At 71.1% G+C, this 57,450-nt stretch carries 50 protein-coding genes (2 of these 50 running past the window's edge); 32 read left to right on the forward strand and 18 right to left on the reverse strand.

The genetic code is table 11. From position 1 onward, the window contains the following. From hemL to ACIHCL_RS28725, 8 genes are all read left to right on the forward strand, one after another. A protein-coding gene (gene hemL / locus ACIHCL_RS28690; protein ID WP_399866313.1) for a glutamate-1-semialdehyde 2,1-aminomutase crosses the window boundary here: on the forward strand, window positions 1–909 show its 3' portion. Its footprint begins 399 nt before the window's first position; 909 of the gene's 1,308 nt are visible here — the last part of the coding sequence; its start codon lies beyond the left edge, outside the window; the stop codon is at window positions 907–909. Further along, on the forward strand, window positions 906–1,607 hold the full coding sequence (locus tag ACIHCL_RS28695; RefSeq protein WP_399866316.1) for a histidine phosphatase family protein: 702 nt from the start codon (window positions 906–908) through the stop codon (window positions 1,605–1,607). Before hemL ends, ACIHCL_RS28695 begins: the two co-directional genes overlap by 4 nt. 416 nt (window positions 1,608–2,023) lie before the next feature. Next, the gene (locus ACIHCL_RS28700; RefSeq protein ID WP_399866319.1) at window positions 2,024–3,274 is read left to right on the forward strand and encodes a hypothetical protein; all 1,251 of its coding nucleotides are present in this window, start codon (window positions 2,024–2,026) and stop codon (window positions 3,272–3,274) included. A 67-nt stretch (window positions 3,275–3,341) separates the two neighbouring features. After that, on the forward strand, window positions 3,342–3,953 hold the full coding sequence (locus ACIHCL_RS28705) for a TlpA family protein disulfide reductase (RefSeq protein WP_399866321.1): 612 nt from the start codon (window positions 3,342–3,344) through the stop codon (window positions 3,951–3,953). 4 nt (window positions 3,954–3,957) lie between these two features. Then, a complete protein-coding gene (locus ACIHCL_RS28710) occupies window positions 3,958–4,722 on the forward strand; it encodes a cytochrome c biogenesis CcdA family protein (protein WP_399866323.1) in 765 nt (254 codons plus the stop codon). Window positions 4,723–4,728: 6 nt separating this feature from the next. Continuing rightward, window positions 4,729–6,636, forward strand: coding sequence for a cytochrome c biogenesis protein ResB (locus ACIHCL_RS28715; protein WP_399866325.1), 1,908 nt, complete (start codon window positions 4,729–4,731; stop codon window positions 6,634–6,636). Next, complete coding sequence (gene ccsB / locus ACIHCL_RS28720; protein ID WP_399866327.1) at window positions 6,633–7,724, forward strand: c-type cytochrome biogenesis protein CcsB; 1,092 nt, start codon at window positions 6,633–6,635, stop codon at window positions 7,722–7,724. Before ACIHCL_RS28715 ends, ccsB begins: the two co-directional genes overlap by 4 nt. Before the next feature lie 121 nt (window positions 7,725–7,845). Further along, window positions 7,846–8,373, forward strand: a complete 528-nt coding sequence (locus tag ACIHCL_RS28725; RefSeq protein WP_399866328.1) for a hypothetical protein — start codon at window positions 7,846–7,848, stop codon at window positions 8,371–8,373. Between the two features lie 155 nt (window positions 8,374–8,528). Here the strand turns inward: ACIHCL_RS28725 and ACIHCL_RS28730 are convergent, their stop codons facing one another. The 3 genes from ACIHCL_RS28730 to ACIHCL_RS28740 all read right to left on the reverse strand — a co-directional run bounded on the left by ACIHCL_RS28730 (window position 8,529) and on the right by ACIHCL_RS28740 (window position 12,924). Then, window positions 8,529–10,100: an ABC transporter substrate-binding protein gene (locus ACIHCL_RS28730; protein WP_399866330.1), complete on the reverse strand. Its 1,572-nt coding sequence runs from the start codon at window positions 10,098–10,100 to the stop codon at window positions 8,529–8,531. Further along, the gene (locus tag ACIHCL_RS28735; RefSeq protein ID WP_399866332.1) at window positions 10,093–12,270 is read right to left on the reverse strand and encodes a hypothetical protein; all 2,178 of its coding nucleotides are present in this window, start codon (window positions 12,268–12,270) and stop codon (window positions 10,093–10,095) included. The genes ACIHCL_RS28730 and ACIHCL_RS28735 overlap by 8 nt, the downstream gene beginning before the upstream one ends. Before the next feature lie 249 nt (window positions 12,271–12,519). Then, entirely contained in the window at window positions 12,520–12,924 is a 405-nt protein-coding gene (locus ACIHCL_RS28740; protein ID WP_399866334.1) for a PLD nuclease N-terminal domain-containing protein, read from the reverse strand. Between the two features lie 293 nt (window positions 12,925–13,217). Here ACIHCL_RS28740 and ACIHCL_RS28745 point away from each other — a divergent pair, with 293 nt between their 5' ends. Next, window positions 13,218–14,675 (forward strand): menaquinone biosynthesis decarboxylase, encoded by a 1,458-nt coding sequence (locus ACIHCL_RS28745; protein WP_399866337.1) that lies wholly within the window; start codon window positions 13,218–13,220, stop codon window positions 14,673–14,675. Continuing rightward, on the forward strand, window positions 14,672–15,592 hold the full coding sequence (gene mqnP, locus ACIHCL_RS28750; RefSeq protein WP_399866339.1) for a menaquinone biosynthesis prenyltransferase MqnP: 921 nt from the start codon (window positions 14,672–14,674) through the stop codon (window positions 15,590–15,592). The genes ACIHCL_RS28745 and mqnP overlap by 4 nt, the downstream gene beginning before the upstream one ends. A gap of 192 nt (window positions 15,593–15,784) precedes the next feature. Here the strand turns inward: mqnP and ACIHCL_RS28755 are convergent, their stop codons facing one another. Next, complete coding sequence (locus ACIHCL_RS28755) at window positions 15,785–16,444, reverse strand: rhomboid family intramembrane serine protease (RefSeq protein ID WP_399866342.1); 660 nt, start codon at window positions 16,442–16,444, stop codon at window positions 15,785–15,787. Window positions 16,445–16,543: 99 nt separating this feature from the next. Here ACIHCL_RS28755 and ACIHCL_RS28760 point away from each other — a divergent pair, with 99 nt between their 5' ends. Beyond that, on the forward strand, window positions 16,544–17,269 hold the full coding sequence (locus ACIHCL_RS28760; RefSeq protein ID WP_399866344.1) for a UbiX family flavin prenyltransferase: 726 nt from the start codon (window positions 16,544–16,546) through the stop codon (window positions 17,267–17,269). 18 nt (window positions 17,270–17,287) lie between these two features. Here the strand turns inward: ACIHCL_RS28760 and ACIHCL_RS28765 are convergent, their stop codons facing one another. Continuing rightward, on the reverse strand, window positions 17,288–17,422 hold the full coding sequence (locus ACIHCL_RS28765; RefSeq protein ID WP_399866347.1) for a hypothetical protein: 135 nt from the start codon (window positions 17,420–17,422) through the stop codon (window positions 17,288–17,290). A 132-nt stretch (window positions 17,423–17,554) separates the two neighbouring features. Between ACIHCL_RS28765 and ACIHCL_RS28770 the strand changes: the two genes are divergently transcribed. The 13 genes from ACIHCL_RS28770 (at window position 17,555) to ACIHCL_RS28830 (ending at window position 33,641) form a co-directional block, all read left to right on the forward strand. Continuing rightward, window positions 17,555–18,010, forward strand: a complete 456-nt coding sequence (locus ACIHCL_RS28770; protein ID WP_399866445.1) for an Lrp/AsnC family transcriptional regulator — start codon at window positions 17,555–17,557, stop codon at window positions 18,008–18,010. A gap of 83 nt (window positions 18,011–18,093) precedes the next feature. Then, window positions 18,094–19,257: an aminofutalosine synthase MqnE gene (mqnE, locus tag ACIHCL_RS28775; protein ID WP_399866349.1), complete on the forward strand. Its 1,164-nt coding sequence runs from the start codon at window positions 18,094–18,096 to the stop codon at window positions 19,255–19,257. 154 nt (window positions 19,258–19,411) lie between these two features. Then, a complete protein-coding gene (locus tag ACIHCL_RS28780) occupies window positions 19,412–19,936 on the forward strand; it encodes a GNAT family N-acetyltransferase (protein WP_399866351.1) in 525 nt (174 codons plus the stop codon). 191 nt (window positions 19,937–20,127) lie between these two features. Next, the gene (locus tag ACIHCL_RS28785; protein ID WP_399866353.1) at window positions 20,128–20,424 is read left to right on the forward strand and encodes a DUF4229 domain-containing protein; all 297 of its coding nucleotides are present in this window, start codon (window positions 20,128–20,130) and stop codon (window positions 20,422–20,424) included. A 628-nt stretch (window positions 20,425–21,052) separates the two neighbouring features. Then, window positions 21,053–22,417 carry a dicarboxylate/amino acid:cation symporter gene (locus tag ACIHCL_RS28790; RefSeq protein ID WP_399866355.1) on the forward strand — a complete coding sequence of 455 codons (1,365 nt, stop codon included), beginning with the start codon at window positions 21,053–21,055 and terminating at the stop codon, window positions 22,415–22,417. A gap of 448 nt (window positions 22,418–22,865) precedes the next feature. Then, window positions 22,866–23,693 (forward strand): M23 family metallopeptidase, encoded by an 828-nt coding sequence (locus ACIHCL_RS28795; protein WP_399866357.1) that lies wholly within the window; start codon window positions 22,866–22,868, stop codon window positions 23,691–23,693. Window positions 23,694–23,739: 46 nt separating this feature from the next. Then, the gene (locus tag ACIHCL_RS28800) at window positions 23,740–24,702 is read left to right on the forward strand and encodes a phosphotransferase family protein (protein WP_399866360.1); all 963 of its coding nucleotides are present in this window, start codon (window positions 23,740–23,742) and stop codon (window positions 24,700–24,702) included. A gap of 458 nt (window positions 24,703–25,160) precedes the next feature. Next, on the forward strand, window positions 25,161–26,069 hold the full coding sequence (locus tag ACIHCL_RS28805) for a TIGR03619 family F420-dependent LLM class oxidoreductase (protein WP_399866446.1): 909 nt from the start codon (window positions 25,161–25,163) through the stop codon (window positions 26,067–26,069). A gap of 13 nt (window positions 26,070–26,082) precedes the next feature. Beyond that, entirely contained in the window at window positions 26,083–26,880 is a 798-nt protein-coding gene (locus ACIHCL_RS28810; RefSeq protein ID WP_399866362.1) for an SDR family NAD(P)-dependent oxidoreductase, read from the forward strand. A gap of 213 nt (window positions 26,881–27,093) precedes the next feature. Next, window positions 27,094–28,224, forward strand: coding sequence for an LLM class flavin-dependent oxidoreductase (locus tag ACIHCL_RS28815; RefSeq protein ID WP_399866363.1), 1,131 nt, complete (start codon window positions 27,094–27,096; stop codon window positions 28,222–28,224). 370 nt (window positions 28,225–28,594) lie between these two features. Further along, window positions 28,595–30,334 (forward strand): amidohydrolase family protein, encoded by a 1,740-nt coding sequence (locus tag ACIHCL_RS28820; RefSeq protein WP_399866366.1) that lies wholly within the window; start codon window positions 28,595–28,597, stop codon window positions 30,332–30,334. Continuing rightward, window positions 30,331–31,812, forward strand: coding sequence for an aldehyde dehydrogenase family protein (locus tag ACIHCL_RS28825; protein WP_399866370.1), 1,482 nt, complete (start codon window positions 30,331–30,333; stop codon window positions 31,810–31,812). Before ACIHCL_RS28820 ends, ACIHCL_RS28825 begins: the two co-directional genes overlap by 4 nt. Before the next feature lie 248 nt (window positions 31,813–32,060). Further along, a complete protein-coding gene (locus ACIHCL_RS28830) occupies window positions 32,061–33,641 on the forward strand; it encodes an APC family permease (RefSeq protein WP_399866371.1) in 1,581 nt (526 codons plus the stop codon). 101 nt (window positions 33,642–33,742) lie between these two features. Here ACIHCL_RS28830 and ACIHCL_RS28835 read toward each other — a convergent pair whose 3' ends face one another. Together ACIHCL_RS28835 and ACIHCL_RS28840 are read right to left on the reverse strand one after the other, a co-directional pair. Then, complete coding sequence (locus tag ACIHCL_RS28835) at window positions 33,743–34,447, reverse strand: endonuclease (RefSeq protein WP_399866448.1); 705 nt, start codon at window positions 34,445–34,447, stop codon at window positions 33,743–33,745. Window positions 34,448–34,515: 68 nt separating this feature from the next. Then, a complete protein-coding gene (locus ACIHCL_RS28840) occupies window positions 34,516–35,175 on the reverse strand; it encodes a DNA polymerase ligase N-terminal domain-containing protein (RefSeq protein WP_399866373.1) in 660 nt (219 codons plus the stop codon). Window positions 35,176–35,294: 119 nt separating this feature from the next. Between ACIHCL_RS28840 and ACIHCL_RS28845 the strand changes: the two genes are divergently transcribed. Both ACIHCL_RS28845 and ACIHCL_RS28850 read left to right on the forward strand, forming a co-directional pair. After that, window positions 35,295–35,831, forward strand: coding sequence for a hypothetical protein (locus tag ACIHCL_RS28845; RefSeq protein ID WP_399866376.1), 537 nt, complete (start codon window positions 35,295–35,297; stop codon window positions 35,829–35,831). A gap of 97 nt (window positions 35,832–35,928) precedes the next feature. Then, window positions 35,929–36,774, forward strand: coding sequence for an LLM class F420-dependent oxidoreductase (locus tag ACIHCL_RS28850; RefSeq protein ID WP_399866379.1), 846 nt, complete (start codon window positions 35,929–35,931; stop codon window positions 36,772–36,774). A 329-nt stretch (window positions 36,775–37,103) separates the two neighbouring features. Here the strand turns inward: ACIHCL_RS28850 and ACIHCL_RS28855 are convergent, their stop codons facing one another. Both ACIHCL_RS28855 and ACIHCL_RS28860 read right to left on the reverse strand, forming a co-directional pair. Beyond that, a complete protein-coding gene (locus ACIHCL_RS28855; RefSeq protein WP_399866381.1) occupies window positions 37,104–37,523 on the reverse strand; it encodes an RNHCP domain-containing protein in 420 nt (139 codons plus the stop codon). A 39-nt stretch (window positions 37,524–37,562) separates the two neighbouring features. Then, window positions 37,563–38,006: an RNHCP domain-containing protein gene (locus ACIHCL_RS28860; protein ID WP_399866382.1), complete on the reverse strand. Its 444-nt coding sequence runs from the start codon at window positions 38,004–38,006 to the stop codon at window positions 37,563–37,565. A gap of 559 nt (window positions 38,007–38,565) precedes the next feature. On the opposite strand from ACIHCL_RS28860, the gene ACIHCL_RS28865 reads away from it, so the two are divergent. Continuing rightward, window positions 38,566–41,148, forward strand: coding sequence for a bifunctional FO biosynthesis protein CofGH (locus ACIHCL_RS28865; protein ID WP_399866384.1), 2,583 nt, complete (start codon window positions 38,566–38,568; stop codon window positions 41,146–41,148). A gap of 172 nt (window positions 41,149–41,320) precedes the next feature. On the opposite strand, the gene ACIHCL_RS28870 is transcribed toward ACIHCL_RS28865, so the two are convergent. Next, complete coding sequence (locus tag ACIHCL_RS28870) at window positions 41,321–41,695, reverse strand: hypothetical protein (protein ID WP_399866385.1); 375 nt, start codon at window positions 41,693–41,695, stop codon at window positions 41,321–41,323. 278 nt (window positions 41,696–41,973) lie between these two features. On the opposite strand from ACIHCL_RS28870, the gene ACIHCL_RS28875 reads away from it, so the two are divergent. Next, complete coding sequence (locus ACIHCL_RS28875) at window positions 41,974–43,089, forward strand: ADP-ribosylglycohydrolase family protein (RefSeq protein ID WP_399866387.1); 1,116 nt, start codon at window positions 41,974–41,976, stop codon at window positions 43,087–43,089. A gap of 176 nt (window positions 43,090–43,265) precedes the next feature. Here the strand turns inward: ACIHCL_RS28875 and ACIHCL_RS28880 are convergent, their stop codons facing one another. The 3 genes from ACIHCL_RS28880 to ACIHCL_RS28890 all read right to left on the reverse strand — a co-directional run bounded on the left by ACIHCL_RS28880 (window position 43,266) and on the right by ACIHCL_RS28890 (window position 45,735). Continuing rightward, window positions 43,266–43,472: a DUF397 domain-containing protein gene (locus ACIHCL_RS28880; RefSeq protein ID WP_399866389.1), complete on the reverse strand. Its 207-nt coding sequence runs from the start codon at window positions 43,470–43,472 to the stop codon at window positions 43,266–43,268. Window positions 43,473–43,700: 228 nt separating this feature from the next. Beyond that, complete coding sequence (locus tag ACIHCL_RS28885; RefSeq protein WP_399866391.1) at window positions 43,701–44,570, reverse strand: helix-turn-helix domain-containing protein; 870 nt, start codon at window positions 44,568–44,570, stop codon at window positions 43,701–43,703. A 442-nt stretch (window positions 44,571–45,012) separates the two neighbouring features. Next, a complete protein-coding gene (locus ACIHCL_RS28890) occupies window positions 45,013–45,735 on the reverse strand; it encodes a GPP34 family phosphoprotein (protein WP_399866393.1) in 723 nt (240 codons plus the stop codon). 194 nt (window positions 45,736–45,929) lie between these two features. On the opposite strand from ACIHCL_RS28890, the gene ACIHCL_RS28895 reads away from it, so the two are divergent. Next, on the forward strand, window positions 45,930–48,755 hold the full coding sequence (locus ACIHCL_RS28895) for a D-alanyl-D-alanine carboxypeptidase (RefSeq protein ID WP_399866395.1): 2,826 nt from the start codon (window positions 45,930–45,932) through the stop codon (window positions 48,753–48,755). A 348-nt stretch (window positions 48,756–49,103) separates the two neighbouring features. Here ACIHCL_RS28895 and ACIHCL_RS28900 read toward each other — a convergent pair whose 3' ends face one another. Then, the gene (locus ACIHCL_RS28900) at window positions 49,104–50,849 is read right to left on the reverse strand and encodes a hypothetical protein (protein WP_399866396.1); all 1,746 of its coding nucleotides are present in this window, start codon (window positions 50,847–50,849) and stop codon (window positions 49,104–49,106) included. A 271-nt stretch (window positions 50,850–51,120) separates the two neighbouring features. On the opposite strand from ACIHCL_RS28900, the gene ACIHCL_RS28905 reads away from it, so the two are divergent. The 3 genes from ACIHCL_RS28905 to ACIHCL_RS28915 all read left to right on the forward strand — a co-directional run bounded on the left by ACIHCL_RS28905 (window position 51,121) and on the right by ACIHCL_RS28915 (window position 53,602). After that, window positions 51,121–51,405, forward strand: coding sequence for a hypothetical protein (locus ACIHCL_RS28905; protein WP_399866399.1), 285 nt, complete (start codon window positions 51,121–51,123; stop codon window positions 51,403–51,405). A gap of 521 nt (window positions 51,406–51,926) precedes the next feature. Next, a complete protein-coding gene (locus ACIHCL_RS28910; protein WP_399866401.1) occupies window positions 51,927–52,574 on the forward strand; it encodes a GNAT family N-acetyltransferase in 648 nt (215 codons plus the stop codon). Continuing rightward, window positions 52,571–53,602 (forward strand): PaaX family transcriptional regulator C-terminal domain-containing protein, encoded by a 1,032-nt coding sequence (locus ACIHCL_RS28915; RefSeq protein WP_399866403.1) that lies wholly within the window; start codon window positions 52,571–52,573, stop codon window positions 53,600–53,602. Before ACIHCL_RS28910 ends, ACIHCL_RS28915 begins: the two co-directional genes overlap by 4 nt. A 273-nt stretch (window positions 53,603–53,875) precedes the next feature. Here the strand turns inward: ACIHCL_RS28915 and ACIHCL_RS28920 are convergent, their stop codons facing one another. The 4 genes in view from ACIHCL_RS28920 to ACIHCL_RS28935 are tightly spaced (each overlapping or abutting the next) and all read right to left on the reverse strand, a layout consistent with a single transcriptional unit that may run on beyond the window. Further along, a complete protein-coding gene (locus tag ACIHCL_RS28920; protein ID WP_399866404.1) occupies window positions 53,876–54,436 on the reverse strand; it encodes a hypothetical protein in 561 nt (186 codons plus the stop codon). Further along, window positions 54,433–55,323: a (2Fe-2S)-binding protein gene (locus tag ACIHCL_RS28925; protein ID WP_399866406.1), complete on the reverse strand. Its 891-nt coding sequence runs from the start codon at window positions 55,321–55,323 to the stop codon at window positions 54,433–54,435. Before ACIHCL_RS28925 ends, ACIHCL_RS28920 begins: the two co-directional genes overlap by 4 nt. Next, window positions 55,317–56,426 (reverse strand): ABC transporter ATP-binding protein, encoded by a 1,110-nt coding sequence (locus ACIHCL_RS28930; protein ID WP_399866408.1) that lies wholly within the window; start codon window positions 56,424–56,426, stop codon window positions 55,317–55,319. The genes ACIHCL_RS28925 and ACIHCL_RS28930 overlap by 7 nt, the downstream gene beginning before the upstream one ends. Continuing rightward, on the reverse strand, window positions 56,423–57,450 hold the 3' portion of the coding sequence (locus ACIHCL_RS28935) for a FecCD family ABC transporter permease (protein WP_399866411.1). 85 nt of this gene lie beyond the right edge of the window; 1,028 of the gene's 1,113 nt are visible here — the last part of the coding sequence; its start codon lies off the right edge, out of view; its stop codon occupies window positions 56,423–56,425. Before ACIHCL_RS28935 ends, ACIHCL_RS28930 begins: the two co-directional genes overlap by 4 nt.

Consider the following 57,450-nt stretch of genomic DNA (forward strand, 5'->3'; position numbering starts at 1 on the left):
GGCTTCACCGGCCGGGCCAAGGTGGTGAAGTTCGCCGGCTGCTACCACGGCCACGTCGACGCGCTGCTCGCCGCCGCCGGTTCCGGGGTCGCGACCTTCAGCCTCCCGGACACCCCGGGGGTCACCGGCGCGCAGGCCGGGGACACGATCGTGCTGCCGTACAACGACCTGGACGCCGTGCGGGCCGCGTTCGCCGCGCACCCCGGTGAGATCGCCTGCGTGATCACCGAGGCGTCGCCGGGCAACATGGGCGTCGTGCCGCCGCTGGACGGCTTCAACGCCGGCCTCAAGGAGATCTGCGCGACCGACGGCGCCCTCTACATCTCCGACGAGGTCATGACCGGGTTCCGCACCTCGAAGGCGGGCTGGTTCGGCATCGACGGGGTGCGCCCCGACCTGATGACCTTCGGCAAGGTGATGGGCGGCGGCTTCCCCGCCGCGGCCTTCGGCGGCCGGGCGGACGTGATGGCCCACCTCGCCCCGGCCGGCCCCGTTTACCAGGCGGGCACCCTTTCCGGCAATCCGATCGCCACCGCCGCCGGCCTCGCCCAGTTGCGGCTGCTCGACGACGCGGCGTACGCGAAGGTGGACGCGGTCTCCGCGGAGATCCGCGGCCTGGTCGGCGAGGCGCTCACCAAGGAGGGCGTGGCGCACACCGTGCAGTCCGCGAGCAACATGTTCTCCGTCTTCTTCACCGACCGGCCGGTGCGGAACTACGAGGACGCCAAGCAGCAGGAAGCCTTCCGCTTCACCGCCTTCTTCCACTCGCTGCTGTCGCAGGGCGTCTACCTGCCGCCGTCCGCCTTCGAGTCGTGGTTCGTCTCCACCGCCCATGACGCGCGGGCCGTCGAGCGCATCGCCGCCGCGCTGCCCGCCGCCGCCCGCGCGGCTTCGGAGGCCACCGCATGAGCGAGAACACGAGCCGTGAGAGCGGCAAGGACATCACCATCGTCCACCTGGTGCGACACGGCGAGGTGCACAACCCGGAGGGTGTGCTCTACGGGCGCCGTCCCGGCTACCACCTCTCCGAGCTGGGCCGGAAGATGGCCGACCGGGTCGCCGAGCACCTGAAGGGCCGCGACATCACCCATGTCGTCGCCTCCCCGTTGGAGCGCGCCCAGGAGACGGCCGAGCCGATCGCCGCGTCGCACGGTCTGGAGATCGCCACCGACGGGCGGCTGATCGAGGCCGCCAACGTCTTCGAGGGCAAGACCTTCGGCGTCGGCGACGGGGCGCTGCGCAAGCCGGACAACTGGAAGCACCTGACGAATCCGTTCCGGCCGTCCTGGGGCGAGCCGTACATCGAGCAGGTCGTGCGGATGGTGCGCGCCCTGGACGCGGCCCGGGACGCGGCGCGCGGCCACGAGGCGGTGTGTGTCAGCCACCAGCTGCCGATCTGGATCGTGCGGAGCTTCGTGGAGCGGCGGCGGCTGTGGCACGACCCGCGCAAGCGCCAGTGCACGCTCGCGTCGCTGACGAGCTTCACCTATCAGGGCGACAAGATCGTGTCGGTCGGGTACAGCGAGCCGGCGCGGGACCTGGTGCCGCCGCATCTGCGGGCCGGGGCGAAGCCGGTGAAGGGGAAGTCGAAGGCGTTCGGCGCCTGAGCGGACCGGAGCGCCGGGACGCCCGGGCGGCGGAGTGCCGGGGCGCCGGGGTATCGGGGCGCGGATGGCGTGGACGGGGCGGGTGCGGGACCGGTGGGTCCGGTACCCGCCCCGTCCCGTATGTGCGTCCTGTTCCGTACACGGGCGCCCCGTCCCGCTCCATGCGCGCCCTGTCCCGTACGTGCGCCCGTCGCGGGCGCGTGTTCCCGCGTCGGCACAGATGCTCCTCGTCGCCCCGTACGTGCGCCAGACGGAACATGTCAGACACAGCATCAGATTGTGTGTTCGATCACCTTTGAGGTCTGGTCTTGCGAAGAACTTTGTGCTAAATCGAGGAACCCTCGTGTTGTTTCCGCCATCTAAGCCTTCGCTAGTTTGTATGGACTTGAGGCAAAACGACCGCAGATGGGGAACGCATGCGCGAGATCAGCCGAAGGAGCTTGCTCGGAGTCGGGTTGGGGGCCGCGGCCGCGATCGGCGTGGCGGGATGCAGTTCCACCGGCACGGACCGGTCGCGGGGGGACGGCGCGGCGCACGAGAAGGGCGCCGACGGTCGTGCCCCGGGGACCGGACCCGCGAAGAAGGACGTCCGACTGATCGGGGACGGTTCCACCGCGGACACGGGAAAACAGCCGGGCCAGCCCCAGGCGCCGGTCCCGCTCGAACCCGGCCAGACGCCGCCGCAGTTCGTGATCTTCTCCTGGGACGGGGCGGGCGAGGTCGGCAACGGGCTCTTCCCGCGTTTTCTGGAACTCGCCAAGAACCATGACGCGGCGATGACCTTCTTCCTCTCCGGTCTCTATCTGCTGCCCGAGTCGAAGAAGTCCAAGTACCGTCCGCCCAACAATCCGGTCGGCGCCTCCGACATCGGTTATCTCACCGATGACCACATCAAGGAGACACTGAAGTACGTCCGGCAGGCGTGGTTCGACGGGCATGAGATCGGCACCCATTTCAACGGGCACTTCTGTGCCGGTTCCGGATCGGTGGAGAACTGGAGTCCGTCCCAGTGGCAGAACGAAATCGACCAGGCGATCTCCTTCGTCACGGAATGGCGCACCAACTCCGGCTGGACCGATCTTGATCCGCTGCCCTTCGACTACCACAAGGAACTGGTCGGCGGGCGCACCCCCTGTCTGCTCGGTCAGGACAACCTGCTGCCCACGGCCAAGAAGCTGGGCTGGCGCTATGACGCCAGTTCCCCCGGTGGCAGGCAGGTCTGGCCGGGGAAGCGGCAGGGCGTATGGGACCTTCCGCTCCAGGCCATGCCCTTCCCGGGGCACAGGTTCGAGGTCCTCTCGATGGACTACAACATCCTCGCCAACCAGTCGCACAATTCGACCAAGGGAATGCCGTCCCGTTATCCCGGATGGCGGGAGCAGGCCACCCGGTCGTATCTCTCCGGATTCGACCGCGCGTACACGACGAATCGCGCTCCGTTCTTCATCGGAAACCACTTCGAGGAGTGGAACGGCGGCATCTACATGGACGCGGTCGAGGAAACGATCAAGAAGATCGCCGGTAAGCCGGATGTGCGGCTCGTCTCCTTCAGGCAGTTCGTCGACTGGCTCGACGTGCAGACCCCGGCCGTGCTCGACAAGCTGCGTACACTGGACGTCGGTCAGGCGCCCGAAGGCGGCTGGAAGGCCTTCTTTAAACAATCCTGACAAGGGGCGTTACGGGCATCGAGGGGGGTGCCCGAGATCGCGGAAACCGTCATGCGAAACTTTTCACATGAGCTATGGCCGGGCATCTCGACGCCGCTTCACCCTGCTCGCCGCACCTGCGGCGGCCGTCGCCCTCGCGCTCACGCTGACCGCGTGCGGCGATAACGACAACAAGGCCGGCGGTGGTGGCAACACCAATTTCGTCACGGGCAGTGGCGGGATCTCCACCGTGGCCAAGGCCGACCGCAAGCCCGCCCCGAAGATCGACGGGGAGACCCTCGACGGCGAGCAGCTCGACGTGGCCGATTTCAAGGGCAAGATCGTCGTGCTCAACATCTGGGGTTCCTGGTGCGGTCCCTGCCGCCTGGAGGCCCAGTACTTCTCGCGGGTGGCGAAGGAGACGAAGGACAAGGGCGTCGAGTTCGTCGGGATCAACACGCGGGACGCGCGGAAGGATCCCGCGGTGAAGTTCGAGAAGGACTACGGCGTCCCGTACCCGAGCATCTACGACCCGATCGGCAAGCTGATGCTCCGCTTCCCCAAGGGCACGCTGCGCCCGCAGGCCATCCCGTCCACCGTGGTGCTGGACCGGGAGGGGAAGATCGCCGCCCGCTCGCTGACCGCGCTCGACGCCGAGAACCTGCACAAGATGATCGACCCGCTGATCGCGGAGAAGTGACTCCGTGCTCACCCTCGCCGCGCTTCAGGGGCAGAACGAGGCCGTGACGAGTGGGGCGCTGATCGTCGCCCTGCCCATCGCGGTGCTCGCCGGGCTCGTCTCGTTCTTCTCGCCGTGCGTCCTGCCCCTGGTTCCCGGCTACCTCTCGTACGTCACCGGCGTCAGCGGCACCGACCTGGCGCAGGCCAGGCGGGGCCGCATGGTGGCGGGCGCCTCGCTGTTCGTGCTCGGTTTCACCGCCGTGTTCGTCTCCGGCGGAGCGCTCTTCGGCTTCTTCGGCCAGACCCTCCAGGAGCACAGCGAGGTCCTGTCCAAGGTCCTCGGCGTGCTGATGATCCTGATGGGCGTCTTCTTCATGGGCCTGATGCCCTGGATGACCCAGCGCGAGTTCCGTATCCACAAACGGCCGGTGAGCGGACTGGCCGGGGCGCCCCTGCTGGGCGCCCTGTTCGGGATCGGCTGGACGCCCTGTCTCGGCCCGACGCTCAGCTCGGTGAGCCTTCTCGCGATGGAGCAGGGCACCGCCGGACGCGGGGCGGTCCTGACCATCGCGTACTGCCTGGGGCTGGGCGTGCCCTTCGTGCTCGCCGCGGTCGCCTTCCGCAAGGCGCTCGGCGCGTTCGGCTGGGTCAAGCGCCACTACGCATGGGTCATGCGAATCGGCGGCGCGATGATGATCGTGACCGGTCTGCTCCTGCTGACCGGTGTGTGGAGCAGCCTGATGCAGGTGATGCAGGGCTGGTCCGACGGCTTCACGGTGGGGATCTGAGGTTCCATGAGCGACACCAAGACCAACACGACCGGCGAACACGAGGAGGGGCGCGACGAGAGCGCCCATGAACTCGGCGCGGCCGGATCCCGGCTCTCCACCGCCCCCCGTGAGGAGACCTCGGCGGGCCTGCCCGCCATGGGGGTCATCGGCTGGGCCCGCTGGTTCTGGCGCCAGCTCACCTCGATGCGGGTCGCGCTGATCCTGCTCTTCCTGCTGTCGCTCGGCGCCATCCCCGGCTCGCTGATCCCGCAGAACAGCGTGGACGAGATGAAGGTGCAGACCTTCAAGGAGGCGCACACCACCCTCACGCCGATCTACGAGAAGCTCCAGTTCTTCGACGTCTACAGCTCGGTGTGGTTCTCCGCGATCTACATCCTGCTGTTCGTCTCGCTCATCGGCTGCATCGTGCCGCGCACCGGCCAGTTCATCGGCCAGCTGCGCAGCCGCCCGCCGGGCGCCCCCAGTCGCCTGACCCGGCTGCCCGCGTACACCACCTGGGGCACCGAGGCCGAGCCCGAGCAGGTCCGTGAGGCCGCGCTCGCCACGCTGCGCGGGCGCCGCTTCCGCGCCCACACGGTGGGGGACGCGGTCGCCGCCGAGAAGGGGTACCTGCGCGAGGCCGGAAACCTGGTCTTCCACGTCTCGCTGATCGTGATGCTGGTGGCGTTCGCCTACGGCCAGCTCTTCAAGTCCGAGGGCGCCAAGCTGATCATCGAGGGCGACGGCTTCTCCAACACGCTGACCCAGTACGACGACTTCAAGTCCGGTTCGCTGTTCGACTACGACGGGCTCACCCCGTTCAGCTTCAAGCTCGACGACTTCATCGGCACGTACGAGCGCAGCGGCCCCCAGACCGGTACGGCACGGACCTTCGAGGCCCATGTGACGTACGAGAAGGGTGCGTACGGCAAGCCGCAGAAGACCGTCATCAAGGTCAACGAGCCCCTCGTCGTCGACGGCACCAAGGTCTACCTGAACGCGCACGGCTATGCGCCCGTGGTCTCCGTCAAGGACGCCTCCGGCAAGGAGATCTACCGGAACGCCGTGCCGCTGCTGCCCATCGACAACAACGTCACCTCGACCGGTGCGATCAAGGTGCTGGACGGCTACCGGGACAAGAGCGGCAAGAAGACCCAGCTGGGCTTCCAGGCGTTCTTCGTGCCGACCTTCGCCGGCGACGGCAAGGGCACGATGTTTTCCCAGTTCCCGGCCGCGGACATGCCCGTGCTCGCGCTCAACGCCTACCACGGCTACCTCGGGCCCGACTCCGGGCTGGCGCAGAACGTGTACCAGCTCGACAAGACGAAGATGAAGGCGTTCAAGGACGGCGACGGCGAAGCGCTCAAGCAGCGCCTCGCGGTCGGCGACACGATGAAGCTCCCCGACGGCGCCGCCTCGATCACGTTCGTCGGTGTCGAGGAGTGGGCCAGCTTCCAGATCACCGAGCAGCCCGCCAGCGGCTGGGCGCTCGGTGGTTCGGCCGCCGCGATCGCCGGCCTCGCCGCCTCGCTGTTCGTCCAGCGACGGCGGGTCTGGGTGCGGGCCGTGCGCGGCGCCGACGGCGTCACCGTCGTCGAGATGGCGGGCCTCGGCCGCAGCGAGTCCGCCAGGCTCCCCGAGGAGCTGGGCGATCTCGCCCTCACACTGCATGAGCTGGCGCCCACCGCCCCTGACCCGGAACCCGCCGGTTCCGACTCCGTGCCCGCCGGTTCCGACTCCGTGCCCACCGGTTCCGGCGGCGCCACGTCCGGCCCGGAAACGGACGAGCGGCCCTGCGGTACGGCCTCCGGCGCACATAAGGGCTCCGAGCCCGCTGCGGGAGTGGGCTCCGGCTCCGATCCAGGCCGCGACCCAGGCTCCGACACCGTCGACCCATCCTCCGAAGAACCTGCCGAAGGGGCTGAGAAGTGAATCTCGCCGCCGCAACCAACGAGAATCTGGCGCACACCAGCAATGTGCTGATCTATTCGGCGATGGCCGTCTACACCCTGGCCTTCTTCGCGCACATCGCGGAATGGGTGTTCGGCAGCCGCAGCAAGGTCGGCCGCACCGCCGCCGCCCTGACCGGGGCGGGGACGGGGGCCGAGGGCGCCGCCGCCGTGCGGGTGCAGGCCGCTCAGCAGGGCGGCGGCACCGCCGTACTCGACCGCCCGAAGATCGTCACGCGCGCCGCGGCGGGCTCCCGGGACGTCCCGGACGGCCCCGGAGCGGCCGGCGGCACCTTCAAGGGAGATCTGTACGGACGCATCGCGATCTCCCTGACCACGGTCGCCTTCCTCGTCCAGGCGGGCGGCGTCGTCGCCCGCGCGCTGTCCGTGCAGCGCGCCCCCTGGGGCAACATGTACGAGTTCTCCATCACCTTCTCCACGGTGGCGGTCGGCACGTACCTGGTGCTCCTGGCGCTGAAGAAGAACGTCCGCTGGATGGGGCTGCTCCTGGTCACCACCGTCCTGCTGGACCTCGGCGTCGCGACGACGTGGCTCTACACCGACAGTGACCAGCTCGTGCCCGCGCTGCACTCCTACTGGCTGTGGATCCACGTCTCCACCGCCATCTTCTGCGGCGCCGTCTTCTACCTCGGCGCGGTCGCCACCCTGCTCTACCTCTTCCGCGACAGCTACGAGGCCAAGCTGGCGGCCGGCGGGAAGCCGGGGGCCTTCGCCCGGTCCGTGCTCTCCCGGCTGCCCGCCGCCGGTTCGCTCGACAAGTTCTCGTACCGCATCAACGCCGCGGTCTTCCCGCTGTGGACGTTCACGATCATCGCGGGCGCCATCTGGGCCGGTGACGCGTGGGGCCGCTACTGGGGCTGGGACCCCAAGGAGGTCTGGTCCTTCATCACCTGGGTCGCCTACGCCTGCTACCTGCACGCCCGTGCCACCGCGGGCTGGAAGGGCCGCAAGGCCGCCTACCTGGCACTCGTCGCCTTCGCCTGCTGGCTCTTCAACTACTACGGCGTGAACATCTTCGTCAACGGCATGCACTCCTACGCGGGCGTCTGACGACCACGTCGGCGACAGCAGCGGCGACGGCGACGGTGACCCACACCCGTCGCCGTCGCCGTTTCCCGTCGCCGCGCCGCCCACGGGTGCGGATCGCCCCCATGCGGGCCACGCTGGAGGCATGACCGATGCCACCCCCGTCATCGAGCACGGCACCAGTGAGACCCACGGCGACCTGCACGTCCTGCACTTCCTGGTGCGGCTGCCCCACCCCGTCCCCAAGGTGTGGACGGCCGTCGCCAGCGCGGCGGGGCTGCCCGGCTGGCTGGCCGCCGCCGACCCGTTCGAACCACGCGTCGGCGGCGCCGTCACGCTGCGCTGGCTGAACACCGGCCGGGACGGGGAAGCCACGGTCGCCTCGGGCACCGTCACCGCCTGGGACGTCGAGCGGGTCGCCGAATACAGCCTCGAAGGACCGCACGGCCGCATCCGCTTCCACCTGGAACCCCCGCGCGGCGACCACGTGCTGCTGCGCTTCACCAACGAGATCCGGGGCGACGACGCCCTGCGACTGGACTGCCTGGCCGGCTGGCACGACCACTTCGGCTATCTCCTGGACGCCCTCGACGGCTACCCCGCCGACTGGTCGAAGTGGACGCCGGTGCGGTGGGCGGGGCTGCGCGAGGAGTACGAGGCCGCCGGGGAGTGACCGGGCCGCGCGAACGCCGGGGCGTGGCGTGACGCGGGCGCGGCGGCTCGGGCGCCGGGGCGTGAGGCGGGCGCACGGGCCGGCCCGGTGGCGCGGCCGTGCGGTGCGGGGCGGGTGGGGTGTACGGGGCCGGCCCGGCGGTGGCCGGCCAGGGCTCACGGCCCGGAGGCCGGGGGCAGGCAGTTCGGCCCCGGCGGCGTCCGCTCCGGCCAGGCGATCGCCACGAACCGCTGACGGGCGTCCCGCGGCGCCAGCTCCACCACCGGTACCGCCTTGTTGTACGGGTTCCCGTGGTTGTCCAGGCAGATCCAGCCACTGGCCCCGGACACCCGCAGCGAACCCTTCACCCTCGGCCACTGCTCTCCCACGTCCGCGGGCTCGGGCAGCAGCCTGCCCTCCGGGGTCGCCTGCCGGATGCCGTGCACCGCCAGCGACAGGGCGTCGTACGCGATGATGATCTGGCCGTCCGCCAGGTCCCGGTGACCGGTCGGCCCGATCGGGCCCACGGGCTTCCGCCCCACCGTGGCCAGCAGGTCCAGGAAGTTCCGGTAGTCCGCCGGGGAGCCGCCCGTGACCGCCTCGTCCTTCCCCTTACGCTCGGCTGCCGCCCAGGCGTCCGGATGCGCCAGCGAGGCATAGCGGACCGTCACCCCGCGGCGCAGCGCGCCCCGGTCGAGCTTCTTGTCACGGCCGAGGTAGGAGCCCTCGTCGCCGGTCAGGATCGTGAACGGGCGGGGCTGGCAGCCCCGGGAGCCGAGCGCGTTGATGAACTGCCGCAGCTGGATGTGGCGTCCGGCGAAGAACACCGTGTCCGCGTCCGTGTCGCAGATCAGATGCGTGATCTGCCGGAACGTGTTGGCCGTGGTGCCCTCGTCGTTCGGGTCGCTGCGCGAGGTGAACAACTGAGGCTCGTACCGGGTGCCCTTCACGAGCGCGGCGAACGCCGCCCGCAGCGTGTCCGTGTAGTGGTCCCCGGTGCGGGTGTCCTGGACGAGCAGTGCCTTGTCCGCCTTCACCTGCCCGAAGTGCGCCAGCGCCCGCGCCTCGTCCTGGTTGGTCGGCGATACCCGTGCCAGCCCCGGGAAGCGGTCCCCGCCCGGCCCGTTGGCGATGTCGTCGGCGGTGATCGTGGTGCCGACGACCGCGAGGCGTGCGGCGGTCAGCTCCTTGACCGCCTCCTTGACCTGGGTGCTGCTGGTCGCCACCCCCGACACCGCCCGCAGGTGGTCCGGCGCGCCGGTCATCGTCTTCAGCCGTTCCACCGTGGGCCGCCACAGCAGGTTGTTGTTCCCCGTGTTGGCGAGGACCAGCCGGATCCCGGGCACCTGGCCGTTCGACAGGTGGTTGGCCCGGTACTGCGCGGCGAACGCCCCCTGCAGCTCGTGCTGCATCTTCGTCTGCATCGCCTCGTTCGTCGACGTCAGCGGCAGCAGCAGCGCGACCGTCGCGTACGTGCCGGGCTTCAGCGTGGCGTTCTCACGGGCGATGGCCTCGGCGACCTCGGTCAGCTTCGGCCGCCCGAAGTCGTAGCCGTTGCCGGAGACCCCCACGCACTCGTCGCTTCCCGGTGGACGCTCGACCCCCGGCGCGCAGGAGCGGTTCTCGGGGGCGGTGAGCCGGCCGATGCCGTACCAGCCGGACGTGACGACCAGGGCACCCGCCACCACCGAGGTGACGACCCTCTGCCGTGTCGTGTACCAGAGGCGGTACCGCAGTGGATTACGCATCCGAGCCCCCCTCCCCGCGCCGTGAGCCGCTGCCGCCCGTGCCCGGCGCCCCCGGTGCTCCCGATGCCCCCGGCGGCATGGACAACGGCCGCCAGGCCCTGAGGTCCTTCGGCCAGTGGGTCGCCGCGTCCCACAGCAGGCTGTTGCCCGACGGGTGACCGCCGGACAACTGTCGCAGTTCGTGCGCCATCTTCTCGATCACCTCGTCGTCCGGAAGGACCAGCGGATCGGACAGCAGCCACACCGCGTGCAGCAGCCTGCGCAGCCGCAACTGGAGCTCCACCGCCCGCTCGCCCAGCCCCGCGAGCCCCGTCTCCGTGTCCGGCAGTGAGCCGGCCGCCTCCCGGCCGAGGGCGACCGCCTGCCGCGGATCGGGCTCGGACCGGCCGGGCGTACGCGGATACGGCGCCGAGGCGATGAACCGCAGCGCGTCGAGCCAGTCCGTCACATCCGCGTCCGCGAACCGTTCCCGCAGATGCGTCACACAGTCCCTCGTCCTGCCCAGCACCAGCTCCTGGTGCAGCCGGTGCCGGACGCTCGGCAGCCGCCCCTCGGGCGCGTACGCGCTGCGCAGCGTCTCGTGCACCGCACGCCACACCGCGTAGTCCGGGTGGTCGTCGTCGCGGAAGCGCAGCCGGTGCAGCAGCAGTGCCCGCAGCAGCGGGTCGGCGACGAAGAACTCGGGGCCGACCGGCCAGTCCTGCGCCCGCAGCGCGTCGCGCGTCCGCAGCACCACATCGCCCTCCAACGACCGGTCGCGCAGCCGCGCCCTCGCCAGCAGCCGCGCCGATTCCTCGCCGTGCGCGGCGGCCAGGACGCACAGCACGTCCGGCCGCTGCCCCGGCACCAGCCGCGCCAGCAGTGCGTCCGCCACCCGCACCGGGGGCCGGTCCTCGCGAAGCTCCACCGCGTGGTCCAGCAGCACCCCCGGCACCAGGTCCGCCCCCGGTGCCGCCGCCGTACCCGGCCGCGCCGCATCCCGGGTCAGCGCCTCGCCGGTCGCCTGCGCCAGCAGCGCCACGCCCAGCGGGCGCCCGCCCGTCAGCCGGTGCACCCCGCGCGCCAGGCCGGCCGGGGCGCGGCTCGCCGGATCGTGCCGGTCGAACGCCGCCTGCACGTCGGCCGGGGCCAGCGCCGTCAGTTCCACGGCCAGGATCCCCGACGTCACCTCGGAGCCGCGCGTCCAGCGCGAAGCGTGCGCCACCTCGGGCAGCCGCCTGCGCGTCGCATGGCTCAGCCCCTCGTGGTCAAGGGTCCGGGAGGAGGCGAACACGGCGATCCGGTCCCGTACCCCGGCTGCCCGCCGCCGCAGCAGCGGCTCGACCAGTCGACGGCCCAGCGCGGTGTGCGCGTTGTCCAGCAGCAGCACCGGGCGCCCCCGCCGGGCACCCCACGACAGGCCCCGGTACGCCCGCACCAGGTCCGCGACGAGCGCCAGCACCAGATGGTCCTCGGCCCGGCGGCGCAGATCACCGCCGCGTTCGAAGTCGACCGCCAACTGCCGCAGCCCGATCCGGCCGTTGCCGCCCGCGTGCGGATAGCTCCCGTACCAGTTCGCGGTATGCCGCTGGAGCCGCCCGAACGACTCCTTCAGCACCGTCTCGACCGTGGCCTCCGCCACCATCCCGGCCAGCGGGGCCATCGAGTCGAAGGCGCTGGCGGCCAGCTTCGTCAGCACGTTGGTCACCCAGCCGGTCGCCGCTTCGCCCCGGGTGCCGACGGTCGCCAGCACCGGGCCGAGCGCCTGGAGATCCCGCTGCGCCCGCGTCTCGTCCTCCCGGGTCCAGGAGATCGAGGCGACCGCCACCAGGCCCAGGCTCAGCCGGGGGAACGGCACCGGTCGCGCGGCCCGCACCCGAGGCGTCAACTGGGCGGCGAGCTCCGGCAGCACACCGGTGACCGGGGTCCAGCCCGGCCCCGGGTCCGCGGGCGGCACGATCGCCTCGCAGTCGACCAGGGCGACCGGGGTGACCTCCCGGTACAGCCTGCGCAACTGCTTCAGCACGGCCGTCTTGCCCATGCCGCGCCCGCCGGTGAGCACGACGACCGGTGGATCGTCGTGGTGTTCGTAGGCGACCCGGGCGGAGCCGTACGGGGCGAGACCGGTCAGGCGCGCGGCGAGCCCGTCGGCGCCGAAGATCGCCTCGCGTCCATACAGCTCTCTGTCCACAGCACCCCCAGCGCCGTTGCCCACTCCGATCTGTCACACCGTCAACACCAGGGTATAGGCAGGGTGTTGGGGTGAGGAGAGGATTTACGAACGATCAGGGAGCCCGGCGCGCGAAACGGCGACGGCCACCGCGTGCCGGGTGGCAGGCGGTGGCCGTCATGGTCGGTGGGCACCGTGCAGGGCGGCAGGCGGTGGCCGTCGCGGGTTCGGGGGTGCGGGGCCCGGACGGGGCGGCGCACGGCCCGGCGGTCAGGACGCGGGCGGCGTCGACTCCTCCGGCCCCGAGCCGCGCTCGCGGCGCTTCAGCTCCTCCTCGCGGCGGCGCAGATCCGCCTCCCAGTCCTTGAGGACCGTCTCGTCCTTCTTGTTCTCCTCGTGCAGCGACTTCAGGAAGTCCGGATTGTCGTCCGGCGCCACCCATCGCGTGCGGTGGTTGCGGTGCCATTCGGACGGTGTACGGCCCGCGGCGGGCACCGTGCGCATCTTGCCCGCGGCCAGCCACACGATCGGGCCGACGATCCAGAACAGCAGGATGATGAAGACCCAGGCGATCTTCGGCAGATGCTTGGCCTCGTCCTCGGGGGTGTTCAGGCAGTCGATGAACGCGTAGATCGTCAGAGCCAGAGGCAGGAGATACATCAAGGCCCGGATCATGATGGAAGGTCCCCCTGAGGAGAGTTGGCGGGGCTTGTCCGCCCCGGTGTGGGCCCAGGGTAACCGGTATCACCGACACCCTGACGTGGAGTCGAGCTTCCGTGACCCAGCGCCACGCCGTCCGCTGCCCGGCCCCTTCCGGAAGAGGGCGCGGCCCGCGCTGTCCGGCCGGGTCCACGCGAACCGGAATCCCGCCGTCGGGGGCGGGCGCCCTTGTGGCGGAAGCCGCCCCTCCGCCCGCCGGGGCCGGGCCACCCCCGGTGATCGGCGGCGGTGATGACAAACTGGACGGCATGGCTTACGACGATCTTCGTTCCCTGCTCCGGGCGCTGGAGCGCGAGGGCGACCTCAAGCGCATCAAGGCCGAGGTCGACCCCTACCTGGAGGTCGGTGAGATCGTCGACCGGGTGAACAAGGCGGGTGGCCCCGCCCTGCTCTTCGAGAACGTCAAGGGGTCCTCGATGCCCCTGGCCATGAACGTCTTCGGGACGGACCGGCGGCTGCTGAAGGCACTCGGGCTGAAGTCGTACGCGGACATCGGCGACAAGATCGGCGGGCTGCTCAAGCCGGAGCTGCCGCACGGCTTCGTCGGGGTGCGCGAGGCGTTCGGGAAGCTCGGCTCGATGGTGCATGTGCCGCCGAAGAAGGTGAAGCCGGAGAGCGCCCCGGTCCAGGAAGTCGTGCTGACCGGCGACGACGTGGATCTGGACAGTCTGCCCGCGCTCTTCACCTGGCCCGAGGACGGCGGGTCGTTCTTCAACCTGGGGCTCACCCACACCAAGCACCCGGAGACCGGCGTGCGGAACCTGGGCCTCTACCGGCTCCAGCGCCACGACCGGCGCACCATCGGGATGCACTGGCAGATCCACAAGGACAGCCGCAACCACTACCAGGTCGCCGCCCGGCGCGGGGAGCGGCTGCCGGTCGCGATCGCGTTCGGGGCCCCGCCCGCGGTGACGTACGCCTCCACCGCCCCGCTGCCGGGGGACATCGACGAGTACCTGTTCGCCGGGTTCATCCAGGGCAAGCGGATCGAGATGGTCGACTGCAAGACCGTGCCGCTCCAGGTCCCGGCGCAGGCGGAGGTCGTCCTGGAGGGCTGGCTGGAGCCCGGGAAGATGCTGCCCGAGGGGCCGTTCGGCGACCACACCGGCTTCTACACCCCGCAGGAGCCGTTCCCCGCGCTGACCATCGACTGCGTGACCATGCGCAGGCGCCCGCTGCTCCAGTCGATCGTGGTGGGCCGGCCGCCGACCGAGGACGGGCCGCTGGGGCGGGCCACCGAGCGGTTCTTCCTGCCGCTCCTCAAGATCATCGTGCCGGACATCGTGGACTACCACCTGCCGGAGGCGGGCGGTTTCCACAACTGCGCGATCGTCTCGATCGACAAGAAGTACCCGAAGCACGCCCAGAAGGTGATGAGCGCCATCTGGGGGGCGCACATGATGTCGCTGACCAAGCTGATCGTGGTCGTGGACTCCGACTGCGACGTCCACGATCTGCACGAGGTGGCGTGGCGGGCGCTCGGCAACACGGACTACGCACGCGATCTGACGGTCACCGAGGGGCCGGTCGACCATCTCGACCACGCCTCCTACCAGCAGTTCTGGGGTGGCAAGGCGGGCATCGACGCGACCCGGAAGTGGCCCGAGGAGGGCTACACGCGGGACGGGGGCTGGCCGGAGATGGTCGAGTCGGACCCCGAGACGGCGGCGAAGGTCGACCGCCGGTGGAAGGAATACGGACTGTGAGCGCCGCCGACGCAGCACTGGGCTCGGAGCCCGTACGGCCGAACAACGGCAAGGTCAAGGCGTTCCTGCGGCTGGTGATGATCGAGCACTCGGTCTTCGCGCTGCCCTTCGCGTACATCGCCGCGCTGACCGCGATGTTCCGGGCCGACAAGTCGGTCCACTGGGGCGAGCTGCTGCTCGTCACCGTCGCGATGGTGGGGCTGCGGACCTTCGCCATGGCCTGCAACCGGATCATCGACCGGGAGATCGACGCCCGCAACCCGCGCACCGCGAGCCGGGAACTGGTCACCGGCGCGGTGTCCGTGCGGTCGGCGTGGACGGGGGCGCTCGTCGCCGTCGTCGTCTTCCTCGGTGCCGCCGCCCTGCTGAACCCGCTCTGTCTGGCGCTGGCGCCGGTCGCCGTCGTGCCCATGGTGGTGTACCCGTACGGCAAGCGGTTCACCACCTACCCGCACGCCATCCTCGGCATCGCACAGGCCATGGGGCCGATCGGCGCCTGGCTGGCGGTGACCGGAAGCTGGTCGTGGGAGGCGGTGATCCTCGGTCTCGCGGTCGGGATCTGGATCGGCGGCTTCGACCTGATCTTCGCCTGCCAGGACGTGCAGGCGGACCGGGCGCACGGGGTGCGGTCGGTGCCGGCCCGGTTCGGGATCCCGGCCGCGCTGTGGGGGGCTCGGGTCTCGCATGTGGTGACGACCGGGATGCTGGTCTGGTTCGGACTGGCCACCGGGGCGGGGGTGCTGTACTGGATCGGCATGGCGATCGTCGCCGTCGCCTTCGTGTACGAGCACCGGGTGGTGCGACCGCACGACCTGTCCCGGCTGAACCGGGCGTTCTTCTCCGTCAACGGCTTCATCGGGATAGCGCTGTTCGTATGCGCCCTGCTGGATCTGGTGGTGCGCGGCCTGACCGTGTAGTGCGGCCTGACCGTGCAGGAGGGGCGCGGCCCACCGCCACGGTCCGGCCGTCCCGCGCCGTGTTCGCCCGCGCCGTGTTCTCCCGTGATGAGGGAGAACACGGCGCGTCTTGGTCTTGCCCGGGTGCGCACCGGTGCGGGCAGGGGCGGGCCGTGGCCGGGCCGTCGCCCCGGTCTCGCGGGTGCGCACCGGTCAGTACGGGAACGGGGCGGTCCTCGGGCCGGTGTCCCGGCCGCCACGGACCGGGCGGCGGCGGAAGACGAACGCCGCCACGACGCCCGCGAGCAGTCCGAACAGATGGCCCTGCCAGCTGACCGAGGTGTCGGTCGGGAGTATCCCCAGCAGGATCGACGAGCCCCAGGTCGCTCCGATCAACAGGCCGACACCGATGTCGAGCGGTCTGCGGTCGACGAATCCGCGGGCCAGCAGATAGCCGAAGAGGCCGAAGACGAGGCCGGAGGCGCCCGCGGTGTTGGAGTGGGCGGGTGCGACCAGCCAGACACCGAGGCCGTCCACCACGATGATCAGCGCCGCGACGGCCGCGAAGCGGCGGATGCCGCCCAGCGCGGCCAGGAAACCGAAGACCAGCAGCGGCACGCTGTTGGACGCGACGTGGCCGAACCCGAAGTGGATGAAGGACGCGGGGACGATGTCCAGCAGTTCGCCGGGGCGGCGCGGCTCGATCCCGAACGTGTCCAGTGCGTTGCCCGTGGCCATGTCGACGGCTTCGAGCACCCAGAGGAACGCCACCCAGCCCAGCATCAGCTTGGCCGCGGTCTTCGCGCGGTCGGCCGGGCCCCATGCCTTCCCCGTCCGGTCCGGGGCGGCGTGGTGATCGGGCCATGGGGTCATCGTGGCCTCCTGGGGCCGGTCTCGCCGCTGATTCAATCCGTCTTTCAACCGTCTTCCACCGGTCAGAACGTCCGGCGCCCCTTACTCGGTTCCGCCGTCATGCGGCCGGATAGGCTCAGGTGTGTGGAATCCGGGAAATCAGTGAGTCAGCAGCGGCGTCAGCCTTGGATCGTAGGGGTGTCCGGCGCTTCCGGCACCCCTTTCGCCGCCGCCGTGCTGCGCGGCCTGCTGGCCGCGGGGGAGAGCGTGGATCTGGTGGTGAGCCGGGCGTCGCGGCTGACCCTGCTGGACGAGACCGGGATCGCGTTCCGTGACGCGTACTGGCGAGCGGACCTGCGGACCTGGCTGGCGCGGGGCGCGGACGGCAAGCCGCACACCTTCGACGTGGGCGAGGCGGACCTTGAGAAGGTACGGCACTGGGCGGCCGGTGATCTCGGTGCGGGGCCGTCCTCGGGGTCGTACCCGGCGAAGGGGATGCTCATCGTGCCGGCCTCGACGGCGTGCGTGGCCGGGGTGGCGCTCGGGCTGTCGAAGGACCTGCTCCAGCGGGCCGCGAGTGTGACGCTCAAGGAACGGCGGAAGCTGGTCGTCGCCGTGCGGGAGACCCCGTTGAACGGGCAGACGCTGAAGCATCTGGTGAGCCTGGACGAGGCGGGCGCCGTGGTGCTGCCCGCCTCTCCGGGCTTCTACGCGGGGGCGACGCACATCCAGGACCTGGTGGACTTCGTCGCGGGGCGGGTGCTGGACGCGGCGGGGGTGCCGCACGGCCTGTACCGCCGGTGGGAGGGGGAACTCGGTGGTGGCTTCCGCGGCGGGTCGGACTGAGCCCGCGGAAACCCGTGGTCAGCGCTTCTTGCGGGCGCGGGAGAAGCGGGCGCGGTCGATGCGGCGCGCGGCGGCGGGGTGGTGGGCACGCGAGCGGTTGGCCAGGTCCTGAAGCTCGCGCATACGGGCGTAGGCCATCTCGATCGAGTACACGGTGTTCTCACTCCTGAAGATTCGAAAGCGTTTTTTGGACGTTCGAGAAGTTTTGCAGGCGGTTGAGCCTGCATGCCTTAGATTCTACACATAAACTCGCGATACTGCTGAACAATGGAAGGTTTCAGTTACATGGACGCGGTGGACAGGCAGCTCATCCAGGCACTCAGGGAGAACGGCAGGGCCTCGTACGCCGAGCTGGGGCGGCTGGTGGGTCTCTCCGGGCCCAGCGTCACCGACCGCATCAACCGGCTGGAGTCCGCCGGGGTCATCACCGGATACCGCGCCACCGTCGACGCCGCGGCCCTGGGGCTCGGGGTCACGGCCCTGATCGGCATCTCGCTCTCCGACGCGGCCGACCACGAGGACGTGGCACGCCGGCTGAAGGACCTCGAGGAGATCGAGGACGCGTGGTTCATCGCGGGCGACGACTCGTACATGCTCAAGGTGCGGGTCGGTGACGTGGACGGGCTGGAGCGGACCATCCGGCGGCTCAGCGGCACCAAGGGCGTCTCGCGCACCCGGACCACGATCGTCCTCTCCACCAAGTGGGAGAACCGGGTCGGGGGACTCCCCGAAGAGTTGTAGGCGTAACGTGGTGGAACCCCCGGCACCGGGGGTTCCACCCGGTATCGCCGGGAACGGCACGTCGACAACTGGGAGGAAGCCGCATGGACGTCGGGCTCAAGCGCGAACTGGAGCAGAAGGTCCGCGCGGGGGAGCGGCTGACCCGTGAGGACGGCATCGCCCTCTACGCGTCGGACGACCTGGCCTGGCTCGGCGGTCTCGCCCACGAGGTGCGCACCCGCAAGAACGGCGACGTGGTCCACTTCAACGTCAACCGCCACCTCAACATGACCAATGTGTGCACGGCCTCGTGCGCCTACTGCTCGTTCCAGCGCAAGCCGGGCGAGAAGGACGCGTACACCATGCGCATCGAGGAGGCGGTCCGGCTCGCGAAGGCGATGGAGGGCGAGAACCTCACCGAGCTGCACATCGTCAACGGGCTCCACCCCACCCTGCCGTGGCGCTACTACCCGCGCTCGCTCGGCGCGCTGAAGGAGGCGCTGCCGCAGGTCTCCCTCAAGGCGTTCACCGCCACCGAGATCCACCACTTCGAGACCATCTCGGGCCTCTCCGCCTCCGAGATCCTCGACGAGCTGATCGAGGCCGGTCTGGAGTCGCTGACCGGCGGCGGCGCGGAGATCTTCGACTGGGAGGTCCGCCAGCACATCGTGGACCACGACACCCACTGGGAGGACTGGTCGCGCATCCACCGCCTGGCGCACGAGAAGGGGCTCAAGACCCCGGCGACCATGCTGTACGGGCACATCGAGGAGCCCCGGCACCGGGTCGACCACGTGCTGCGGCTGCGTGAGCTCCAGGACGAGACGGGCGGCTTCCAGGTCTTCATCCCGCTGCGCTACCAGCACGACTTCGTGGACATGAAGGACGGCAAGATCCGCAACCGCCTCCAGGCGCGCACGACGATGGCGACCGGTGCCGAGGCGCTGAAGACCTTCGCGGTCTCGCGGCTCCTGTTCGACAACGTTCCGCACGTCAAGGTCTTCTGGGTGATGCACGGCGTGCAGACCGCCCAGCTCGCGCTCCAGCACGGCGCGGACGACATGGACGGTTCGGTCGTCGAATACAAGATCACGCATGACGCGGACAACTACGGCACCCCGAACAAGCTCAGCCGCGAGGACCTGCTCGAACTGATCCGTGACGCGGGCTTCCGGCCCGTCGAGCGCAACACCCGCTACGAGATCATCCGCGAGTACCCGGGCCCGGACTCCGAGCGGCGCGAGTCGCCGCAGCCGATGCGCGTCTGACGCCGGTCCTCCCGGAGGCGTCCGGCCCCGCCGCGGTCGCGCGGACGTCCCGTTCCCGTCATGGTCACCGAAGGAGCCCCGGCCATCGGCCGGGGCTCCTTCGTGTGCCGGAAGGGGTTTGAGGCGCGGGACATGTAATGACTAGTCTGCATCTATGGCGCTTACCTTCGAGTTGGATCCCCCGGTCGACCGCGCTCTGCGCGACGGCATCACCGAACTGTGGGCCGACGTCTCCAACGCGGGCGGCGCGGTGGGTTTCATACCCCCCGTCACCGCCGCCGACGTCCGCCCGGAGCTGGTCAGGCACCTCGCCGCCATGGTGGAGGGGCGGACCCGGCTGCTGGTCGGCCGCGACGAGGACGGTGCCGTGGCCGCCACGGCCTTTCTGACCCTCAACACGCACCGGCTGATGGAGCACTGGCTCTGGCTCTACACGGTGATGGTCCACCCGCGTCACCAGGGCAAGGGGTACGGGCGCGACCTGATGGAGGCCGCGGCCGACGCCACCCGCGGGATGGCCGGAATCGAGGCCATCCGGCTCACCTGCCGCGGCGGCACCGGCCTCGACCGGTTCTACGCCTCGTGCGGATACAAGGAGGTCGGGCGGGTGCCGGACGCGATCCGGGTCGCGGACGGGGATGACCGCGACGACATCATCATGCTGCTGCCGCTGGGGTGACGGGCGTGGACGCGCGCCCACGTCGGCCGTCCGCGCATACGCTTCCGGCCGCGCCGCCCCGGCCCTCCCGACGCCCTCTCCCGGTCGCGCCGGCCTTTTCGGCGCGGCCCTCCGAAGTGCTCGATTCCAGGGCATGCTTCACTGGTCGGACGGGACCACAGGACCGTCGTACGTTGAGAAAGGGGCCAATTGTGTCCGCTGCCAGGCCGAGCGCGACCATTCGGTACACCGCGATGCGCCTCAGCATCTTCGTCGGCTGCTTCGTCGTCGCAGCCGTGGCCGTCCACTTCGGCCTGGTTCCCTCCGGGGCGCGCGATTCCAACTTCATGTGGGTGATCCTCCTCTCCCTGATCCTGTCCGCGCCGCTCAGCTACGTGCTGCTGCGCAAGCAGCGCGACGAGATGTCCGCCCAGATCGCGCCCAGGATCGAGCGGGCCAAGCAGCGCCTTGAGGAGAACCGCTCCCGCGAGGACCACGCCTCCTCCTGAGCGCCGCGGCGCGGCGCACCGCGCCGCCATGCGGTCGCCGGTGACGCGGCCGGTGGCGGGGTGCGCGGAATCGGCGTGAGCCCGTGCGGGCGGGCCGCGTAACGTTCCTCACACTTCTGCCTCGCACCCCCCGCACTTCTCGGGCCCCGCACAGGCCCGAACCCTCGCACGGGACCCTTTTCATGGAACCCCGGTGCCGGAACCACCGCGTCCGGCACCGGGGTTCCGTCGTCGCCGTGCGCGCCCGCCGTCCCGCCGTCCGCGTGCGCGCCCGCCGTCCGCGTGCGCGCCGGGCCGCCGGGCCCGCGCGCGTACCCAAAGAAGACCTTTGAGGTTCTCAAAGTTCAAGTGTTAACGTGTTTTGTATGAAGACAGCGGTGCGCCCCTACGAAGCCGCGAGCGTTCCGCTCGTGGCGCGCCTGCATGTCGATCTCTGCCGCTGCATGTCCGCGGTCTGTCCGGCCCCGTGCCCGGACGCGGCCTGTCGCCGCCGTCTCTGAACAGCGCTCGAACCGGCACCATGCGGCGGCGCCGCCCCGACGCGGGCGCCGCACCCATCCCGTCCCCGTAAAACGCCCCCCGCACAGCGTCCCCGTGCGCCCCGATGCGTCACATCTGGAGTGTGTCCGTGTCCGCGACCCCCGCGTCCACCGCCGCGACCGACAGCCCGTCCGGCTCAGGTTCCGGCTTCCATATACCCAAGGTCCCGTTCTGGGCCCAGATCGTCGCCGGTCTCGTCCTCGGCGTCGTCCTCGGGTGGATCGCCCGCAGCTACGACGTCGGCTGGCTCTACACCACGCTCGACAAGGTCGGCCACCTCTTCGTCCAGCTGCTGAAGCTGGCCGTCGCACCGCTCGTCTTCTTCGCGATCCTGGTGTCGATCACCAACCTGCGCAAGGTCAACAACGCCGCCCGGCTGGCCACCCGCACCCTGCTCTGGTTCATGATCACCTCACTGATCGCGGTCGGCATCGGCCTCGCGATCGGTCTGCTCACCGACCCGGGCGCCGGCACCGGCCTCACGCCGAAGGACGGCAAGCTTCCGCAGCACTCGGGCTCCTGGCTCGACTTCCTCACCGGCATCGTCCCGAGCGACGTGATCACCCCGTTCACCGAGCTGAACGTGCTCCAGATCGTGTTCATGGCCGCCGTCGCCGGCATCGCCGCGCTCAAGCTCGGTGAGCGGGCCCAGCCGATCCTCACCTTCAGCGAGTCCTTCCTGGAACTCCTCCAGAAGGCTCTGTGGTGGGTCATCCGGCTCGCCCCGCTCGGCACCGTCGGCCTCATCGGCTACGCGATCGCCGACTACGGCTGGGACCTGATCGGCAAGTACGCGACGTTCACCGCCGATGTCTACATCGGCTGCGCCCTGGTGCTGTTCGGGGTGTACCCGCTGCTGCTCGCCACGGTCGCCAAGCTCAGCCCGATCCAGTTCTTCAAGGGCGCCTGGCCGGCGATCCAGCTGGCCTTCGTCTCCCGCTCCTCGGTCGGCACCATGCCGGTCACCCAGAAGGTCACCGAACGCCTCGGCGTCCCGAAGGAGTACGCCTCCTTCTCGGTCCCGTTCGGCGCGACCACCAAGATGGACGGCTGCGCCGCGATCTACCCCGCGCTCGCGGCGATCTTCATCGCGCAGATCTTCGACGTGCAGCTGAACGTCGGTGACTACGTCCTGATCGCGTTCGTCTCGGTGATCGGTTCGGCGGCCACCGCCGGTCTCACCGGCGCGACGGTCATGCTGACCCTGACGCTGTCGACGCTGGGCCTCCCGCTGGAGGGCGTCGGTCTGCTCATGGCGATCGACCCGATCCTGGACATGATGCGGACGGCCACGAACGTCGCCGGTCAGGCGCTGGTCCCGGTGATCGTCTCGGCGCGCGAGAAGATCCTCGACCACGAGGCGTACGCCACGGCCTCGTCCTCCCCGGTCGACGACTCCGACGACTCCCAGGTGCGTGACGCCGAGCCGCAGGGCGTACCGGTCGCCGCGTAGCCGACGGCCGTACCCCGTGTGTGGGCCTCTCCTCCGACCGGGGGAGGGGCCCACGGCGCGTTCGGACGCGAGCGCGGCACGGTCCGGGCGGTGCGTGGTCCGGGCGGTGCGGGGTCCGGCGCAGCGGGCCCGGCCGACGGCGCGGCCCGGTCGGTGCACACGGGCGCGGTACGGCCGGTCGGCGGGAGCGGCGGTCGGGGCCGCTGGAAGACCACCTCGGGGTTGCCCGCGGCGGCGCCGTCCAGGAGCGGCCAACTGCCGTGGGCGATGGGCCGGGGGACGCCGAGGAGGCGGGCCGTCAGCCGGCTTGGGGCCCCAGGACCCACTTTGGGCCCTGGGCTGGGCCCGGTGGGTCTACTGCGCAACCAAGACGTCCGGCACGCTTGCCTTCGTTCCACCGGATCGACACCACCCCCACGTCCGGATTCCGACTCGGAGGAGACCGCGCATGCGCACGCGTTCGATTCGTATCGCCCTACTGGGACTGGTGGCCCTGGTCGCCAGCCTGCTCACCGCCACCCCCGCCGCAGCGGCCCCCAACTTCAAGGCACCGTTCCCCTGCGGCCAGACCTGGACCTACGGCCACCACTCGGCGGAGGTCAGACAGGCCCTCGACTTCGTACGCACCGACGGCGGTGCCACGGCCGGCACCCCCGTCCTCGCCTCGTCCGGCGGGACCGCACACCGCTACTCCCAGCCCAGCGGGGCGGGCAACTACATCGTCATCGACCACGGTGGCGGCTGGCAGACCTACTACTTCCACCTCTCCGCGTACTCCGTGGCCAACGGGGCCTCCGTGTCGCAGGGGCAGCAGATCGGCGTCACCGGTTCCACCGGCAACAGCAGTGGCGCCCACATCCACTACGAGCAGCTCTACAACGGCGTCGGGCAGGCCATCGCGATCAACGGGAAGTCCCTGGCCCCGTACCCCGGCTCCTACAACAGCAAGTACCTGACCAGTGACAACGGCTGCGGCGGCGGAGGCACCGGCAAGTACTGGGTGGACACCTTCGCCAACGCCACGGGCTACGCGGCCCCCAACACCAACAGCCCGCAGGGCATCCTCAACGCGGGAACGAACTACGTCTACTGCAAGGTGTGGGGCGCCCAGGTCGGGTCCGGCTCCAGCTACAACCACTGGTGGCTGAAGACCGACCTGGACACGGTGTACGCGGGCAAGAACGGACGTGGCGCGTACGTCTCGGCGTACTACCTGTCCCGTTGGGGCAACGACGAAGCCCGCGACAACAACGGCACGGTGATCCCCAACTGTTGAGCCGATAGCCGGTCCGGGGCGGTGTACGACGCATAGGCTGCCGCCCATGCGGGAATCGGCGGACGAAGAGAGCACCAGCTGGTCGGCGACGCGCGCGTGGGCGGAGAAGGAACTCGCCCCCGGCGAACGCGTCCAGCACGTGACACGGCTGCGCGGCGGCTGGAGTGCGCAGATGCGCCGGCTGGACGTCTCCGGCCCGGACGGTGCGCGCGCACTCGTGCTGCGGTCCTTCGTCAAGCCGTTCTACGTACGGTACGCCCCGGGCCTGCTCAACCGGGAGGCGGACGTCCTGCGACTGCTGGCCGAGGGCACCGGTGTTCCGGCGGCGGATCTGGTCGCCGTCGACGCCGCGGCCGAACACTGCGACCACCCCTCGCTGTTGATGACCCTGCTGCCCGGCCGGGTACGGGTGGACGACGCCGGGACCGAGCGCCGTCTCACGCTGCTGGCCCGGCAGTTGACGGCCATCCACGCGGTCCGGGTGACGGACGCGACCCGGCCGCGCGCGTACCAGGCGTGGACCGCGCCGGACCGGGTGCGGGTGCCCGCCGGGACCGGGCGGGCCCGGCTCTGGCGGCGGGCGGTCGACGTCATCCGCCGCGAACCTCCGGCGTACGAACCCTGTTTCCTGCACCGCGACTTCCACCCGGGCAACGTGCTCTTCACCGGCGACGGGGAGGACCTCCGGGTCGGCGGGGTCGTCGACTGGGTCGAGACCTCCTGGGGCCCCGCCGACCTGGACGTCGCCCATTGCTCGACGGCCCTGGCGCTGCTGCACGGCGTGCCGACCGGGATGGCCTTCGCCGAGGAATACACGCGTGCGGGCGGGAAGTCGGCGGACGACGCGGACCACCTCTACTGGCGGCTGCTCGACGCGCTCGCCTATGCGCCGGACGCGGAGAAGCTCGCGGTCCCCTGGCGGGAGCTGGGCCGGACCGACCTCACCCCCGAGGTGCTCACGGCTCGGCTGGAGGACTACGTCGGGCACCTGCTCGATCGATTCGGCTGAGCGACGGGCGCACCGCGCCGCCGCCCCGCCCTGCCCGTGACCCGCCCCGCCTCGTGCCATGGGCGTGCCCGGTCCGCCGCCGCACCGCGCACCGCGCGTACTGCTCCCTCCAGGAAGGCCGCCCGTATGCGCTGGTCGCGGCCGGTGCCACTGCTGTTGGTGACCGCGCTCAAGGGGCGTGGCGGGGCGGTGCGCTGGGCGGCGTACGGCACCACGGTCCTGTTGTGCGGGCTGTGACGGCGCCCGTAACGGGGTGGGTCCGCCGTCTGCCCTGCGGTGAGCCGCCGCGAGGGCGGTGCGCCGGTCGGCCCTGCTCGCCGCACGGCCCTTGTCTGAATGTGCGTCAGGTATGACGATGGCCCCGCACCCACGAAGTGACGATGCGTCAGATTCCTGTGGGTCTACGGGAAGGAGGCCGTTCGGTGCCGATCACCACCACCGGGCCGCTGTCGTACGGAATGCAGCTCCCGATCCAGTCACAGAGCGCGATCTTCGCGGAGGGGTGGGAGGCGGCGGCCACCCCCGACGACCTCGCGGAGATCGCCCGCACCGCCGACCGCACCGGCTTCGCCTACCTGGCGAGCTGCGACCATGTGGCGATCCCGCGCCGGCTCGCCGATGCCATGGGCACCGTCTGGTACGACCCGGTCGCCACCCTCGCCTTTCTCGCCGGGATCACCGAGCGGGTGCTGCTGATGAGTCATGTGGCCGTCGTCGGCCTCCGGCATCCGCTGATCACCGCCAAGCAGTACGCCACCCTGGACCACCTCTGCGGCGGCCGGCTGATCCTCGGGGTCGGGGCGGGGCACGTGGCGGAGGAGTTCCGGGCGCTCGGCGCGGATTTCGACGGGCGGGGCGGGCTCCTCGACGAGACGGTGGACGCGCTGAAGGCGGCGCTGGGCCCCGAGGAGTACCCGGAGTTCGCGGGGGAGCGGTACGCCTTCTCCGGGCTGGGGCAGCTGCCGCGGCCGGCCCAGGAGCGGGTGCCCGTCTGGGTGGGCGGCTCCTCGCCCGCCGCCGTGTGCCGGGCGGCGCTGCGGGGTGACGGCTGGCTGCCGCAGGGCGATCCCCGGGACCGGCTGCCCGCGCAGATCGCCCTGCTGAAGGGGCTGCGCGAGGCCGCCGGGATCGGGGAACCGATCGTCGTCGGGGCGATCACCGAGCCGCTGTACGTCGGCGAGCCGGGGTGGCCCGTCGGGCGTCGCACCCTCACCGGGAAGCCCGAGGCCGTCGCGGAGTCGCTGCGCGCGTACCCGGCCATGGGCGTCCATCAGATCCAGGTCCGGTTCCGCAGCCGGAGCCGTGACGAACTCATCGGCCAGATGGTGGCGTTCGCCGCCGAGGTCGCACCCCTTCTGGACGCGTAGGAGGTACTCGGACATGGGCAAGCTGGACGGGCGGACCGTGCTGATCAGTGGTGCGGCACGCGGGCAGGGCGAGCAGGAGGCGCGGCTCTTCGTCACGGAGGGCGCACGGGTGGTGATCGGCGATGTGCTCAACGAGCAGGGTGAGGCGCTGGCCGGGGAACTCCGTGAGAAGCACGGGGAGGAGGCCGCGCTGTTCGTCCATCTGGACGTGGGCGTCGAGGACGAGTGGCGGGCCGCCGTCGCCGCGGCGAAGGACGCGTACGGGAGGATCGACGGGCTGGTCAACAACGCGGGCATCCTCCGGTTCAACGAACTGGTGAGCACCCCGCTGGAGGAGTTCCAGCAGGTCGTCCAGGTCAACCAGGTGGGGGCGTTCCTCGGGATCAAGAACGTCGTGCCCGAGATCGAGGCCGCGGGTGGCGGGACCGTCGTCAACACCGCCTCGTACACGGGGCTCACCGGCATGGCCTTCGTGGGTGCCTACGCCGCCACCAAGCACGCCGTGCTCGGGCTGACCAGGGTGGCGGCGATGGAACTGGCCGCCAAGAACATACGGGTCAACGCCGTCTGCCCCGGGGTCGTGGACACCGCCATGACCAATCCGGCGGCCCTGGACCCGGACACCGATCCGGAGGAGACCGCGGCGGCAGTGGCCGAGCTGTACCGGAAGCTGGTTCCGCTCGGGCGGATCGGCCGACCGGAGGAAGTGGCGGCCCTGGCGCTCTTCCTGACCTCGGACGACTCCTCGTACATCACCGGTCAGCCGTTCGTCGTCGACGGAGGGTGGCTGGCGGGCGTCAGCCTCTTCTGATCGGGGCCGGGGGACCTCGATGCCGGGTGGATCCGGGTGATCGCCGTTCCGGGCGGGCCCGGAGGACCCTGGTTCCGGGCGGGACCTGAACGGCCAGCGAATCTGACGGAGTGTCAGGTATTGACGCGTGCGATGGGCGGTGGAACAGTCGGGGCATCCCTGATCTGACGGTGTGTCAGAAAAATTCTGGGCGACTGAGGACGGTGAACCACCTTGGAATTCGGGATCTTTGTGCAGGGGTACGTGCCCGCCGATCGGGCCAGGACCGACCCCGAGGCAGAGCACAAGGCGCTGATCGAGGAGACCGAGTACGTCATCCAGGCGGACCAGTCCGGCTTCAAGTACGCCTGGGCCTCCGAGCACCACTTCCTGGAGGAGTACTCGCACCTGTCGGCCAACGACGTGTACCTGGGCTACCTCGCGCACGCCACCGAGCGCATCCACCTCGGCTCCGGCATCTTCAACCCGCTTGCCCCGGTCAACCACCCGGTCAAGGTGGCGGAGAAGGTCGCCATGCTCGACCACCTCTCCGAGGGCCGCTTCGAGTTCGGCTCCGGCCGCGGGGCGGGCAGCCACGAGATCCTGGGGTTCATGCCGGGTGTCACCGATATGAACCACACCAGGGAACTCTGGGAGGAGACCATCGCGGAGTTCCCCAAGATGTGGCTCCAGGACGAGTACGCCGGCTTCCAGGGCAAGCACTGGTCACTGCCGCCGCGCAAGATCCTGCCCAAGCCGTACGGGCGGTCCCATCCGGCGATGTGGTACGCGGCCGGATCGCCGTCCTCGTACGCCATGGCGGGCAGGAAGGGACTCGGCGTGCTGGGCTTCAGCGTGCAGAAGGTCTCCGACATGGAATGGGTCGTCGAGTCCTACAAGACCGCCGTCAAGGAGGCCGAACCCGTCGGGGACTTCGTCAACGACAACGTCATGGTCACCTCCACCGCCATCTGCGCCGATACCCACGCCAAGGCCGTCGAGATCGCGGTGGGCGGCGGGCTCAACTACCTCCAGTCGCTGTTGTTCCGCTACCACGACACGTTCCCCCGGCCGGAGGGCATCCCGGAGTGGCCCGAGCTGCTGCCCGAGTACACCGAGGAGATCATCGAGCTGCTGATCGCCGAGGAGCTGATGATCTGCGGCGATCCGGACGAGGTGCTGCGCCAGTGCAAGCGGTGGGAGCAGGCGGGCGCGGACCAGTTGAGCTTCGGGCTGCCGATCGGGATCAGCCGCGAGGACACGCTGAACTCGATCCGGCTGATCGGCGAACACGTGATCCCGAAGATCGACACGGACCCGGTGCACCGGACCTCGCGCTTCCGGGCCGCGGCCGGCGAGCGCTGAACCGGTTCGGCCGAAGCTGAACCCGCTCGCGAGCGATGAACCAGGCCCGCGAGCGATGAACCCGGCCGGGGCGAGATGAACCCGGCTGGCGAGCGATGACCCGTTTGCCCGGCGGAAGGGCCGGCCCCCGCCCGGCGGCCGAGGGGCTGTTCCCCGGCCGGGTCGGCGGCTGTGCCTCGGCTCCGACCGGGGCCGGCGACTGCCCCCGGCCCCGGTCACGACGGCGGCGTCTTCCCGGACCGCCGCTCCGTGCGGCCGGGGTGCGCACCGCGGCCGTGCGCACCCCGGCCGCACACCCACGTGCCGGGAGGCACCACCTCCCCACGCATCCGTACCTGCGGTTGGACACACGGAAGGAAAGAGACCCGTCATGCTCGACCACCTCATCCGCGGAGCGACCGTCGTGGACGGCACCGGCGGCCCCTCGTACCGCGCCGACGTCGGCATCCGCGACGGTCGCATCGCCGCCGTCGCCGAACCGGGCACCCTCACCGAGGAGGCCGTCACCGACGAGGACGCCACCGGACTCGTCCTCGCCCCCGGCTTCGTCGACCCGCACACCCACTACGACGCCCAGCTCTTCTGGGACCCGTACGCCACCCCGTCGATGAACCACGGCGTCACCACCGTCGTCGGCGGCAACTGCGGATTCACCCTCGCCCCGCTCCACCCGGAGCGCCCCGAGGACGCCGACTACACCCGCCGCATGATGGCGCGGGTGGAGGGCATGGCCCTCAAGGCGCTGGAGGAGGGCGTCGACTGGACCTGGTCCGGCTTCCGCGAGTACCTCGACGCCCTCGAAGGACGGATCGCCGTCAACGCCGGGTTCATGGTCGGCCACTGCGCCCTGCGCAGGCACGTCATGGGCGCCGGCGCGATCGGCGGGCAGCCCACCCCCGAACAGCTCGACGCCATGCTGGCGCTGTTCCACGACGCCATGGACGCCGGGGCGTGGGGGCTGTCCACCACCCAGTCCTCCACCCACTCCGACGGCGACGGCAAGCCGGTCGCCTCCTGGTACGCGCTCCCCGAGGAGCTCCTCGCCCTCGCCCGCGCGGTCGGCCGGCACGAGGGCACCCAGCTCGAAGCGATCGTGGCGGGCTGCCTCGACCGGTTCTCCGACGACGAGATCGACCTCCTCGTCGACATGACCGCCGCCGCCGGACGCCCGCTGAACTGGAACGTCCTCACCATCGACTCCGCCGTGCCGGAACGGGTGCCCCGCCAACTCGTCCCCAGCGAACGCGCCCGCCGGGCCGGGGGCCGGATCGTCGCGCTCACCATGCCGATCCTCACGCCGATGAACATGTCGCTCGGCACCTTCTGCGCCCTCAACCTCATACCCGGCTGGGGCGAGGTCCTGGCGCTGCCCGTCCCCGCGCGCATCGAACGGCTCCGCGACCCCGTCACCCGTGCCGAGATGCTGCGCCGCGCCGACAGCAAGGAGGCGGGCGTCTTCCGCCGCCTCGCCGACTTCGGCCGATACGTCATCGGGGACACCTACAGCGCCGCCAACGAGGGGCTGACCGGCCGGGTCGTCGGTGACATCGCCGCCGAACGCGGTCAGGACCCCTTCCACTGCCTCGTCGAGATCTGCGCCAACGACGAGCTGCGCACCGTGTTGTGGCCGATGCCCACCGACAACGACCCCGCCTCCTGGGAGCTGCGGCGGCGGACCTGGGAGCACGAGGACGTCCTGCTCGGTGGCTCCGACGCGGGCGCCCACCTGGACCGCATGTGCGGTGCCTCGTACACGACCCGCTTCCTCGGCGACTGCCTGCGCCGACGCAGGCTCGTACCCCTGGAACGGGCGGTCAGGATGCTCACCGAGGACCCGGCCCGGCTGTTCGGGCTGCGCGAGCGGGGCCGGATCGAGGAGGGCTTCCACGCCGACCTCGTCCTCTTCGACCCCGAACGCGTCGACGCCGGTCCCGCCACCCTCGTGCACGACCTGCCCGGCGACAGCCCCCGCCTCGACTCCAAGGCCATCGGCATCGTGTCCGTCCGCGTCAACGGGATCGAGACCCTGCGCGACGACGAGGTGACCGGCGCGGTCCCCGGTACGGTGCTCCGCTCCGGCCGGGACACCCGGACGGTGAGCACCGCGTGAGCGGCGAAGGACGCCGGGGGCGACAGGGCCTCTTCATCGGCGGCCGGTGGACCGAGCCGGACCACGGTCACTACGAGGTGGTCAACCCGGCCACCGAGGAGGCCGTCGGCCTCGCCCCCGAGGCGAGCCGGGAGCAGGTGTACGCGGCGGCCGCCGCCGCCCGTGAGGCGCTGGACGGCTGGTCGCGCACCCGCCCCGAGGAACGGGCCGCGATCCTGGACCGGGCCGCTGACCTGATGCTGCGCGACCTCCCCGCCCATGCGGCGCTCGCCCAGGCCGAGAGCGGCGCCACCACGGGCACCGCCCGGGGCATGCAGGTAGCCGTCGGCGCCGCCCGCTTCCGCCGGTACGCCAGAGGTGCCCTGGAGCCGGCCGAGGAGCCCGTCCCGCCGCAGATCAACGAGGCCGGGCCGATGGGCCGGGCGGGCGTCTTCGGGGCGCTCGCGGTCCGCCAGCCGGTGGGCGTCGTCACCTGCGTCACCTCGTACAACAACCCCTGGGCCAATCCGGCGGGGAAGATCGCCCCCGCGCTCGCCATGGGCAACACGGTCGTCGTGAAACCCGCGCCGCAGGACCCGCTGTCGGTCTACCGGATGGCCGAGGCGCTCCAAGCGGCGGGCGTCCCGGCGGGCGTCGTCAACGTCGTCACCGGCTCCGGCCCCGGGACGGGTGAGGCCGCCGTCGACTCGCCCGATGTCGACATGGTCAGCTTCACCGGCTCCACCGCCGTCGGCCGGCGCATCGGCGAGGTCTGCGGGCACGCCATGAAACGGCAGTTGATGGAACTGGGCGGCAAGGGCGCGGCCCTCGTACTGGAGGACGCCGACCTCGACTCCGCCGCGGCGGGCATCGGCACCACCTTCTCCTTCTACAGCGGCCAGATCTGCACGGCCCCGACCCGGGTGCTCGTCCAGCGCCGCGTCCACGACGCGCTGCTCGGCAGGCTCGCCGCGTACGCGAAGCGGCTGACGGTGGGCGATCCGACGGACCGGGGCACGGTCGTCGGCCCGGTCATCTCCGCGGCCCACCGCGACCGCGTCGAGTCGTACCTCGAACTCGGCCGGAAGGAGGGTGCCCGGATCGTCACCGGCGGCGAGCGCCCCGCCGGGCCCGGACTCGACCGCGGTTTCTACGTCGCCCCCACCCTCCTCGCCGACTGCACCAACGACATGCGCGTCGTCCGCGAGGAGATCTTCGGCCCGGTCGTCGTGGTCGTCCCCTTCGACGACGAGGAGGAGGGGATCGCGCTCGCCAATGACAGCGACTACGGACTGATCGACTACGTCTGGTCCTCGGACGTGGCCCGGGCCTTCCGGATCGCCCGCCGGCTGCGCGCCGGAGGGGTCGGTGTGAACACGGTCGGGCGGAACATGGAGGCCCCGTTCGGAGGGTTCAAGAAGAGCGGAGTGGGCCGCGACGTCGGCTCGTACGCCCTGCACGCGTACAGCGAACTCCAGGCGATCGTCTGGCCCGGCTGAGCCCGCGCAGCCCCCGTGGGTGTCCGCTGAGCGGACACTCACGGGAAATTTTTTATCTACACAAAACGGACAGGACTGCGGTTCCCGTATATCGCCGCAAGTTGAGTCGACCTTGGTATTGGAAGGCGGTATGGCGCGTTTGCCTTCGAAAGAGGTTGAGTTCGTCTGCCCGTAACCGAAAATTCAAGGACGAGGAGGTGGTGTCTCGCACCCTGGATGTGGATATCGCAGGGCTTAACGTCCCTTCCATGACACAGCTGGACGTGCGGACGTCGGCCGGAGAAGCGGTACGGGATGCCGCCCCGGCCGACGGCGGTGTGCGCGGTGACGGGGTACGTGGCAAGGGTCTCGGCGGGAACTCCGTCGGTCTGATGGGCAGCGCCGTCATCGGCGTCTCCACCGTCGCCCCCGTCTACTGCCTCACCTCCACCCTCGGTTCCACCGCGGGCGAGGTCGGCCTGCAGATGCCGGCCGTCTTCCTGGCCGGGTTCCTGCCGATGCTGCTCGTCGCCTTCGCGTACCGCGAGCTGAACAAGGCGGTGCCCGACTGCGGCACCTCCTTCACCTGGACGGTGAAGGCGTTCGGCCCGCGCGTCGGCTGGATGTGCGGCTGGGGCCTGGTGATCGCGACGATCATCGTCCTGTCGAACCTGGCGGGCGTCGCGACCTCGTACTTCTGGCTCCTCGCGGGCGAGATCACGGGCAACTCCTCGATCGCCGCCCTGGACGGCAACAAGCCCGTCCACATCATCACCTGCCTGACCCTGATCGCGGTCGCCACGGCGATCAGCTACCGGGGCATGACTGCCACCAAGGGTGTCCAGTACGCGCTGGTGGGCCTCCAACTCGTCGTCCTCGCGGTGTTCGTGGTGATGGCGGTGCGCAAGGCGGGCAGTGGGGAGTTCGCCACCTCGCTGGACTTCTCCTGGTCCTGGCTGAACCCGTTCGCGGTGCAGTCCTTCGCGGCGTTCACGGCGGGCCTGTCGCTGTCGATCTTCATGTTCTGGGGGTGGGACACCTGTCTGACCGCCAACGAGGAGACCATCGGCAGCGAGAAGACCCCTGGACGCGCCGCCCTCATCGCGATGGTCGTGCTGGTCGGCTCCTACCTGGCGACGGGCGTCGCCGCCCAGATGGCCGTCGGTTCCGGCCGCTCCGGCCTGGGCCTGGCCAACCCGAACACCTCCGACAACGTCTTCGCCGCGCTCGCCGGGCCGGTGATGGGCCCCGGCCTCGGGGTCCTGCTGTTCGTCGCCGTGCTGGCCTCCGCCGCCGCGAGCCTCCAGACCACCTTCATCCCGGTGGCCCGTACGGTCCTGGCGATGTCCACGTACGAGGCCCTGCCCGCCTCGTACGCCCGCGTCCACCCCCGCTTCCGGACCCCGGGCAGGGCCACCATCACGGCGGGCGTGGCGACCGGCGTCTTCTACACGGTCATGACCCTGGTCAGCGAGCACGTCCTGGTCGACACGATCTACGCGCTCGGCCTCATGATCTGCTTCTACTACGCGCTGACGGCCTTCGCCTGCGCCTGGTACTTCCGCGCCGAACTGACCCGCTCACCCCGCGACCTGGCCTTCAAGGGCCTGTTCCCGGTCGTCGGCGGCATCCTGCTCAGCGCGGTCTTCGTCAAGACCATGTGCGACATGTGGAACCCGGCGTACGGCTCCGGTTCGTCCGTCCTCGGGGTCGGCTCGGTGTTCGTGATCGGTGTCGGACTGCTGGTGCTCGGCCTGGTGCTGATGCTGGTGATGCGGCGCCTCAGCCCGGCGTTCTTCCGCGGCGAGGTGCTGACGAAGGCGACCCCGGCGCTGATCGTGGCGGACTGAGCGCCTTCCGGGCGGCGCGGACCCGTGCGAGGACGGCCCCGCTCAGGGGCCGCCGTCCGAGGTGTCTCACGGGGGTCGCGCGGGGTGCCTCACGGGGTGCTTCACGAGGCGTGCCCGGCGTGCTCGACGACGTCGTCCACGACGTGCTTGTCCAGGGCGGCCCGCACCAGGGCCGCCGCGAGCACCGCGGTCCCGGGCTCGGCCCCGGGCGTCCCGTGCTCGGCCCCTCGCGTCCTGTGCTCGGACGGTCCCTCGCCGTGTTCCGCCTCCTCCGCCAGCCGCGCGAGCCCGGCCGGTGAGGTGGGGAGCCCGAGCCGTTCCGCGCCCTGAAGGGCCTTCGCGTCCACGAACGGCGCCGTCTCCGGCCATACGGCCTGCACCTCGCGCAGGAAGATGTCCGCCCCGGCCGGGCCGATGCCCGGGGTCCGGCGCAGCCCGGCCCGCAGCACGTCCAGATCCCCGTCGGCCTCCGCGCGCAGCCGCCGCAGGTCACCGCCGTAGTCGTCGAGCAGGCGCTGCGCGCCCTCGCCGAGCTGGGTGGCGGTCCGTTCGTCGTAGCGGCGGTAGCCGCCCTCGCCCAGCGCGTCGACCCGCTCCTGCCAGCTCGCGTCCCGCATCCGGTCCGGGGTGCGCAGGCCGTGGGCGAACAGCGCGCGGGCCGCTGCCACCGCCACCGACGCCCGGATGCGGGCGCTCAGCAGGTCGCTGAGCACGAGGAGTTGGTACAGCGGCTGCGGGGTGTCGCGCAGCCGGATGCCGGCCTCCGCCGCGTACGTCGTCCCGTGGCGGTCGAGCAGGGTCGCCACGGTTTCGCGGGCGGTCGGGGTGCCATGAGCGGTCGGGGTGCCATGAGCGGTCGGGGCGTCATGGGCGGTCACGGGGACCCGCCTCCCTCCTCGGCGGCCACCTGCGCCAGGGTGCGCCCGGTGCGGGCGGAGCGGGCCCGGTACGGATCGGGGGTGTCCGGTCCGTCGTGGGTGGCCTGCCCGTCCCTGGCCTTGATCAGCAGCCAGACCTCCTCGCCCGGCACGTCGTGCCCGCTGCCTCCTTTGAAACGGGTCAGGGCGAACTCGCCGTGCAGCTTGGTGCCGTCGAGCCAGAAGGTCGCGTGCCCGTCCTCCAGCGCCTGTTCGAACGGTATGGGGGTGCCCCAGCGGTCGTGGCTGAGCGGGTGGTAGGTGCCCTGGTCCCAGACGATCACCGTGCCGCCGCCGTACCGGCCCTTCGTGATGACCCCCTCGAACGTGCGGTACTCCATCGGATGGTCCTGGGTCGCCACGGCCAGCCGCCGCTCGCGCGGGTTCTCCGACGGGCCGCGCGGCACCGCCCACGACTTCAGTACGCCGCCCACCTCCAGCCGGAAGTCGAAGTGCATGCGTCGCGCCTGGTGGATCTGGACGACGAAACACGGCGCCGAAGCCCCGGGATGCCGGGCCGCTTCGCCGGGCCAGCCAGCTTCGGTGTCCCGTCCCGCTCCGGAGTGTCCGCCGCGGTGGTTCCGGGGCCGTGCGTCGCCCGCGCCGGTCGCGTCCATCCCGACACCTCCTCCGGAAGCCCCCGGTGCCCCTCTTCCACTGTGACCCTCTTGGCGGCGAGGCGCACCGGATATGAAAAGTTAGGGTAGGCACACCTAAATTCCCCTAGGGTGTCCCCATGGATCTCCGGGGTTCGGCGGGAATCGTCCTCGCTTCCGCGCTCGTGCTGGTCGCCCTGTTCACCGCGGTCGTCGTCGGAGCCCTCCTCGTGGCCCGTGACGCCCTGCTCGCGGACTATCCGCCGGCGATCCGGGAGCGGTACGGGAGCCGGAGCGAGCGCGGAAGGCGCGTCGCCGCCGCGGCCGGGCTGCTGAACGCGCTGGTGTTCGTCGCGGTGCCCGTGGGCGGCGTGCTCGCGCTGCGCGACCGGGCGGACGGTCCGCTGGGCTTCTGGCCGCCCTTCGCCCTCGGTGCGTGCTGCTTCCTCGCCCTTGTGATCTTCGACCTGCTGGTCCTGGACTGGTGGCTGTTCTGTCTCGTGCAGCCGCGTCTCATGGTGCTGCCCGGCACCGAAGGCATGCCCGAGTACCGCGACTTCGCGTTCCACGTGCGCGTCCTCGTCCCCCGGCCGGTGCCGTGGCCGCTGCTCGCGATCCCCGGCTACGGGGCGGGCGTGGGGGCGGTCACCTGTCTCGTCGAGGCCATCGCGGGCTGAAGGCCGTCATGCGCCGACGGTGGCGCTCGGTTTCCCGCGTCGCACGGCATACGTTGGGGCCGTCACCGAACCGACCACCACGGAGGTGTCCTTTCCCATGCGGATCGCCACGACGATCTTCCTCACCGATGGGACGATCACGCCGCTCAGGCTCGCCCGTGAGCTCGAACAGCGCGGCTTCTCCGGGCTCTACCTGCCCGAACACACCCACATCCCGGTGAGCAGGGAGACCCCCGCTCCCATGGGCGGCGAACTCCCGCCCGAGTACGGCCGCACCCTGGACCCCTTCGTCGCTCTGGCCCAGGCCGCCGCCATCACGGAACGCCTCTCCCTCGGCACCGGCATCACGCTCGTCGCCCAGCACGACCCGATCGACCTGGCGAAGCGGATCGCCACCCTCGACCACCTCTCCGGGGGCCGTTTCACGCTGGGCGTCGGCTACGGCTGGAACGTCGAGGAGGCGGCCGATCACGGGGTGGAGTGGTCGACCCGCCGCGCGCTCATCCATGACCGCCTGGCCCTGATGCGCACCCTGTGGGCGGACGAACCGGCCGCGTACGAGGGCGAGTTCGGCTCGGTCCGGGCCAGCTTGGCGTATCCCAAGCCGGTCCAGAAGCCGCGCGGACCCGTGAGCGGTCCCCGCACGCTGTTCGGTGGCGCGGCGGGCCCGAAGCTGTTCGCCCACATCGCGGGGTACGCGGACGGCTGGCTCCCGATCGGCGGCCGCGGCCTCACGGAGTCCCTGCCGAAGCTGCGCACCGCCTGGGAGGCGGCCGGCCGCTCCCCGCAACACCTCCAGGTGGTCCCGTACGGGGTGGTCCCGAGCCGGGGGAAGCTGGCGCACTACGCGGACCTGGGCATCGAGGAGGTCGTGCTGCAACTGCCTGCGGCGGAGGAGGTGGAGGTGCTCCGGGCGCTGGACGCGTACGCGGAGTTCCTGTAACGGTCCGTACGGCGTTCCCGGCCGGCCGGGCGCTGGGGCGTCGTCGACTGCGCGAAGCGGCAATGCCTCGTCGGCATGGGGGACTCGTCGGGCAACGGCCCCGCGGGTGTTCCGATTTCTATCTCGCGATAGGCGCGACATCGGTAGCCGGCAGGTCCGGGGTCGGCGGAAATGCTGACGCAGGACCTTTCCGGTGATTCATGTGACCGGCGGCTGGATGGTGCGGTTCCACGACGCCTCGCGCGTGGGCGGCCGTCGTGGCGATGCCTGCCCTCCGGCCCCGGAGCCGCCGTCCCGTATCGGGCGGCGGCCCCGGGGCCGGCCTCGCGTCACAGCATGAGCAGGGCCCGTACGGGGACGGCGGTGCCCGCCAGGGGGCGGACCGCCATCCGCATCAGGGTGAGGGCGTTGTCGTCCCCCGCGATGCGGTTGGCGCTGAGCTCGCCGCAGGACAGGCACTCGTGGATGAGCGCCCATTCCCCGTCCGGGCGGACGGACAGGCTCAGCGCCGCCATCCTGCCCCGGCAGTCCGAGGCCCGGTCGCCCGGAATCCGCCGGTCGACGTGCAGGCTGGTCAGGCAGTGCGGGCAGTGGTTGCGGTGAGCGGTGCCCGGCGCGGTCAGCGGTACGTCGAGCCGGCAGCCGACGCAGCGGAACGCGTCGCCCCGGGTGCCGTCCGGGCCGTGCAGGACGTCCTTGCGGCGTTGCGGGCGGTGATGGGCCGGTCGGCGCGCTCTACGTCGTGGCATGGCGGGACCTCCGTCCTCTCCTCGGTCGCGTCCGGTCGGTCACAGGTCACCGAACGCTTCGAGCGGGAAGGGCGGTTGGGCCAGCGGGCGCACCGCCATCCGCATCAGGATGAGCTGGTTGTCGTCCCCGCAGACCGGGTTGGAGGTCAGCTCGTCGCAGCGGGTGCAGCGGTGGATGACCATCCAGTCGCCGGTGCGCAGCACCGCGATGGAGATCGGGGTCATGCGGCCCCCGCAGTCGGACGGCCCGCCCTCGACGTGGTCGAGGCAGTGCAGCGAGTGCAGGCAGCTGGGGCAGTGGTTGCGGCGGCTGCCGTCCGGGGCGAGCGTGGCGATGGTCAGCCCGCACCACAGGCAGGTGAAGGTGCCGGTTCTCAGGACGGCACCGGCGCCGTGACCGTGCGCGGAGGGCGTGGACGGGGTGGAACGGCTGGAAGACGAGGAAGACGTGGACGAGCGGTGGTGGGGATGCTGGGTGGACACCCGGTGTTTCTCCTTGCCGAAGAGGATGAGCAATGCAGCAGGGAAGGACCGAGTCGCCCTCGCGGGGCATGAAACCGGAGAACCACGACACCTGCACAGCAGGACGTGTCGGCGCACGGAAGCGAAACCGTGTATCGGAGGGATCGCGTACCGGCGTCACCGCGTCTCAGCGGACCTCGTGCCCGAGGCCCTTGTGTCAGCGGGACCTCGTGCAAGAGGCCCTCGTGTCAGTGGGACCGCGTGGCGGTGAGGTGCCGCGGGCGTGCGTGCACGCGCGGGTCCGGTCGCCCCGACGCCTGGGAAGCGCGACGAGGGAGGCTCGGAACCACTGGCCGGGGCATACATCAACTACTTTCCAGGGCAAGCGCCCACAGGTCATCCACGGTCGACACCGTGGCCGGGTCCCGGCACCGTAACAACGCGTCCGGTTCCCGGGCCACCGGTTTTCCGGCGTACCCCACAACGTGCTCCACGGCCCCGGCGCCCGTCCCGTCGGGAACCTGCTCTGCCCCGCCGAGGCCCTGGTCCGGGGCGCGGCGCCCGCTCGTATGCTCGGTCCATGACCGATCCCCAGCGTGGACGCCCGACCACCAACGCCATGCGGCGCGCCCTCAAACGCGCCCGTGACGGCGTCGCCCTCGATGCGACCGAGGCCGCGGTGCTGCTCCAGGCGCGAGGCGACGACCTGACGGATCTCGCCGCTTCGGCGGCCCGGGTGCGCGATGCCGGTCTCGAAGCCGCCGGCCGGCCCGGCGTCATCACGTACTCCCGCAAGGTGTTCATCCCGCTGACCCGGCTCTGCCGTGACAGGTGCCACTACTGCACCTTCGTCACCGTTCCCGGCAAGCTCCGGCGCGACGGCCACGGGATGTTCCTGTCGCCCGACGAGGTGCTGGCCATCGCCCGCGAGGGCGCGGCCCTGGGCTGCAAGGAAGCGCTGTTCACCCTGGGCGACCGGCCCGAGGACCGCTGGCCCGAGGCCCGGGAGTGGCTGGAGGCCGAGGGGTACGACGACACCCTCGCCTACGTGCGTGCCATGGCGATCCGGGTCCTGGAGGAGACCGGGCTCCTCCCGCACCTCAATCCCGGCGTGCTGAGCTGGACCGATCTCCAGCGGCTCAAGCCCGTCGCCCCGTCCATGGGCATGATGCTGGAGACCACGGCCACCCGCCTGTGGTCCGAACCGGGCGGCCCGCACCACGGCTCCCCGGACAAGGAGCCCGCCGTACGGCTGCGCGTCCTGGAGGACGCGGGCCGCTCCAACGTCCCGTTCACCACCGGTGTCCTGATCGGCATCGGCGAGACGTACGAGGAGCGCGCCGACGCCCTCTTCGAGCTCCGCAGGACCGCCCGCGCCTACCACGGCATCCAGGAAGTCATCGTCCAGAACTTCCGCGCCAAGCCGGACACGGCGATGCGCGGCATGCCCGACGCGGAACTGGAGGAACTGGCTGCGGCCATCGCCGTTGCCCGGCACATCCTCGGCCCGTCCGCCCGCATCCAGGCCCCGCCCAACCTGGTCGACGCCGAGTACGCGCTGCTCATCGGCGCGGGCATCGACGACTGGGGCGGTGTCTCCCCGCTCACCCCGGACCACGTCAACCCCGAGCGCCCCTGGCCGCACATCGAAGAACTCGCCGCCAGGACCGCCGAATCGGGCTTCGCGTTGCGCGAACGCCTCACCATCTACCCCGAGTTCATCCGGCGGGGCGAGCCCTGGATCGACCCCCGCATCCTCCCGCACGTCCGCGCCCTCGCCGACCCGGAGACGGGGCTGGCGAAGGAGGGCGCGGTCCCCACCGGCCTGCCCTGGCAGGAACCGGACCAGGAGTTCGGCGCCACCGGCCGCACCGACCTGCACCGCACCATCGACACCGAGGGCCGCACCGGCGACCGCCGCGAGGACTTCGACGTGGTGTACGGGGACTGGGGCGCGCTGCGTGAGGCCGCCGCCCCCGGCATGGTCCCGTCCCGCATCGACACCGACGTGCGCCAGGCCCTCGGCCAGGCCGCCGACGACCCGACGAAGCTCACCGACGACCAGGCGCTCGCCCTGCTCCACGCCGACGGTCCGGCCCTCGACGAGCTGTGCCGGATCGCGGACACCCTGCGCCGGGACACGGTCGGCGACGACGTCACGTACATCGTCACCAGGAACGTCAACTTCACCAACGTCTGCTACACCGGCTGCCGTTTCTGCGCCTTCGCACAGCGGCGCACCGACGCCGACGCGTACACCCTCTCCCTGGGCCAGGTCGCCGACCGGGCCGCGCAGGCGTGGGACGTCGGCGCCGTCGAGGTCTGCATGCAGGGCGGCATCCACCCCGATCTGCCCGGCACCGCGTACTTCGACATCGCCCGCGCGGTGAAGGAACGCGTCCCCGGCATGCATGTGCACGCGTTCTCCCCGATGGAGGTCGTCAACGGGGCCACCCGCACCGGCATGTCGCTGCGCGACTGGCTGCTCGCCGCGAAGGAGGCGGGGCTCGACTCGATCCCCGGCACCGCGGCCGAGATCCTGGACGACGAGGTCCGCTGGGTCCTCACCAAGGGCAAACTGCCCACCGCCACCTGGCTGGAGGTCATCCGCACCGCCCACGAGGTCGGCCTGCGCTCCTCCTCCACGATGATGTACGGACACGTCGACCAGCCGCGCCACTGGCTCGGCCATCTGCGGACCCTGTCCCGACTCCAGCAGGAGACGGGCGGGTTCACCGAGTTCGTCACCCTCCCGTTCATCCACACCAACGCCCCGGTCTACCTGGCGGGCATCGCCCGCCCCGGCCCCACCGACCGCGACAACCGGGCCGTCACCGCCATGGCCCGCCTCCTGCTCCACCCGCACATCACCAACATCCAGACCAGTTGGGTGAAGCTCGGTACGGAGGGCGCCGCGGAGATGCTGCGCTCGGGCGCCAACGACCTGGGCGGCACGCTGATGGAGGAGACCATCTCCCGAATGGCCGGGTCGGGTTACGGCTCGTACCGGTCGATCAGGGACCTGGTCGCCATCGCCGAACTGGCCGGGCGGCCGGCCCAGCCGCGCACCACGTTGTACGGGGAGGTGCCGGAGGAACGGGTGGCGGCAGCCGCCGCGTCCGACGGGCACCTCCCGGAGCTGCTGCCCGTGCTGCCGGACTGAGCCGAGCGTCCGGGGCGGGGCCGCATGCCCAGGCGTACGCCTCGGTCCGCGCACGCCTGCCGGACCGGACTGAGCCGAGCGTCTGCCGGGCCGAGGCGTACGCCTGCCGGGCCGAGGCGGGTACGGCCCGGACCAGGGCGGGCGCCCGCGGCCCGCTCCGGTGGACCGTTCCTCAGCCCTGGAGGGCCCGGGCCAGGGCCTGCCGCAGCCGGTCGGCCCCGGGCAGCCCGCTCGGGACCGTGCCGTCCGGGCCCGAGCCGTTCGGAGCCCGGTACAACCGGCACGCGAGGCCCGGTGCGCGGCCCGGCTCGGCGAACGGGTCGCGGCCGTCGATCAGGAAGGTGGGGGAACCGGTGAACGCGGTGGCCTCGGCCTCCGCCCGGTCCCTGATCACCCGCGTGGAGAAGCCGGTGTCGTGCAGGCCCATGTCGTCGAGTACCCGACGCAACAACTCGGCCGCGGGTCCGGTGTGCGGGCAGTCCGGTACGACCAGGATCTCGATGTCCATGCCTTCAGCGCCTTCAGCGTCCATGTTCTCAGCGTCCATGCCTTCAGCATCGCGCATGCTTCACCGGGCCGTCCGGGACGCTCCACCGGGCCGTACGGGACCACGGGCCGATGATCAGCGGTGCTCGTCCGGCTTCGGCCGGGGCGGCGGAACGCATGGATGGACTCTACGGTGTGCCGGGCCGGTCAAAAGCGACCTGGGGGACGTCCGTCCACATGCCCATGCGTACCCAGGTCGGCCCCCCTCTGCCGGCCGTTCCCGTTCTATTACAGTGCTGCGGGCAGTCGCAGGCGGGCGGCCCGACAGGGAGGGGCACTGTGAGCACAGGGACCACGGCTGTCTGGGGCCGTACCGAGCAGCAGGACTTCCGCAGCCGGGTCCGTGGCGCGTTGTTGGGTGGGGCCATCGGGGACGCGCTGGGAGCCGGGGTCCACGGGCTCACGCTCGAAGAGATCCGGGCCGCGCACGGCGCCGACGCCCTCACCGACTTCGTGCCCACACACGGCGGACGCGGCACTGTCACCGCCGTCACCCAGCTCAGCCTGTTCACCGTCGACGGGCTGATACGCGCCCAGGTCCGGCGCGACACCGGAGCCTGGCACCCGCCCACCGACGTGCACCGGGCCCATCTGCGGTGGGCGGCCACCCAGCGGGACTGGGGGCCCGACGAGCGGCGCGAGGACAACGGCTGGCTCGCTCTGGAGGAGTGGCTTTACGCCCGGCGCGATCCCGCTCGCACCTGCCTCATCGGCCTGGGCGACACCACCATGGGTACGCTCGACCAGCCCAAGAACCCCACCGCGCGGGATTCGGCGGCGCTCACCCGGTCCGCACCGTTCGGGCTGCTCGTCGGCTGGGACCCCGAGCTCGTCCTCCAGCTGGCCGTCGAATGCGCCGCCCATACCCACGGCCATCCCGCCGCCCTGCTCTCCGCGGGCGGCATCGCCGTCATCATGCACGGACTGACCCGGGGCGAGACCCTGGACGGCTCCGTCCAGCGGGCTCTGGCGCTGATCGCGGAGCGCCCGGGGCACGAACCCGTCACCGAGGCGTTGCAGCAGGCCCTCGGCACCGTGCGCCAGGGCATACCGGGGCCGGCCCTGATCGAGTCGCTGGGCACCACGGACGCCGCCGAGGAGGTGCTCGCCGTCGCCGTGTACTGCGCCCTGGTCAGCGAGGACATGCGGCACGGGCTGCGGCTGGCCGTCAACCACGGCGGGTCTTCGGCGGCCACGGGGTCCCTGTGCGGGGCGCTGCTGGGCGCCCTGCACGGCGAGACCGCGCTGCCGCCGGCCTGGCTCGCCGAGCTGGAAGGACGGCCCACCATTCTGGAGCTGGCCGACGACTTCGCGATGGAGACGACCCAGGGGCCGTCCCTGCACAGCCCGGCCGCCTCCGCGCGCGGCTGGCTGACCCGCTACCCCCGCGCGTGATCCGCTGCCCGCGTGCGTGAACCGTTGTCCGGGCGGGGAACCCGAGACCTTGCCGCCGTGGCGCGGGTGCCCCGATCTCGGGCAGTGAGCCCTCTCGGCCAGGACGGCGAACCAGTCGAGAGGGCTACCGGCAGTACCGGAACCGATGCTGCGACACGGGCTCCGGACGGCATCGATCAGACGTTGGCGGCATCCGTACCGATATTACGTACGAAGGTGTTCCACGCGGCGGGAACGAAGTTGATCGAAGGGCCCTCGGGAGCCTTCGAATCGCGTACCGCGATGGCTTGCGTGAAAGGCGACCTGACTTCGACACAGGCGCCGTTGCCCCCGGAATACGAGGACTTCGTCCACTGGTCCGTAGCACCCTGGAGAATAGCCATGTTCACTCCGGTTTCAGATTCAGAGAGTTGTGCGAAGGACACCAACAACGCTTTCTGTTGGTGTGATCGACGCTACTCGTCAAGAACCCGGAGCGAAGGGGGAGTTCACTCGACCTGGTGGTATGTATCAGCCAGGTCTTCCCCTGCGGGGTGGCGGCAGTGTACCTTGTCGCCGCCACCCCGGGAAATCGCCTCAATGTCAGCATTATGGACTTTTTGGGACGCGAGTCACAGGCCGGTGCGCTGGGCGTATCCCTTCGCGATCTCGCCGATGAAAGTGCGGCTCTGTTCCACATTCAGTGACTGTGCCCGCAGGTGTTCGTACATCACGCTGTACCGCTGGACGTCGTGCGCCTTCTCCAGGTACAGATCGCTGGTGACGCCCTCGATATAGACGACGCTGGAATCGGCGGCGTCCGGGAATTCCAGAATGGCGTACTGCCCGTTGATGCCGGGGTGGGCTCCCATGTCGAACGGCAGTACCTGCACGGTGACATGGGGCAGGCGCGACAGTTCGACGAGCTGTTCCAGCTGCTCGATCATCACCTGCTTGCCGCCGACCACGCGCCGCAGCGCGGCCTCGTCGATGACCGCCCACAGCCGCAGGGGCTGTTCCGGAGCGGTGATCCGGTCCTGGCGGCGGGCCCGGACGGTGACGCGCTTCTCGATGTCGCTCGGCGGGGCCTCGGGCAGCGCCCCGTTGATCAACGCCCCGGCGTAGGCGCGGGTCTGCAACAGGCCCGGCACGACCTGGGGTTCGTATACGCGCAGCGACTCGGCGTCGGTCTCCAGGCCGATGTAGACGCTGTACGGGATGTCGCCGAAGGCATGCCACCAGCCCTGCTGGCGGGAATCCTTGGCCATCTGCATGAGGGATTCGACGATCCGGTGGTCCTCGACCTCGTACACGCCGCAGAGGTCGCGTACGTCGCGCTGGCTGATGGAGCGTCGGCCGTTCTCCAGACGACTGATCTTCGACTGGGAGACCAGCAGACGTTCGGCCACCCCCTCGGCCGTCATGCCCTTGAGTTCGCGCAGTCGGCGCAATTCCTGACCCAACCGGCGTCGCCTGACGGTGGGATTGACGTGGGACGGCACGGAAACAGCACCTCCGGCTATGTCGCTGTGCGTAGTAGCTGTGCGTATCTACTGCTGAGCAGACTGCCACCCGTGGCAGGGGGTGCGCTGGGAAATGGACACACATGAGTGCGCGGGGCAGCCGTGGTTGACGGCTGCCCCGCGCATGGTGCGGCTCCCGGACCGGTATTTGCGGACTACGGTGCTGCGGTGGTCGGTTGTGGGGGTTCGTGGTGCGTGGTGGTCCGGTGGTGCTGGATTCGACGTGATGTGGTCGTACGGTGGTTCGGGTCGTGCGGTGACTGGAATTGTGCGGCGAATCCGAGTTCGTGCGGTGATTCGAGGTAATGCCGGGGTGTGATGTGTCGACGTGGTGCGTGGTCGACGGTCCGACGTGGTGCGGTGGTTGGCGCGAAGTGGTGCCGTGTGCGGCGGTGGTGCGGTGCGAGGGCCGGATGCGGCCCTAGCGGGCCGCCGTATGCGCCATGCGACCGCGGCGCGACTGCGTCTGCGATTGCTGTCGCAATTGCATTCCGCCCGTCTGGGCGCGGCGCGGTTGTGCGACCGCGCCGTTCTGGACGTCCATCACGGCGTGCGCCACGAGTCCGCCCATCGGGTCGTGCCTGATCAGGTCCCGGAGCCGGGAGCGCGATGAACGCCCCTCGTTCCCGGGGTACAGGTGCTTGCCCAGTCCGACCGCGTGGGCCAGTGCGGCAAGCGCCGCGGTCCGCGGGTCCGGCGGTACGCCGGTGCGGATCGCGCTGTCCAGCCTGGTTCTGATGTCCCGGCTGATCGCGGTGTCCGTCGCCTGGTAGCGAGTAGTCGGCAGTACCCCGCACATCTGGCCCGCCACGGCTTGCACCATGCCGCACCGCTCCAGATGAGCGAGATAGATCTGACGGAGCCCCAGTCGGGGCCCGCCGATCCAGTGGACCGCCCGGACCGCGCTGCCGCGTCGGCGCAGCAGCTCCAGTGCGGAGTCCAGAGTCGGATCTCCTGTCGGCCGTGGCATCACCACGGCGATACGATCCCCGTCAGGGGCTATCCGTCCTGCCAGAGCCAGCTCCACTAGCTGAGCTCCGGCGAGGCCGAGGTCGAGCGACTGCGGCTGCGCTGTGGTACCCGTGGCCGGGTCCAGAGCGAGCAACAGAAGCTCCTCCGGAATTGTTCTGCGGCTCCTGCCCATCCATGCCTCCCCGCGTGGATGAATGACAGGGTGACCCCTCTCACATTGGTCTGTCGAGGGTGCCTGGTTGCTTTGTATGGGAACCAGTAGGTATGTCGTTCTCGTCTTGCAGCCGAGGCCGGTGGTTCACACAGGACACTGGTAGATGGTTCGGACAACGCGGGAATCACCCGCGGCGTATGGAGGAGGCATCGGTGGCGGGCGAGTCCCCCGACAGGTGGAAGCAGCGGAAGTCGTCGGGTACGGCTCGGAGCGAGAGTGATCCGCGGCTCGCTGTCTTCCGCGACGAGTCCGCCGGGGGCGAGGGAGGCAGCGACACGGACACCGCGACGGCTGTCTTCCGTACCGGGTCGTCCGGCGAGGGCGCGGGAGCGGGAGAGGGCGCGACTGTCCGGGGCGCAGGGAACGGTACGACGGACACGGCGACGGCCGTCTTCCGTACGCGGCCGTCGACGGACGCCGAGGGCTCCGCATCCTCCGACGAGCCGGAGCGGGCCGCGAAGGGCTCGGAAGCCCCGAGGCGCACGGAAGGCCCGGCGGGGGTGTCCGGGGGTTCCAGCACGGTCGATGCCGAGACTGAAGTCGAGGCCGAAGTCGAGGCCGAAGCCGAGAGGGACGGGGCCGGCGACCCGGAGGGCTCCAGGGCCACCGACGCCGACACCGACACCGACGCCGCTGCCGGTGCCGAGGCCGATTCCGCGGAGTCGGCCTCGGGCGACGCGCGGCTGCGTGAGGTGGTCGCCGCATGGGTGGCCAAGGACGGCGAGGCGGAGAGCGGCGACAGTACCGAGAAGGCCGAGAAGGCCGAAAGCGCTGAGAAGGCTGCCGAGAAGGCCGAGGACGCGGACAAGGCCGAGGACGCGGACAAGGCCGAGGACGCGGGCCGTACGGGCGGCGAGGCCATGACGAAGGGGGACTCGCCGAAGACGGCCGCAGAGGCCGAGGGCGACGCCGACGGGGCTGTCCCGGACGCCGGGAAGGCCGCTGAGTCCGCCGTGGCCGACAGTGCCAGGGCCGACGCGGATGACGAGGACGAGCGCGGCGCGGGCGACGCCGGAGAGCCGGACGCGGACGAGGAGCCGGCACCCGAGCCCAGGCAGAAGGCCGAGTCCGGGAAGAAGGCCGAGCCGCGGCCCGTGGCGGGTGCGGGGGGCGGCTCCGAGGCTGTCGCCGGGGCGGACGAGCCCGATGCGGCCGCCGGGCCCGGGGCGGGGGCCGACGCGGGCGACTCCGACACCGGTATCGACAAGGCCGCTGACACCGATGAGGGCGATCAGGCCACCCAGGACGGCAAGAGCGCAGCCTCCGAGGAAGACAGCGCAGCCTCCGAGGACGACGAGCACGACGAGGACGCCAAGGCCGCTGACACCGACAAGGCCGCCGAGGCTGCCCGGGACGGCAAGAGCGACGCCGCCAAGGCCGACGCGGACGACGCGGACGACAAGGACGATAAGGGCGGGTTCGACCAGCCGACCGCCGTCTTCAGGACGCCCGCCGTCAAGGCCGACCAGCCCACGACCGCGCTGAAGATCACCTCGCCCGCATCGAAGCCGAAGTCGGCCTCGGAGCCGAAGCCCGAGTCCGACGCCGAGCGGACCAGCCAGTTCGTGCCACTGTGGCAGGACGACGTGCGACCGGTGCGGGAGACGGCGGCAGCCGCCTCCGCGGCGAAGGCCGACGCACAGCCTGCCGCGCCCTCGTTCGCTCCCGCGGAGCGGACGACGCAACAACCGATGCCGCCCAGGCCGCCGCTCGACCTGTTGGCCGAGCTGACGAACACGCCCCCGCCGCCTGACACGCCGGTCCGCGTCGCGCTCCGCAGGGTCAAGATCTGGACGCCGCTGGCCCTGCTCCTGCTGATCATCTTTGCGATCGTGCAGACGATGCGCCCGCTCCCGGACCCCGAGCTGCAGATGTCGGCGAAGCCGACGTTCACCTTCAAGGGCAGCAAGCCGGCTCTGCCGTGGCCCGACGAGGGGCAGGGCTACATGGCAGCCACCGGGCTGGGTGAGGTGGACTCGTTCGGTGAACAGAAGGCCGTGCCGATCGGCAGTGTGGCCAAGGCGATGACGGCGTACATCGTGCTCAAGGACCACCCGCTGAAGAAGGGGGAGAAGGGCCCCTCCATCAAGATCGATCCCAAGGCGGAGTCCGACGGAAAGCTCGACGCGGAAGGGGAGTCGACGCTCAACACCGTGAAGGCGGGCGACGTGCTCACGGAGCAGCAGGCGCTTTCCGCGATCATGATCCCCTCCGCGAACAACATCGCGAGGCTGCTGGCGCGTTGGGACGCGGGTTCCGAGGAGGCGTTCGTCAAGAAGATGAACGACACCGCCAAGTCGCTCGGCATGAAGAACACCACCTACACCGACCCGTCCGGCCTCGACGCGACCACGGTCAGTTCGGCCGAGGACCAGGTGAAGCTGGGGCAGAAGCTGGTGGAGATCCCGGCGCTGATGGAGATCACCAAGCTGCCGTCGTGGACCGACCCGTCCGGCAAGACCTGGCGGAACTACAACACGCTCGTGCCGTTTGACGGCGCGCTAGGTATCAAGACCGGCTCCACCACCAAGGCCGGCGGCAACCTGCTCTTCGCCGCGCACAAGATGGTCGGCGACACCGACCAGTTGATCGTTGGCGCTGTGCTGGGCCAGCACAAGCCCTCGATCATCGACACCGTCAACGCGGTGAGCAAGGAAGCCATGCTGGCGACCCAGGATCTGCTGGAGAACGCCAAGGTGGTGAAGAAGGGCGATGTCGTCGGTACCGTCTCCGACGGGCTCGGCGGCAGCATCCCGGTGGTCGCGACCAAGGACGTGTCGGCGGTCGGCTGGCCCGGTCTCACGGTCAAGATCGAACTGACCGACGACGGGAAGACAATTCCGCACTCGGCGGCGGCGGGTACCGAGGTCGGAACGCTCACCGTGGGCGAGGGCACCAGTCAGGTGAAGGTTCCTGTGGCGTTGCAGAGCGAGCTGGTGAAGCCGACGTTCGGTCAGAAGCTGACCCGGATCGGCTGACCGCCTGCGAGCACCCCTACGGGGGTGTTCGCAGGGCCGCCCGAGCGGTCGGCGGGACGGTACGGAACACAACGGCCCGAGGCCAGGACGCCCCGGCTCGCCCGCGCATCGAGCGCGGGCGAGCCGGGGCGTTCGACGTTCCGGTCCTTCCTCGTCCCCACGACCGCCCCCCACGACCGCCCCCATGGATATGCCGACGCCATCGGCCCGACTCCGGTCAGCTCCGGTCACCCGGTCGAGTACAGCGGGGCGCCGCGAAGGACGCTGCCTCGTCATGACAAGGCCGACTCCATGGGCAGGACCGCCACGAGCACGGCCCGGACGGACAGCCCTGTGCCGTGACCGGCACTAGCACTCGGGCGCCGTGCCCTTCGTCGGCCCGCCGTACGTGGAGCTGAGCCGGATCTGGCCCGCCTTCCGTACCGTCAGTCGGGTGAACTCGCCGTCGGCCGTCAGGCAGCCGTCGTCCGCCCACAGCCACGGCGAGAACGCGACCCGGACCGTCACCGAGCCGGGCTTCGGCATGCCCACCACGAGGCTGGCGCCGTCGGAGCTCACCACGGAGGCGGGCGGGTCCACCAGCGGAGTCGCGTTCTTCACGCGGTAGATCCGCCAGTTGACGTCCTCCCACACCCGCTCCAGATAGTCCGGCTCGCTCTTCACCAGCGCGTGCTCCAGTTCCGCCGGGCCGTCCGGTTGGCCGTTGGCGATCACGACGAAGCCCACGGCCCACTGGGAGAGCCAGGCCCGGTACGAGGCGGGGGAGAAGGTCCCCTTCGGTACGTCGGTCCCGCTGTGCCCGTCGTAGAACAGGCGCCCGCGCTCGACGTCGGCCTGCCGGTTCCAGCCGCGTGCCAGGTTGACGTGGGGCGCGAGGATGGCCGCCTCCCGGTGGTCGCGTGCCGGGACCACCTCGACCCGAGTGCGTTCGCTGCCCAGCCTCTGGAGTTCTGCGAGCACCCCGTCGACCTTGACGGCGTAGGCGGGCACCTTCGTGTTGGTCACGACGTCGGCGACCGTCTTTCCGCTCAGCCAGGTCAGGGACAGGACCAGGGCGACGAAGCTCACCCCCCGCTGTCGTCGGGGCGTGAACCACCGGGACGACGGCCCGATGGCGGGCGCGCCTTCCTCCTCGCCGCGGCGATCGCCGTCCCCCCGGCTCTCTCCGTTACGTCGGCTCCCACCGTCGATCAGGATGGCGAGCAGCGCCGCAGGGGCCGCCAGCTCCGTGAGCCGTTCGACGTTCGTCCCGATCGGCGAGGCGATCAGGTAGCAGAGGACCACGCCCAGCGCGTACACCACCGCTCCGAACCGCAGCACCCGCCAGGCGCGCGGTGCCGTCAGCAGCACCACCGTGCACAGGAGCACCGGCGGCCAGATGCGGGCGAACGGCATGGGCTGCACGCCCTCGAACGGGAACAGCACGGTGGTCAGCGCGACGACGGCCGCCGGCGGCACGAGGAGCGCGGCGGCCCTGCCCCACTCGCGTGCCAGCAGATAGGCCGCTCCGACCACGGCGAGGAAGAGCCCGGCGACCGGACTCCCCATGGTGGAGAGCGCCGCGCAGATGACCGCCACCACGATGCGCCGCCGCTCGCCGGCGAGCGCCAGCACGGCCGCTAGCCCGAGGGCCACCCCCAGCATGTAGGTCGAGCGCCCCGACACCACCTGGCACCACAACGAGAACGCCACCGCCAGCGATGGCCACAGGGGCTTGCGTACGCCGCTGCGGACGACGAGCGCCCCGGCCAGCCAGGTCGACGAGAGCCCGGACAGCAGTGTCATGGGCACCACGCCGATGGCTGCCATCACATACGGCGAGATCACGCTGTAGTTCGCGGTGTGCAGACCGCCGTACCAGAAGAGGTTGTACGCGGAGTCCGGGTACATCCTCGCGAACTCCGCCCACGCCACCTGCGCCGCGAGGTCGCCGCCACCGGTCGCGAAGGCCGCCCACCACACGACGTACAGGGGGAGCGAGCATGCCGTGACCAGGAGCGGCACGCGGTGGCGCCCGAGCCACGAACCACGTGCCTCCGCGGGTTCATGGGCGTGCAGGTGGGGGCGGTGCGAGGACAGCTCGGCAGAGGCCACTGCAGCGTTCCGTTCCGGTCGGGTGGGCGGTTCGTACAGGAGAACGCTAACCATTGGGGGCAGACCGACCGACGGTACCCATGGTGCGTGTGCGACGACACCTCTGGTCGTGTGTGCGAGGGCACGTGGTGGTGGGCGGGCCGGGCGCCCCGGTGTGCCGCGGCACGTGGGGTGTGCGCGCGACGGCATCCGGTCCGGTCGTCTGCCGGTACGCGCGGTCCGGTGACGGGAAACGGCACCGCGGGACGGTCTCCGCGGTCATAGTTGAGGCATGAGCCTGATGTCAGACGGAGAGCCGCCCGGCCCTGTGCGGTTCTATCTCGCGTGCGACCGCGCCGGCTGCCGGGCACGAGCCGTGTTCGACCTGGTCATCGCCGAGCCGCCGCCGGACATCGAGACCGACCTGTTCGGCCATCTGCTGCACGGCGCTTCCATGGCCTCCCCGCACATCCAGGAGCTCGGCTGGATATTCGTCCAGCAGGAGGGCTATTGGTGCCCCAACTGTGCCTCGCCGGGACGGCGGCGCCCGCGGTCGAGGGACGTCAGGTCTTCCTGAAACGCTCTTCGGCGGCCTTCTCGGACGGGAGCTATCGGCGAAGGGTTCCGGATCGCGTGCTGTGACCGAGAGGAAGCATGCCCCTGGTGCCGCGCGGGCCCGGCGCCCCGATGTCCATGGGCCCCGTGGGTACGGCGTCCGGCACCCCGGTGGCCGCCCTTGCCGCGCCCTCCGCCGTCCTACGTCCTCCGGCCACCTCCTTACGGCCTCCGGCCCCTTCGCTTCCAGCACCTTGACGGCCCTCACCGCTCTGCACCGTGCCGCCGCCTCGCCGTGCCGCCCTCTTGCCGTGCCTGCGGCCTCGCCGTGCCGCCGAGGCCGCCCCTTTCCAGCTACGCTTTACTATCATCATTAAAACGTTCGTTTTAAATTCGAGCGTATTAGAATCGAAATGAGTTGGCGTAGCGGCTGGCCGGGTGCGTCGGTGGCGTAACCGGGCGCTCGAAGCGACAGGACTTGGAGCGAAGGCCGAGGAACAGCCTGTGGGCGAGGCGCCCCGGAGGCGACAAGGAGGAGTGGTGGTGGACGCGGAGAACGAGAACGGACCCGTGCGACACAGCGGACCGGTGGTGGTGCGCCGTGGGATCCCGGAAGGCGCCGAGGCGCGTGTCGCGGAGCTGTACTGGGACGCCTTCGGTCGCAAGCTCGGTCCGGCCCTCAACCCGCCGGGTACGGCGCGGGAATTCATCGCCCGGCATCTTCACCACGACCGCGGCGTCGCGGCGCTCATCGGCGGCGAGGTGGTCGGCGTGGCGGGGTACCAGCTCGGCGGGCGCGCGCTGACCGGCGGCGGTGCGCGGGACGTACTCGCCATGTACGGAAGGGTGCGCGGGCTGCCGAGGCTGGCGCTCCTCGCCCTGCTCTCGCGCTCCCCGGAGGCGCGGGAACTCGTGATGGACGGCATCGCCGTGAGCCCGGCGCACCGCGGCCACGGGATCGGCGGCCTCTTGCTGAAGGAGGTCGTCGCGCTGGCCGCCGACCACGGCTGTCAGCGCGTCAGGCTCGATGTCATCGACGTCAACCCACGGGCCCGTTCTCTCTACGAACGGCACGGCTTCACCGCGGCGCGCACCCAGCACACGCCGTACCTGCGCGAGCTGATGGGTTTCTCGGCGGTCACGGCCATGTACCGTCCGGTCGTGATGGCGGAGCGCGGGGAGGAACGATGAACGCCGGAAGAATCCGGGTGGAGGTCCCGACCCGTCTGCTGGTACACGTCCTCGTACGTGAGGACGGGACGGTGGATGCCGGGGAGCTCTACGCCGTCGCCGGCATCCTCGGGATGACCGACCAGCAGGTGAGGCTGTGCGTCAAACGCCTCGTCGCCGAGGGCCGGTTCACCCATGAGGGCAGGGGGCGCAAGGCCGTGCTGAGGGCCACCGCGGACGCCACCGGCTCCTTCGCCCCGGACGCCGCCTTTGTGCGCCACGCCTACCAGCAGGACCGGGGGCTCGCCCCGTGGGACGGCACCTGGCACCTGTTCGCCTTCGCCGTGCCCGAGGCCAGACGGTCCGCCCGCGACGCCCTCCGCGACCACCTGCTCCGGCTCGGCGCCGCCCCCGTTCAGGGCGGGTTCTACGTGAGCGCCAACCCCATCGAGGAACTGGTCGAGGCCGAGGCCCGGGCACTGGGCGTCTTGTCCGCCGTCACCTTCCTCACCAGCGGCGATCTGCGCATGGGTACGGTCGATCGGCCGACCGACCTGGCGGCTTCCCTGTGGCCGCTGGCAGAGATCGCGGAACGGTACGAGCGCCTCGCGGCTCTGGCCGAATCCTGCCTCGCCGAGATCGGGGACGAGGGCGAGAAGGAGGCCGGGGACGAGGGCGAGAAGGGGGCCGGGGACGAGGGCGAGAAGGGGGCCGGGAACGGGGACGGGGCTGGGGCCGAGAAGGGGCGGAGTGACAACCGGCGGAGCGACAACGGGCCGAGGGCCGACGGGGGGATCACCGAAGGACCGTCCGACGTCGAACGGCTGACCATGGCCGTCGAGCTCGCGGCAGAGTTCACCCGGGCCATGGAGCCGGACCCGCTGCTGCCGCCCGAGCTTCTGCCCCACCCCTGGTCCGGCAGCCGGGCCAGGGCCCTCACCGCCACCTGCTGGGTCCGCCTCCTGGACGACCGGCCGGAGTCGGGTGCGACCGCACGGCTGCCGCGACTCTTCGGCCTGTACGGGGACGTGCTGAGCCGCATCGGGTGAGGTCCGGCCCGTGGCGCTGACCGGCATGACGAACACCGAGATCGAGAAGGCGATCGAGGAGTGCGACCGCCGTGCCCGCGACGCCTTCCTCAAGCACTACGGGCATTCGGGCCCTGGCCCTCGGCCCCGGCCACCGGCCCCGGCCCTCGGCCCCGGCGCCATTGCGCCGGATGCCGGGGGGCCGAATGCCGGGTCGAGGGACTTCACTTGTGAACGGGCTCGGGAAGCGGGGGTGGGTTCAGCACCTCAAAGGCCGCCGATCCCGGAGCGTGCTCAGCCTCGGTGCCGGAATCCCTTGCCCGTGCGGTCGAGGGGATCGGTCGGCAAGGAGAGGAAGCGGGCGCGCAGGGCGTCCCACGCGGCGAGACGGGTGAAGTCGGGGGTGTCGAGGATCTCCTGGTGGTCGGTGAGGAACGGGTTCGGCAGCAGGACGGTCATCATTTGTTCGTCGCGGCCGTTGAACAGGCGTACTCCCCAGCTGACGGGCGCGCCGTCGGAGCCGAGGCTGCGGTAGAGCTCGGCGCGGGAGCAGCGGCGGATGCGTCCGAGTTCCGGGCCGGAGGCGGTGTGTTCGCCGATGCACAGGTGGAAGTGCCACGGGCCGAAGTCGACGGTGACGTAACCGTCGTTCATGGTGATGCGGGTGGGGGCGCAGGGGGCCCTGACCTCCCAGGCGGCGCCTTCGATGAGGGGTCCGAAGTGGATGTGCTCCCAGTGGTCGGTGAAGACGCTGGTGATGAGGTCGAGGAGGGTTTCCTCATCCGTGGGCAGGGGCCAGACGTGCTGGGTGCCGCCGCCGGGGGTCTCGACGATGGTGGGTTCGGTGGTGGTCATGCGGTTTTCTCCTGAGGGTGCCGAGTGTTGAGGACACAGTCGCCGCAGGTGCCCGCGCCGGGCACGCGGTAGTACAGGCAGCAGTTTTGACGCCGGAAGGCGATCGGTTCGGAAGGACCGGCGTGGCGGTATGTCCCGGCGCCGGAGAACGGTGGCCGGTCCAGTACCTCCCGCACCAGGGGGACGACCGGGTGCGGTGCGTGCGGCTCGCGTGCCAGCAGGACGCGGTGGGCGCCGATGAGCGCCGAAGCGGCGTTGCCGCTCAGGGTCTGCGGGGAGACGGCGGACACGCGTCGCACCGCCTCGGCCCAGGGCGTCAGGTTCTGCGCCACGACGGTGTGGTGCAGGGCTGCCGCCAGGGGCGTCTCCTTCCGTTCCCGTACGTCGGGCAGCCATAGCTGGAGAGGGCCGGAGGGCGCCGGGCGCCACCACAGCCTGTCGGGGGACAGATCGGGGACGTGGCCGGTGAGCGCGGCGCAGGCGAGGGCGATCGACCAGAGCCGGGAGGCGGTGCCGAGGTGGAGGGTGGAGGCGGCCACTCTGGGCTGGTCGGTGCCCAGCCGTACGGCCACGGCGCGGACGCAGTCCTCCAGCACGCCGGGGTCCTCGTACAGCTCGGTCAGTGGCCGGAACCCGGCGCTGCTGCTGCCCGCGCCCGGGGCGCTGCCGGGGCTGTGGCCGGTGCCTGTGCCCGGTGCATTGCCGGGGCTGCGGCCCGTGCCCGTGTCCGGGGTGGTGCCGGGGCTGCGGCCCGTGCCCGTGCCCGTGCCGGTGTCCGTGTCCGGGGTGGTGTCGGGGCAGGGGCCGGTGGTCACGGCGAAGTACGGCCCGATCTGCGAGATGCGTGCCAGGACCGCGGCGGTCACCGCGCGCGTCGCGTTCACCATGTCCGTACCGTCCTCGTCAGCTCTTGGAAACTTCCGGTGTGTACGACCCTTCCGTCGGGCCCGCGCAGGGTGAGCCCGCCCTCGGCGTCGCCGCTCACCCGCGTCGCCGGGGCCGGCCCCGCGTCCCCGTCCGCCATGGCCAGGCCCTCCCTGGCCAGTGCGCGTTCGAGGAGCGGGAGCAGGTCGGGCGGGGCGTCCACCGCAACGCACGCCCGCGCGGTGCGGCGCAGCCCGAAGCTGCCGGAGGCCGGGTCGAAGGCCAGGTGGTCGGCGTCGAAGGCGTCGGAGACGGCACCGCTGCGGACGAGGTCCTCGGGTGCCCCTGTGCGGACGCGGGCCTCGCGGTCGACCAGCCAGACGGCGTCGGCGACCCGCAGGGCGAGCTCCAGATCGTGGGTGCTGACCACCACGGTCAGGCCCTTGTCCCGGGCCAGGTCGCGCAGCAGCACCGTGAGGGCCACGCGAGAGGGCACGTCGAGGAAGGCGGTCGGCTCGTCGAGGAGGATGACCTCGGGTTCCTGGGCGAGGGCCCGTGCGGTCAGGGCGCGTTGGCGCTCGCCGTCGGAGAGCTCGGCGGCCGGCCGGTCCGCCAGGTGCCCGGCGCCGACCGCGTCCAGGGACCACTCGACGACCGCGTGGTCGGCGGCGGTGAGACGGCCGGTGAATCTGGTGTGCGGGTGGCGGCCGAGGCCGACCAGTTCGCGTACCGACAGCAGACCGGGGTCCACGCGGTCGGTCAGGACGACGGCCAGCCGGCGGGCGAGGGCCGTCGGCGGTTCGTGCGTGAGATCGGCTCCGCCGATCCGTATCTGGCCGGAGAGCGGGGGAAGCAGACCGCACAGGGTGCGCAGCAGTGTCGACTTGCCCGCCCCGTTGGGGCCGAGCAGCACCGTCAGCTCACCGGCCCGCGCGCCGAGGTCCAGCCCCGACAGCACGGCCCGGCCCGGTCCACGCCCCCTGAGCCGGGCGCGGTAGCCGACGGTCAGCCGCCGGGTGGCCAGGCCGCCGCAGGAGCGGTCGTCCGGCTCACCGGCCGTACCGCTCGCATGCTGGACGGCCGCTTCGGCCGAGCCGTTCACGATGCCGCTCCCCACAACACTCACGAGGCCACTCCTTGTACGCCGCGCCGACTGCGGATCAGGAACGTGATGACCACCGGGGCGCCGAACAACGAGGTGATGGCGTTCAGCGGCAGCACGGAGTCCGTTCCCGGCGGCTGGCTCAGCAGCGCGCACGCCAGTGCGAGGAAGGCGCCCGCGAGCATGGACGCGGGGATCAGCACGCGGTGATCGGAGGTCCCCAGGGCCACACGCGTCAGATGCGGTACCGCCAGTCCCAGGAAGGCGATGGGGCCGCAGAACGCGGTGGCCGCGCCCGCCAGCAGTGAGGTGCCGAACAGGGCGAGATCGCGGCTGCGCCGTACGTTCAGGCCCATGGTGCGCGCGTAGTCCTCGCCCAGCAGCAGCGCGTTGAGGCGCTTGGCGGTCAGCAGGGCGGCGAGCAGGCCGACGCCGATCACGGGCAGCATGACCGCGAGATCGGGCCAGGTCGTGGCGCTGAAGCTGCCCAGGCCCCACATGACGAACTGCTGGGCGCGCTCGGGCCGGGCGTAGACCAGCATCACGCTGACCACGGCCGTGGCCGCTGAGCCGATCATCACCCCGATGACCAGCAGCGTGACGGCCGACCGCACCCAGCGCGACAGCAGCAGCACCAGCGCCAGCACGAACCCCGCGCCGATCGACGCGGCCAGCACCACGCCCACCCGCCCCAGACCGGCCAGGTCTCCGGTGAAGCTCCCGGCCACTCCGCCGGTGCCGACCACCACGGCGGCGACTCCCATACTGGCGCCCGAACTCACGCCCAGGGAGAACGGGTCGGCCAGCGCGTTGCGGAACAGCGTCTGCATCTGCACGCCCGCCACGGCCAGGGCCGCCCCCACGGCGGCGGCGGTGAGCGCGCGCGGCAGGCGCACCTCCTGGACGATCACGACCCAACGCGGGTCGGTATCGCTGCCGCCGAACAGGATCCGTACGACCTCCGCGACCGGCACCCGGTGGGAGCCGGTCGCGAGGGTGAGGACGAACAGCGCGGCGGTCCCGGCCGCGAGGGCGACGACGACGGCCG

The organism is Streptomyces sp. NPDC052042 (assembly GCF_044548345.1).
Taxonomy (GTDB): domain Bacteria; phylum Actinomycetota; class Actinomycetes; order Streptomycetales; family Streptomycetaceae; genus Streptomyces.

Bases quoted from the DNA above. Each gene is read 5' to 3' on its own strand.
- ACIHCL_RS28915 (WP_399866403.1), top strand. From the start codon at position 52,571: ATGAACGCCGGAAGAATCCGGGTGGAGGTCCCGACCCGTCTGCTGGTA.
- ACIHCL_RS28810 (WP_399866362.1), top strand. From the start codon at position 26,083: ATGGGCAAGCTGGACGGGCGGACCGTGCTGATCAGTGGTGCGGCACGC.
- ACIHCL_RS28695 (WP_399866316.1), top strand. From the start codon at position 906: ATGAGCGAGAACACGAGCCGTGAGAGCGGCAAGGACATCACCATCGTC.
- ACIHCL_RS28700 (WP_399866319.1), top strand. From the start codon at position 2,024: ATGCGCGAGATCAGCCGAAGGAGCTTGCTCGGAGTCGGGTTGGGGGCC.
- ACIHCL_RS28920 (WP_399866404.1), bottom strand. From the start codon at position 54,436: ATGACCACCACCGAACCCACCATCGTCGAGACCCCCGGCGGCGGCACC.
- ACIHCL_RS28705 (WP_399866321.1), top strand. From the start codon at position 3,342: ATGAGCTATGGCCGGGCATCTCGACGCCGCTTCACCCTGCTCGCCGCA.
- ACIHCL_RS28755 (WP_399866342.1), bottom strand. From the start codon at position 16,444: ATGACCCCATGGCCCGATCACCACGCCGCCCCGGACCGGACGGGGAAG.
- mqnE (WP_399866349.1), top strand. From the start codon at position 18,094: ATGGACGTCGGGCTCAAGCGCGAACTGGAGCAGAAGGTCCGCGCGGGG.
- ACIHCL_RS28805 (WP_399866446.1), top strand. From the start codon at position 25,161: ATGCAGCTCCCGATCCAGTCACAGAGCGCGATCTTCGCGGAGGGGTGG.
- ACIHCL_RS28730 (WP_399866330.1), bottom strand. From the start codon at position 10,100: ATGCGTAATCCACTGCGGTACCGCCTCTGGTACACGACACGGCAGAGG.
- ACIHCL_RS28745 (WP_399866337.1), top strand. From the start codon at position 13,218: ATGGCTTACGACGATCTTCGTTCCCTGCTCCGGGCGCTGGAGCGCGAG.
- ACIHCL_RS28850 (WP_399866379.1), top strand. From the start codon at position 35,929: ATGCGGATCGCCACGACGATCTTCCTCACCGATGGGACGATCACGCCG.
- ACIHCL_RS28715 (WP_399866325.1), top strand. From the start codon at position 4,729: ATGAGCGACACCAAGACCAACACGACCGGCGAACACGAGGAGGGGCGC.
- ACIHCL_RS28725 (WP_399866328.1), top strand. From the start codon at position 7,846: ATGACCGATGCCACCCCCGTCATCGAGCACGGCACCAGTGAGACCCAC.
- ACIHCL_RS28740 (WP_399866334.1), bottom strand. From the start codon at position 12,924: ATGATCCGGGCCTTGATGTATCTCCTGCCTCTGGCTCTGACGATCTAC.
- ACIHCL_RS28830 (WP_399866371.1), top strand. From the start codon at position 32,061: ATGACACAGCTGGACGTGCGGACGTCGGCCGGAGAAGCGGTACGGGAT.
- ACIHCL_RS28870 (WP_399866385.1), bottom strand. From the start codon at position 41,695: ATGGACGCTGAGAACATGGACGCTGAAGGCGCTGAAGGCATGGACATC.
- ACIHCL_RS28820 (WP_399866366.1), top strand. From the start codon at position 28,595: ATGCTCGACCACCTCATCCGCGGAGCGACCGTCGTGGACGGCACCGGC.
- ACIHCL_RS28840 (WP_399866373.1), bottom strand. From the start codon at position 35,175: ATGGACGCGACCGGCGCGGGCGACGCACGGCCCCGGAACCACCGCGGC.
- ACIHCL_RS28770 (WP_399866445.1), top strand. From the start codon at position 17,555: ATGGACGCGGTGGACAGGCAGCTCATCCAGGCACTCAGGGAGAACGGC.
- ACIHCL_RS28855 (WP_399866381.1), bottom strand. From the start codon at position 37,523: ATGCCACGACGTAGAGCGCGCCGACCGGCCCATCACCGCCCGCAACGC.
- ACIHCL_RS28760 (WP_399866344.1), top strand. From the start codon at position 16,544: ATGCGGCCGGATAGGCTCAGGTGTGTGGAATCCGGGAAATCAGTGAGT.
- ACIHCL_RS28800 (WP_399866360.1), top strand. From the start codon at position 23,740: ATGCGGGAATCGGCGGACGAAGAGAGCACCAGCTGGTCGGCGACGCGC.
- ACIHCL_RS28780 (WP_399866351.1), top strand. From the start codon at position 19,412: ATGGCGCTTACCTTCGAGTTGGATCCCCCGGTCGACCGCGCTCTGCGC.
- ACIHCL_RS28890 (WP_399866393.1), bottom strand. From the start codon at position 45,735: ATGGGCAGGAGCCGCAGAACAATTCCGGAGGAGCTTCTGTTGCTCGCT.
- ACIHCL_RS28845 (WP_399866376.1), top strand. From the start codon at position 35,295: ATGGATCTCCGGGGTTCGGCGGGAATCGTCCTCGCTTCCGCGCTCGTG.
- ACIHCL_RS28905 (WP_399866399.1), top strand. From the start codon at position 51,121: ATGAGCCTGATGTCAGACGGAGAGCCGCCCGGCCCTGTGCGGTTCTAT.
- ACIHCL_RS28925 (WP_399866406.1), bottom strand. From the start codon at position 55,323: ATGGTGAACGCGACGCGCGCGGTGACCGCCGCGGTCCTGGCACGCATC.
- ACIHCL_RS28880 (WP_399866389.1), bottom strand. From the start codon at position 43,472: ATGGCTATTCTCCAGGGTGCTACGGACCAGTGGACGAAGTCCTCGTAT.
- ACIHCL_RS28865 (WP_399866384.1), top strand. From the start codon at position 38,566: ATGACCGATCCCCAGCGTGGACGCCCGACCACCAACGCCATGCGGCGC.
- ACIHCL_RS28795 (WP_399866357.1), top strand. From the start codon at position 22,866: ATGCGCACGCGTTCGATTCGTATCGCCCTACTGGGACTGGTGGCCCTG.